Origin of the sequence: Paenibacillus sp. YAF4_2 (assembly GCF_052113225.1) — a bacterium.
Lineage (GTDB): Bacteria > Bacillota > Bacilli > Paenibacillales > Paenibacillaceae > Pristimantibacillus.
Window position 1 is genome coordinate 57,672 of sequence record NZ_JBFRCT010000006.1, and the last position, 57,671, is coordinate 115,342.

Consider the following 57,671-nt stretch of genomic DNA (forward strand, 5'->3'; position numbering starts at 1 on the left):
GTTCGATGAGACAATCAATGAAGGACAAAAGGATTGGTTCAAGATGGGCAGCGAAAACAAAACGGGTGAGGTTACCCTTCACGGACAAAAATTTTTGCTCATTCATGCCAAATCAACTGAATTTGATATCATGCTGGATCATTACATCCGTAAGGACCTCATATTTGAGAAAGTAAACCAAATTGTCAAATGGACAGCTGTTTTCTTCATTCTTACTGTACTTGTCATTGCACTATACCTGATCTATATCAATCGAACGATTAGAAGACCGCTAGTAAAGATTGTCCGCGCGTTTCGGCACCTGGAAGAAGGGAACTTCGAAATGAACATCCAGCATGACAAAAACGATGAATTTCAGTATATCTATGGACGGTTTAATGAAATGCTTGAGAATCTTAAATCGTTGATTGAGCAAGTGTACAAACAGGAAATTTTACTCAAGAGTGCGGAGCTCAAGCAATTACAATCGCAGATCAATCCGCATTTTCTATATAACTGTCTATTTAGCGTGATCAGAATGATTAAATTAGAACGGACAGAACAGTCTGTTCACTTTATGGAGCATTTGGCACATTATTTTCAATTCATTACCCGGAATGCTAAGGATACGGTAAGAATCGAAGATGAAATTGCCCATGCGCGTAATTATTCTGTGCTTCAGCTAGCTCGGTTCTCGGATCGTATTTCCGTAGAGTTCAGTGATGTGCCTGACGATATTCGAGGCGTTGAGGTGCCGAGGCTTATTTTGCAGCCGCTTGTGGAAAATGCGTTCCTGCACGGGTTGGAAGACAAGCTGGAGGATGGGGTACTTAGAGTAAGTGTAACGTCTTGGAATGACCGAATCGTTATCGACGTGGAAGATAACGGAGATAACGGAGAGCTTGAAGTTGCGAAAATGAATCGGTTATTAGAAGAGTCGGATGAAGGACCGGAAGTGACAGCGATCTTGAATGTTCACCGGCGATTGAAGTTTAAATATGGCGAGACAAGTGGATTAGCGGTATCGCGCAGCGAGCTTGGGGGCGTTAAAGTAAGCATGACTATTCAGCGGGAGGCGAGCTTAGATGAACCGAATGCTCATCGTGGATGACGAGAAGCTGATTCTTGAAGGGTTAGTTCAGTTATTTACACAAGAAAGCACTGGGGATTTGGCTGTTTATCAGGCATCCTCGGCTATAGAGGCTTTATCGGTTCTCGCACGGAAAAAGATAGACATCTTGCTGACGGATATTCGTATGCCAACGATGACAGGGCTTCAGCTCGCTGAGGAGGTAAGAGAACGCTGGCCGGATTGCCGGATTATCTTCCTAACGGGTTATCATGACTTTGACTATATTTATGAAGCAGTGAAGAGAGGTTCAGTCCGATATGTACTGAAAAGTGAAGGCGACGCCAGAATCTTTGAGGTTGTTCAAGATACCATCCAGGAGCTCGAAGAAAGCTTACGCGTTGAGTCGCTGCTTCAGCAAGCGGTTCAACTACAGAAGCGGCAAAGCTCGCATTACCGATCGTTATTCCTATCGGATTTGGCAGAGGGTCTGTTGAATGAAGAAGAATTTGAGCATAGTTCCTTTACAGATTTGGATATTCCACTTGAAAAGGAAATGCCCGTATATTTTGCCGCTGCTCGATTGGATGAAGGCTCCAAAAGGTTGAAAGGGACCGAGAAGGATTACATGTTCGCTGCACTAGACACGCTCTGTCAGCGTTATCTTCACCCTTCTGTCAAGATTACTGGCTATTCGGATTCGCATTGTTATTACTATCTTTTCATACAGCCTAAAGATGATTCCTTGCTTTCCCGTGAGATGATACATGCCTTTCTTATAGGCTCCTTTGAAACCATTCAACGTTCTGCGGAAGTGACCTTGCAGCTTCCTGTATCGTTCGCTCTCATGAATCAGTCGATGGGATGGATGGAGACGTCCAGGGCCATTCAAGTGATCAAATTACTCTTCTATCCTTATCAAGGCGAAGAACGAATTATTCTAACGGAGAAAAGCATGGCTTCTGTCAATCCTTCTGATGAGAACAGTAATTATCAGGAGCTTGCAACGCTGCAGCAGCAAGCGAACAAAATAGAGCTGTATTTGGAGAGCGGTCAAAAAGAAGCTTTGTTACAGCTCATTGAAATGCTGCGGGCGGGCCTGCGTCCCTTTATTATGGAGGATCACAAGGTTTTGGCTGCCTACAGCTCTTATTCCCTTCGTTTCTTGATAGGTTTGAATAAATTTGAGCTTTCGGATAAGCCGCAGATCCAGCCGCTATTGAACATGCTGATGAATCCGATCATTCACCGTACATGGGAGCAAGCGGTTGATATTTTGAAGGAGCTTTCTCTATTATTCTTTGAATTCCAGCGCTCTCAGACGAGCATGGTCAAAAATGATGTGATTGGAAAATTGAAAACCTATATTCATCAAAATCTTTCGGGTGATTTGTCTTTAACCAATTTATCTGAACAGGTGTATTTGAACCCGGAGTATATGTCCCGGTTGTTCAAACAAGCCGAAGGCGTGACTTTATCCGATTACATTACGGCTCTTAAATTGGATAAAGCGAAGGAGCAGCTGAGTCTCCCCAATTTGTACGTTCAAGATATAGCCAGTAACCTGGGCTTTTCTACGGCCGGATATTTTACGCGATTTTTCAAAAAAGAGACCGGATTGACGCCGCAGGAGTTTCGGTCTAAATCATAGCGGACCATTATACGAATGCATTAATATTCATAAAGGGGAGCGTGTTTCTTATTAAACCGCATAATCTTCATTTGCAAAATTATTACTCATCGCTTGGTATCGATACTTGTAAACCATCCTTTTCCTGGCAGCTTGAGGGGGATGGTAGGGCAGAACAGCAAACACATTATCGTATCGTTGTTGCGCAACGTGAAGAAGCGCTTGAATTGTCGGAAGAGGCAGTGTGGGACACTGGTAAAGTAGAGTCTGCCAATCAACTTGGCATTGCCTATGAGGGGAACCAGTTAACAAGTATTACGGGGTACTTCTGGAAGGTTGCCGTATGGGACCAAGATGGTCAGGTTTCATGGAGTGAGGCGCAATTCTTTTATACAGGATACCTGCATGGGGAGTGCTGGAGAGCAGCTTGGATCGGTACCGGTAAAAACAAACCTTTTTATGCACGCAGCGAATTCAAAATAGACAAGCCCGTAAAGCGGGCGTTTGCCCTTGTTTCGGGCTTGGGTCATTTTAAGCTTTACATGAATGGAAGTAAGATCGGTAATCACGAAATGGACCCTGGATGGACAAATTATCGGGAGTCTATCCAATATGTAGGCTTCGAGTGTACGGATCAGATTCGTGATGGCTTGAATGCGATTGGATTGTCTATCGGGAACGGTTTCTACTCAGGTGATCCGGGAGGCCGGCATTTCTATACGATGGATAAAGGCTATGAGCCATATGGAACCGAGCTTATGGTGATTGGCGAATTGCATATTGAATACGAGGACGGTACGAAAGCCCATATTTGTACCAGCGATGAAGGTTGGACAGTTAGGGATAGCGCGACCACCTTGGCGAATGTATATGGCTCTGAGAATTTTGACGCGAGACTGTATCCAGCAGGCTGGAATGACCTTGGTTTTAATGATTCCGGCTGGGAGCATGCAGTTTGTCTGATCCCTCCTACAGGATCGCTGCGATATCAGAATCAACCTCCAATTGTCGTGAAGCATATTTATGATACCGTATTGATCGAAGAACCTCGTGAACAAGTCTATGTCTTCGATCTCGGTCAGAACATGTCGGGAATGTTTGAAATTTACGTGAGCGGCCCTGCGGGGAGTAAGGTAACGATAAAACCGGGTGAATTGCGTAAGGAAGACGATACAGTCGCAACTCCTTGGGATATCGTTACTTATTCGGAATATACGCTTGCAGGTACAGGTGAAGTAGAAGTCTGGAAACCGGACTTCTCTTGCTATGGAGCTAGATGGGTACAGATTGAAGGCTGCACCAGAGATATTGCCGACAGGAGCAAGCCATTCATTCATGATGTAAAGGGGCATTTCGTCACCTCCGCATCGATGGATGCTGGTGAATTAGAGACGGATGATCCGCGGATTACGAAGCTGGCGCAAATTATCCTTAAAGCCATAGAAAGCAACCTTCAAAGCGTCCACTCCGATTGCCCAACCATTGAAAAATTAGGTTGGATTGAGACTGCGCATTTAATGGGGCCTTCCATTATGTATGTGAAGCATGTGGATGAGCTTTGGCTGAAGATTACTCGTGACATGATCGAGGCACAGACGGAGGAAGGCCTTATTCCAGATATTGCCCCGGAATATTCCAAATTCGAAGGTCCATTCAGGGATTCAATCGCTTGGGGGAGCTCGATAGTTATCGTACCGGAGCTTTTACTGCAGACCTATGGAAACCGGACGGCTATTATAGAAGCTTATCCTTCAATGAAGCGGTACATGGGTTATTTGAAAACAAAAGAAACGCAGGATGGACTTATTGGTCATGGACTAGGGGACTGGGGGATTGCTCCTCAAACAGGTGGCGATTACATTGAAAACGTTGAAACAGCGATCTACTTCTATGATTATGAGCTGATGGCAAAGTATGCGGAGATGCTTGGGTACCCAGAGGATGCGGCGCATTATAGCTCCGAGGCTGAACGGATTAAATCTAACTATAACCGATTACTGCTAAAGTCTATTAACGGTGAGCAGTATTTTGCCTATTTTAAGCAGGATGGAACCCATGATCCGGTTAATCAAGTCATACAAGCAATACCTTTGTTCTTTGATCTTGTGCCGGAGCAGCATCATCAGGATATCGAGGCTGCCTTATTACAGGCCGCTTCTTCTAATCAACTGCTGTCTGGTGAAATCGGCCTGCGGTATTTATTTGGCGCCTTGGCGGGTATGAAACGAAATGACATTGTCTATCAAATGATGATGCAGCCTGAGCATCCGAGCTATATCCGATTTGTCGAGAAGGGCGAAACGGCACTGCCTGAATTTTGGACAGACGATGCTCGTTCCCGCAATCATGACATGATGGGCCATATTCTGGAATGGTTATATAAAGATCTGCTTGGCATTTCTTCAAGAAAAGATGCTTATAAAGAAATTAATATCGCACCATTGTATTCAACCTCAGTCCGGCAAATAAAAGGCAGATATAAATCGGTAAGAGGTTTGATCGAGGTTGAATTCTCGCATAACAGCAACGGCTCACAGTTGAACGTACTTATACCGCCGAATACAACGGCATTCGTAAAGGTTCCGCTTAACTCCTCGAATGAGGAACTATTCGAAAATGGACAGAGACTGGATTATAAGCTTGTCATTGAGGAAGGAATAAATTATGCCTTAGTGTCGATTCAATCCGGGAAATATTTATTTAATACAACGGGCAATCGTTAATCTTATTTAACTAATAAGTAGGGACAACTGAGAGACTCGCTGCAGTGGTATTTTTTATGGTTGAAGATCTTGGTACATACTTAAGAAAAACTACTACTGCTGTACCGAAAAAAAGCTGTTCGCTTCAAGGCAATTCCTTATTATCTGTGGGGCAACCGTGAGCCAGGAGAAATGAGTGGCTGCGCTATTAAATTCATAATATACCGAAAAATCCCTAGGGTCCCCTAGGGATTTTTCTTCAAGGAACCATAAGGAATGAAGGAGGGGGAACCTAAGAAGCCGGAGAGCCTGGTTTCTTTTTTATTAATCGTAAGTTAGTAAAGATAATCGTAACTTCTTCCACTTTCACACAATTTGAAAGCGTTTTAAAATAAACAACGACTACAGCAGAAAGGAGGAATTAGAGGAAAGAGCATAAAGAGCATATACCAATATCGTAAAGTGAGGTGCTAGGAATGAGGATGAAATTGAAATGGTTTGCCACTCTGCAAAGCTTGATTTTGTTCGCCGCTGTTGTGTTATCCTTTGGTGCACAGACGGCAAGCGCGGCAGCTAAGACGATTAACAATGATGTATTCTGGAAGGATACCTCAGGCAATCCCATCTACTCTCAAGGCGGCAATATTCTTAAAGTTGGCAGCACGTATTACTGGTACGGAGTCAAATATAACGGAGCGGTAACTTACTATAATAGTCCGTCTTCCAAAAACAGTGACACAAGCTTCGCTGCTGTGACCTGTTATTCCTCTACTGATCTTGCCAACTGGACGTTCTGCGGCAATGTGATTACCGGCGCGACCGATGGTTCGACCTGGGATGCGGACTGGCTGGGGCGTCTCGGGGTCGTGTACAACACGAATACGCAGAAATATGTACTGATCACGCAATATGCGGGTCCAGCCGGAAGTGGGATTGCCTTCGCGACAAGCAGCACGCCAACCGGAACCTTCACCTTTGATCATGTTCAAACCTCGATTACGAATGTAGTAAACAACATGTCAGGCGACCAGTCCACCTTCGTCGACGATGATGGGAAGGCTTATCTCATATACAGTAATGCCAGCGGAAGAAGCCATCTTTATGTTTCTGAGCTTCGGGCATCTGATTATTTGAACGTCGAACCCGCGACCAACGTATTCAATAGCAGCGCAGGCGGCCGTGAAGGGAATGCGATGTTCAAATATAATGGTCTGTACTACTTATGCTCATCCGACCTGCATGGATGGAATGCTTCGCATACTTACTGTGTCACTTCGACAAGCATTAAAGGCACATACGGAAGCGAGTTTGTCATGAACGGAACAGATGCGGATTTCTCGCATGTCTCGCAAACTTCCATGTTTATTAAAGTACAGGGCACCTCGCAGACTACGATTCTATTCGGCGGTGACCGTTGGAGCGACTTTGCCGGCAACGGAATTGGTTATAATCAATGGATGCCGATCTCGTTCAGCGGTACGACACCAACAATGAATTCTGTTAGCCAGTTTAATCTAGATGCTGCAACTGGAACCTGGAGTGTGGGCAGCGGCAACAACTATGCCATGAATCCAAGCTATGAGGCGGACAGGGTAGCCCAGATCAGTCTCGCGGGCTGGAGTACCTGGTTTAATACGGCAACAGATCCTAACTCTAATATTGAAGGCGGAGCCCATTCGGGAAGATGGTCGGGTAATCAATATGCAACAACCGCTTACAGTGCGAGCCGTTACCAAACGGTGACCGGTCTTCCGAACGGAACGTATACGCTGAAGGTATGGGTGAAGAGCAGCGGCGGGCAGACAACAGCCCAGATCTATGTCAAGAATTATGGGGGCTCCGAGCTGGATGCTGCAATTAATACGTCGCTCAGCAGCTGGACACAGATAACGATTCCCAATATTCAGGTGACTAACGGGCAAGCCCAGATTGGCCTGTATTCGGTTGCTAATGCCGGCAACTGGGTGAGGGTGGATGACTGGTCATTGATTAAGAACTAACTATTCTATGCGGGCAGCAAGCCACGGAGGATCTCCAAGGCTTGCTGTTTTTGCTATGCTGACAGAAAGCTGGAATAGCCTCAATAATTAAAGGTAATCGTAGCTTTTTCCTGTATGCATACCTTTATCTTCCTTCTATAATGAAGTGATGTACATCGCGATTCAGGAGGGATTCTCTTGAAGTTATTAATTATTGACGACGAGACTCGGACAAGAGAATTGTTAAGAAATTATATCCCATGGGACACGGTTGGTATAGATGAAGTAGAAACGGCGCGCAACGGACTTCAAGCACTCGAGATTGCCATGCAGAGGAAGCCCGATATTATTCTATGTGATATAAGAATGCCGAAGATGAGCGGCATCGAATTTGCCAGCCAGTACCGGGAGACTGATCCTGACTGTCCGATTATATTCCTCAGCGGCTTCTCCGATAAGGAGTACCTGAAATCGGCCATTCAACTGAAAGTATTTACGTATATTGAAAAGCCCGTTAACTTGAACGAAGTACGTGATGTGGTGGAGTCCGCCATTCGGCTCCGCAAGGAAGAGCAGAAGCGTAAGGAGGAAGAACGGAAGCTGCAGGAAGGGTATGACCACAGTCTGCCTTATCTGAGACAAGAAATGGTGCGCCGGCTTGTTTCTAATCCGCAGTCTCCTCATGTCATACCAGCGTTGCGCAGCCGAGAAACTTTCCTGCTTCCAGCAGAAGGCCCTTTTACGATAGTCGTCTCAAGCTTGTATTGGAGCCTCTACGATCTGCCTGAAGATCCAGGAGTGACGCAATTAAGAATACTTGAAGCCATTTCGGGTTGTAGTTGTTTTAATGAAATGAAAGCGCTTGCCGGATTTGACTCGATTAATCATCTGGTACTAATACTGCCTGGTGAATATGGCAGCAGCTACCGGAATGGCAGAGCAGCGATAGAGGGAATTTACTCGGAGCTTTGTGCCATTGCAGGACCAGCGATTGATCTTCGAATTGGAATCGGGCAGACGGTATTCTCTCATAAGGAAATTCCAGAATCGTACCGACAAGCCTCTCGTGCCTGTGCTTACCAATACTATAACAGCGGTTCTAAGCCGATCTTCTCTGATGCTCTTGATTATCACTCTCCTGTCGTGACGAATTGGGAAGAGGTGCGGCTGATGCGTGATCAGCTGCGTAAAGGTCATATAGACGAAGCCAAACGAATCGTGAGGGAATGGACTGCGTACGTGCGTAAGCAGAAGGATCTCGATATTTTGCGGCTGAAGGATACGTATTTTCAATTTCTCATTGCTATTATGGAAACGGCTGTCCAGCTGGGGCTGGCTGAGATTTCTAAAGATACGGAGCGTCGCTACATGTGGAAGGAGATTGACCGAATCCCAAGCCTGGAGGGGCTCGAGCTGTATGTACTGTCGTTTCTTGATGCGATGGCTGAGCCAAGTGAGGATGAGGCAGGAGCGGGAAGCGGTAAGATGAGGGAGATTATGCGTTATATCCATGCCCACTTTCACGAGAAAGGCTTTACGATCCGTGCGATAGCTGATCATGTTCAGCTAAGTGAAACGTATCTATGTGCTTATTTCAAGAGGCATAGCCGGCAGACGATTAAGGAGTATATTACGGATACAAGGATGAACAAGGCGAAGGAGCTGCTGAGTGATCAGAATGTAAAAATGATTGAAGTGGCGCTTCTGATCGGCATGACGGATGCTAATTACTTCACCACCTTTTTCAAGCGAAACGCAGGCTGCACTCCTTCCGAATTCAGGGAGCGTGCCGCCCGATGAGAAGAAGACTGAAACGGCCAATCTTCTTAAGCATTCGGTATAAACTTTTTGCGACTTATGTACTGGTCATTATGATCCCGTTTCTGCTGCTGTTGTTTATTCATATCAGCACCACGCAGCAAGAAAATAAAGAAGCGGCGGTCTATGCCTCACGCAAAATGCTGGATGAGACGAAGGCTTATCTCGAATATAAGTCTGAAGCGATTACGGAAGTGCTTAATTTTATCGCCTTTAACGAGCTTGTCCAGAAGGCAGTTGATGAGGATTCCAAGCCTTATGAGGACATAGACGTCTGGCATATGGCTTCGCTGCAGCTTTCAAGGCTCATTAATCAGTTCCGTTATAATGAAGATATAGATTCCATTCAGATCTATATGAGACAAGGTATAGCCGGCGCAACGGAAAATGTTGATTTCCTGGATATGAAGAAAGTGGAATCGGAAGCCTGGTATACCCGGTTCGCCTCTGTTAACGCCTTTGTCGCATGGCTGCCTTCCACTGCCATAACGCCCGGTGCTGACAGCCGGGAATTAACTGTCCTGCGTAAAATTCCGAATGAACATGATATTCAGCAATTTGACGGTATTGTCCGGGCCCGCGTAAAGCCCGCAGCGATGGAGTCTGTTCTTAACCATGCTATCTTGACTCCGAATGCGGCTGCGTTCTTGTTTAATGATGAAGGAGAGCTGCTTGGCAAATCCGACCGGTTCTCTTATTCGGATGAGCTTGTGAAGGAAGTAAGCGAGCTGTACCTCGATTCCGACGAAGTGGACAACTATTATAACAATAATTATCCGATCGAAGGAAGCCGGCATTTGCTTGGCGTGCAGGCTATTCCTCATACGGATATGAAAGTTGCACTTGTGGTGCCTTATACCGATATATTGCAATCCAGCGTCAAAGCGAGAAACCGGATTATATCGATCTTCCTAATCGTTGTGCCCTTTATGCTGCCTTTCTCCTTCTTCGTAGCTGCTTCGGCGACAAAGCGGATTCGAAGGCTGATTGTTCATGTGCGGAAGGTGAAGCATGGACATTTCCAGCTTGCTCCTCTGCCGGCGAATGATGATGAGATCGGTGAGCTGACCCATAACTTCAATACGATGGTTCAGAACATATCTGGTCTAATCGAAGAGAAGTCGTCGCTTGGGCGCGAGGTTAAAAATAAAGAATTGAAGGCGCTCCAGGCGCAGATCAACCCTCATTTTCTGTACAATACACTTGATCTGATCAATGCGATGGCGATTGAATCCAATGCGGGCGACATAAAGCGGGTCGTAGACGAGCTTGCTGTCTTCTACAAATTAAGCTTGTCGAACGGCAAGGAATATGTCTCGCTGGAGAGCGAGCTGAAGCATATTGAAGCGTATGTTCGAATCCAGAATATGCGCTTTGGTGACAGCGTCCGGTTAGAGTTTGAGGTTTCAAGAGATCTATATGACTGCCAGCTGCCCAAGATTCTGCTGCAGCCGCTTGTTGAGAATGCAATTCTGCACGGCATTATGGAGAAGGACAGTGAAGAAGGAGAGATCAGGATTGCAGCCTGGACCGATAAAGGCGATCTTCTGATTAAAGTGACTGATGATGGAGTAGGCATGTCTGCCGAGCAGCTTAGTACGATCCTGCTAGCCCCTTCAGCGGAGGGTGACAGGGGAGGTTATGGCGTCCGTAATATTGAAGAGCGGCTGCAGCTGTCATATGGTCTTCAATACGGCCTGAGGTTCGACAGCTCGGAGGGAGAAGGAACCAGCGTTTTGCTGCGGCTGCCCGAACGAAGGCTGGATGAACGGGGGAGAGCGCAATGAGACGGGGAATAAAAGGACGGTTATGGCTGGGTGCGGCTCTGCTGTCCGTGCTTCTCGTGCTTGGATTGACAGCCTGCACTGGTAATGGGGATGAACAAGAAGCAGCTAACCCAGGTCCCGGTCACGAGAAGGAAGTGAAGCTTGTAGGTTATCTGCTTGGAGAGGCACCGAAGGGCATGCAGCAAGTACTGCAGGCGATTAACGAGAAGCTGAAGAAAGATATCAATGCAAAGATTGAACTTAATTACATAGCGTGGAATGACGTCGCTTCGAAGTACCCGCTTGTTCTAGCAAGCGGCCAGGATGTTGATTTTATTTTTGCAGCGGACTGGAACTTCTATGTATCTGAGTCGACAAAGGGGGCGTTCTATCCGCTTAGTCAATCCTTGCTGGAGCAATACATGCCGAGACATATGGAGGCTATGGCGCCCGAAGCGCTCCGTGCAGCCGACGTAAATGGAACACCTTATATGATTCCGACCTCCTCTCCCGACCGTAAGGTGAATATTGCCTTATTCCGTAAGGATGTGATGGAGAAGGCAGGCATGACGCAAATTACAAAGTTCTCGGAGATTGAGCCGTACCTCGCTGAGATAAAGCGCAGTTATCCAGGCATGATTCCGCTCAACCTGGATTCCCAATATGATCTTCCAACCCCGTTTACTTATTTGCTGATGGAGAAATTCGCCTGGTTTAGTGCTCCATTCGATTCAGGTGATCCGCTTGCTCAAGGAATAACAGCGGATATGGAGGACCCGGAGGGTGTCATGTACAGCATGACAGAGGAGCCGATCCTGAGCTGGCAGAAGGAAGTCGCTTATATAATGAAGGACTGGTATGACAAGGGATATATGAATAAAAACCCGTATGCCAACAACATTCGTTCCAAGGACAATTTCTGCAACGGCAAATCGGGTATCGCATTCGGCAACTCCATCGATATGATGAATGTTTTTATGTCCTGCAAGGAGCAGGGAATTGATGTATATCCATTTCCGATGGTGTATCCGTCCGGGAAAGCCACGAAGGCAAGCTGGCTGAACAATGGTGTAGCGATATCCGCTTCCTCCAAAAATCCGGAGCGGGCCATGGAGGCTCTTGACCTGCTTATGGAGGATCCCTCCTATGCGTATCTGGCTTATTATGGCATCGAAGGGGTCAACTATACCATTACACCCGACGATAAGATTGGCTTGCCTGAAGGAGTTACGTCCGAGTCCAATACATATCCTCCTGATGCTGCCGGCTTCTGGTTTGTGAATAAGGACCTCTTTAAACCGGTTGCCAATTGGACGGATTCCTATAAGGCTTTGCAGGAGCGGGTTCAGCCGCTGCTCGAGCCGACCCCTTTACTTGGATTCCTGTTTAATTCTGATCAGGTGAAGTCGGAGATTGCCAATCTGAAAAGTGTATCCACACAATATGCGCAGCCGATCTATATCGGGGCGGTTGATAATGTGGAGGCTGCTTTTGATACGTTGGTTCAGCATATGAAGAAGGCTGGAATTGCTAAGGTTAAGGCAGAAGTACAGAAGCAAGCGGCTGATTATCTTGCAAATCAATAATTAGATCGAGGAAGCCTGCCTTGGCGGTAATGCCGGGTGGGCTTTTTTTATTTTTATAAGTGCCGGCAGATGTGATTTTCAAAGATGATCGTAAGTTTACCCCGTGTGAGGCGGAAGGCACTTTCGGTAACATTGAAGCAGATAGAGATTGCTGGAGAGAATGCTATGGAGGTTGCCTACATGAAGGATATTCGAAAAAATTGGCTGTTGTATCTGATGTTTGTACCCGTTGCTGTTTATTATGTTGTATTCGCTTATATTCCGATGGGCGGTATTGTTATGGCGTTCGAATCCTATTCCAGGCAGGGCGGCATGTTCTTAAGTGAATGGGTTGGATTGGATAACTTTCATTACTTTTTCGCTTCGGGAAAGGCTTGGCTTGTGACTCGCAATACGATGGTGTATAACGTTATATTCCTGGGCTGCTACACCGTGTTCTCCATCGTTGCTGCCGTTTTCTTATCCGAGATCCGCGGCAAGTCGTTCAAGAAGCTAAGTCAGACGCTGATGTTTCTCCCTTATTTTATTTCCTGGGTAACGGTATCGGCTTTCGTCTACAACTTCCTTAATTACGAGTATGGCATTGTTAATAAGGTTCTACATTTTCTAGATATTCAGGCACTCGATATTTATTCCAACACGAGCTATTGGTACTTCCTGCTGCCGTTCCTGTATGTGTGGAAATGGGTAGGCTACGGAAGCATTCTATATTTGGCGGCCATAGTAGGCATTGATCAGGAAATATATGAAGCAGCCACTATTGACGGAGCCAGTCGGTTCCAGCGCATTATGCAGATTACACTGCCTCTGCTAAAGCCAACGATGGTCATTCTGATTCTGCTAGGACTAGGCCGGATTATGAGAGGTGAGTTCGATATGTTCTATCAGTTAATCGGCAATAACGGACTGTTAATGGATGCCACAGATATTATCGACACGCTTGCCTTCCGCTCTTTGATGGGTTCTGCAGACTTCGGTATGGCGTCCTCGGTTGGTCTGTACCAATCCGTTCTGACACTGATCATTATCCTGACAGCCAATTGGTTTGTCCGCAGATATGACAAGGAACAAGCCTTGTTCTAAAATCTGCAGCCTTCAATCAACTTAAGTGAGAAAGCAGGGTGTTAACATGAGCAGTCAAGCTTCCACCGGAAAGCTGAATTCCGCTCCTATCTTTACAACGATTTCTTATACGGTCGTCTCCATTATCGCGGTGATCTGCCTGCTGCCCTTTGTTGTTCTGCTGGCCGGCGCATTCTCTTCGGAAAGCTCTGTGCTGAGTGATGGTTATTGGTTCTGGCCCCACGATCTATCACTCGAAGCTTTTCGGTATATTTTCCGCTATCCCGGAGATGTTCTTTCCGCCTATAAGGTTTCCGTTATCGTGACTGTTGTTGGTACGGTTCTATCGCTCTTCATCTCGACGATGGCGGCGTACGTCCTCGGGAGAAAGGAGCTTGCGCATCGCAATAAGCTGGCGTTCTTTCTTTTCTTCACAACGCTGTTTAATGGCGGTCTTGCACCCTATTATATCTGGCTTAGCCGTAACCTTCATCTGACCAATACGTATGCCGTACTCATTCTGGGGCCGATGTTCAATGTGATGTACATTCTGATTCTCCGAAGCTTTATCAAAAGCTCCGTTCCTGAACCGCTTATTGAATCCGCGAGGATTGATGGAGCAGGGGAGATGAGGATTTTCCTGCAGATGATTCTTCCGCTTAGTAAGCCGGCTCTTGCCTCTATCGGAGTGTTTACTGCCTTGGCTTACTGGAATGACTGGTGGACCGCCATGATGTTCACCACTAAGGATTCTATGATTCCGCTGCAATATTTGCTGTATAAGATGCTGTCCTCCATTAACCTTTCATCTGCTATGGCACAGCATGTGACAAGCCTGGATGCTCCAAAGGAGACATTCAAGCTGGCGATGACTGTCATCGCAACAGGCCCTATTTTGCTGGTCTTCCCGTTCGCTCAGAAATATTTCGTAAGTGGTGTCACGATTGGTGCTGTAAAAGGTTGATATAGATTCCGGTCAGATCTCGGAGTTTATATAGATGATGTCATTGCTCGACCACTATAAGGGGAGGGATTCACTTGAAAAGAAAAACAAAAAGCCTATTCAATATGCTGGCATTGATTGCAATGATTGCACTTCTTATCACTGCCTGCAGCAGCAACAACAATAACAGTAATACAGCAGCATCCTCAAATGCCTCTACGGAGCCTTCGGCTTCACCGTCTGCTGACAGCATGGAGCCGGCAGCCACAGATAACGGTAATGACCACTCGGAAGAGATTAAGCTTGTTGGTTATTTACTTGGCGAAGCACCAAAGGGCATGCCGGATGTGATGACGGCACTTAATGAGAAGCTGAAGAAGGACATTAACGCAACCCTTGAAATTAACTATATTGGATGGGGAGACATCGCTTCCAAATATCCTCTTATTCTAGCGTCCGGTGAAGATGTCGACTTCGTCTTCACGGCTGACTGGAACTTCTATGTGCCTGAGGCGAACAAGGGCTCTTTCAAAGAGCTGACACAGGATATGTTCCAGAAATACATGCCGAAGTATACGGCTAAACAAGATCCAGCTGCTTATAAAGCGGCACAAGTAAATGGCAAGCAGTACATGATTCCAACGACAACGCCAGACCGCAAAGTAAACGTCATTGTCCTTCGCAAAGACGTGATGGAGAAGGCTGGTTTAACTAATCCGACCAAGATCTCGGAACTTGAGCCTTACTTCGCTGAGGTCAAAAAAGATTATCCAAACATGATTCCGCTTAATCTGGATTCCCAGTATGACTTACCTACGCCATTCGGGGCTTTGGTATCAGAGAAGTTCGCTTACGCTGGTGCTCCGATTGATTCCGGTGACCCTTCCGGTGTCGGCAACTATACGGATCAGGAAGACCCAACCGGTAAAATTCTAAGCATTACGGATGAGCCTGTTCAAGGTGCGTTCAAATACGCAGCTGGCATTATGAAGCAGTGGTATGATGCAGGGTATGTTAACAAGAATCCGTATTCCAACAAGATCCGCTCGAAAGATAACTTCTGCGATGGCAAATCAGGTGTAGCGTTTGGTAACTCGATTGATATTCAAGCGACACTGTCGTCCTGCCAAGACAAGAATATCGAGACTTACATTATGCCGGTTCTGTCACCAACAGGTCATGCACCGTCCAACAGCTGGCTGAACAACGGTATTGCAATCGCTGCTAACTCCAAACATCCGGAGCGGGCGATGGAAGCACTTGATCTGATCATGGAAGATCCTGCTTACGTATTTAACGCTTACTACGGTATCGAGGGTAAAAACTATGTAATTACAGCCGATGATAAGCTGGCTCTGCCTGACGGTGTGACTGCTGAAACCAACACATATCCGCCTGATGCGGCAGGCTTCTGGTTCGTTGATAAGGATAACTTCAAGCCAAGCGTTAGCTGGACGGACTCCTACATTGAATTAAATAACAAGATTAAAGATTTCCTGCAGCCAGTTACTTATCTTGGTTTTACCTTCAACACGGATAACGTGAAGACCGAAATCGCGAACTTGAAGAACGTATCGACGCAGTACTTTATGCCGCTTGCTATTGGAGCTGTTAAGGATGTCGATAAACAGTTTGATTCGCTGAATGCCAAGATGAAAGCTGCTGGTATTGCTAAAGTGAAGAGCGAGCTTGAGACACAGGCATCTGCGTTCCTTGCAGCTAAGGGCTGATACAAGTAATTCGAAATCGTTTAGACTGTCGAGAAAGTCTAAGGACGCGTAAGCGTCCTTTTTTATGTGTTACTCACGATGTCAGGAGTAACGGCTCGCGAATATAGGCACATGTACCATAAATCGTCATATAGTAGTAAGGCACCAAGTTATTAGGCGCTTTCATGGTGCAATTTGGTGAAAAATGGGGTGGAATTATGCAAAACAATAGTATTGCGTATTTCTCGGCGGAGTTCGGACTTGATGAATCCTTACCGATCTACTCAGGTGGCCTTGGCATATTGGCTGGCGACCATATCAAGGCGGCAGCAGACTTGAATATTCCGCTTACGGGCGTAGGCATATTTTATGGAAAAGGATACTTCCAGCAACGTATTGACGAAGGTGGTTCACAACAGCATTTGTACCCCGAAGTGGACCTCGAGGCGAGTGTCTATCCGGTTCAACTCGTGCGGGATGACAATGGTCGGCCGATCATTATAGAGGTTCCGCTCCAGGGCAGGAAGGTATATGCGAAAGCATGGTCCGTGAAGGTGGGCTCGGTCACCTTGTACCTGCTTAATACCGATGTTGAAACGAACAGTGATGCGGACCGCCGCTTGACTGACACGTTATATCCCAATGTACAAGATATCCGTATAAGCCAGGAGATCCTCCTCGGCATCGGTGGTACTAGACTGCTTGCTGCGCTTGGCATCCAGCCAGAGGTCTGGCATATGAACGAAGGACACTGTGCATTCCTAACACTCGAACGAATCCGCATGCTTTCCGCTGAAGGTTTGTCTTTCGAGACAGCACTCGAAGCCGTCAAGGCAAGCACCGTCTTTACGACGCATACACCGGTTCCAGCCGGGCATGACGTTTTCTCCATCGACATGATGGACCGTTTTTTCGGCGACTATTATTGGCAGCTCGGAACTGACAGGGATCGAGTATTGTCACTTGGCAGCATGAACGGCGTGTTCAACATGACGCGCCTTGCCGTCAGCACCTCATCGAAAGTGAACGGGGTGAGCAAACTGCATGGTGAGGTTACCCGGGAAATGTTCCATCGGTGGATGCCGCATATTCCAGTACGGGACATTCCCGTCGATTCGGTCACAAACGGCATCCATACCGGGACATGGCTAGGCGCTGACTTAAAAGAGCTGTTCGATCGGTATCTCCCGTCCGACTGGACCTTGCAGACAGCGGAGCCGGAAGTATGGGCTGCTGTTCGGGATATTCCGGGCATCGAGCTGTGGGAGGAGCATCAGCGGGCTAAGCTCAAGATGCTTCAGGCTTTTGGTCTTCCGCTCCCCCCGTCTGATAGAATGCCGTTAATCATTGGTTTTGCCAGACGATTTGCGACGTATAAGCGGGCATTGCTTATCTTCAGTGACCCGGAGCGGATCGCGCGCATCCTGGGTAATCCAGACCGCCCGGTGGTCCTCGTTTTCGCAGGCAAGGCGCATCCCGCAGACGGACCCGGGCAGGACCTGATTCGTCAAATTGTGGAGCTGTCTCAGGATAATAGGTTTAAAGACCGCGTCTATATGATAGAGAATTATGCTATGGATAAGGCAAAGCTGCTTGTTCAAGGTGTTGATGTATGGCTTAATACGCCATTGAAGCCAATGGAGGCCAGCGGTACAAGTGGGCAAAAGGCTGCCCTGAATGGTGTGCTTAACTGCAGCGTGCTGGACGGGTGGTGGGTGGAAGGCTACAACGGAAGAAACGGCTGGGCCATCGAAAGTATGAATGATGGCAACACCGAGCTCCAGGCGAAGCAGGATACCGAAGCGCTTTATCGGCTGCTTGAGGAAGAGATTATTCCGCTGTTCTTCAAGCGGGAGGATCAGAAGGTCCCGATGGAATGGATCAACCTAATGAAGGAATCGATCTGCTCGCTCGCACCTGTCTACAACACTCACAGAATGGTTACCGACTATTGGAACAAGATGTACGTACCAACGAGTGCAAGAGGAAAGCGGTTCGCTGCGGATAATCTCGAGGTTGCATCAAGGGTTGCGGCTTACAAGCATTTTATCCGTGACAACTGGTCAAGTGTCCAAGTCAGGAAAGTGGATATTATTGAAGACAATAGCTGCAGAATCGGAATGAACAAGAAGGCTTTCCGGGCTGAGATTGGGCTTGGCGCCATATGGCACAAGGACGTCCGCGTGGAGGCGGTTGGCTCCGATGGTCATCGTGGTATCTGGAAGGTGACACTAAAGGCGATAAAGCAGCAGACTAAGGGACTCTATGTTTACGAGGGCACTTCTTCAGACATCCCAGTAGACAACATCTGGAAGGCCGACGTAAACGTGCGGGTTACACCAATCAGTCCTGATTTCGCTAACGATTTCGAGCTGGAGCTGGCCGCTTGGGGCTGATCAAGGGAAATACCAAGCCGCTTGATAACATGGAGGCTGGAACTGAAGAGTGGAGAGCGAGGAGACTGCCGTGATGGAAGTCTTCCTTCTGTCTGAGCAAAGATACGGCAGGGTTGAAAAGCCTTTTTCTACTTCTTATGCTCTTTGCAAACCACTCCAATTATAAATTGGATGGTATAAGATTCTGTGTAATTGGCTGGTTACATTCGTTCACCTCCAATTTATGATTAATAGTAATAAAGTCATACGAAGAAGAAGGTGATTACGAATGGAAGCATTGGTTTCTTTCATCATGGTTAGTTTAGCGTTTATCTCCGGTCCATTTATTATCGTTATGTTCGGGCGCCAGGTCATTCGTCATGAAGATCTTAATGAGGCTAACAGTAAAGGGTAGGGGATGTAACGACCTTGAGAGCCTTCACAACGGGATTGTTGTCCGCATAGCTGGCATGTATCGGTGAAGCTATACTATTGGTAAGAAAAGGGCCAATCCATGATGATTGGCCCTTTTCTATCTGGTTATTGTTTCATGTAAAGCTTCGGAGAATTTGCTGATGCCAATCTCGATATCCTCTACAGCAGGACGGGCGTAGGATAATCTGACAAAACCTGCTTCAGAACCATACACGCTGCCCGGGACAAACAAGACGCCACGCTTAAAACCATTTCTCAGCAGTGTATAGTCATCGACATCCTCATTTATTTTACACCAGAGATTTAATCCGCCTGCAGGCAATTCAAACGAAATCTTATCTCTTAACATACGATTAAGAGCATTTGCCATTAAATTTCGGCGGCTGCGCAAAGCCTCTCTCAGACGGTACAAATGGGGAGCTAACGCCGATGAATCAAGAAGATGAGCGGCAATCCATTGCGGGAAGATGCTAAGGCCAAAATCCATCTGCTGCCGCGCGTCTACCAGGCGCTGAAGAACGGTATGAGGAGCAACCATCCAGCCTATTCGCAGACCTGATGCTGCAATCTTAGATAAAGATCCAATGTATAACACAGTGCCCGTTCGATCCAAGGACTTAATTGGGGGAGGGACCTCTTCATCCATTGAGGTTAAGCTGAAGGGATCATCCTCCACGATCGGAATTCCAAGCTGCTCGCAGCAAGCAAGTATGTCTGCTCTTCTTTGTGTGCTTAAAACCGTTCCCGTCGGGTTCTGATAATTCGGATTTAAGAATACCATTCGGATTCGGTGCAGCTTGAATAAAGTGCGAATTTCCTCCGGATCAACACCATCCTTATCAACGGTTAATCCGAATAGACGGATGCCTGCTGACTGGAACATGGGTAAAGAGTAATTATAAGAAGGGTTTTCGATAGCAACGGCATCTCCGGGACTTAGGAGACATTGGGTAATAAGGTATAAGGATTGTTGGGATCCGGATGTAACTAATATAGAATCATTAGTCGTTTTAATACCGCGATGCTCCAGGAGAAAGGAGGCTAAAGCGTTGCGAAGTGGAACATAACCCTGCGGATCCCCGTATCCTAACGGTTCATGAAATGGCTGGCTCTGCATGACATTTCTAATCCATTCATTGGGTGAAAGCTCTGGAGCCAGCTCGCCGTTTGCGAAATTAATGAACGGTTCCCCACTTTGAACGCCTTCTCTTATTCTTCTTAAAAAGGGGAGGTTAGGCAGAAGCGTCCCTCCCTCTACATAACGATTCCAATTCGGTGTTTGCACCTGAGCCGTTCCCCAGCACGATTGAGAAACGCGGGTACCGCTTCCTGTCGTGCTCTCAATGATTCCGGAAGCACGAAGATTCTCATAGGCTTGTACGACTGTGCTTCGATTTACACCTAATTGTTCAGCAAGTTTGCGTTCAGAAGGCAGCATACTTCCAGGAGGCATTTCACCTAGTGTAATACGCTGCTCAATATATTCTGCGATTTGTTGGTACAACGTTGTTTTAATGGTTCGGTCTGGTTTCCACATCTTATTACACCTTTCCAATGACACGATACCTGAATTGTCTTTTCCTTTAGTGTAACAACAAGATGAGTTTTTTGTAGGGAAGCTTATTTCAATTTCGTGAAAACAGCCAAAGGGCTTTAGATATATCAAGGCTCTTGGGCTGTTCATTAATATCGCCCAGCAGAAAGATTACCATTCAGCAGAATAACTGGAATAAGCATGACGGTATGCCTGCCATCAATGGTGAGTTCAATGACGAACCGATTCTCGAAAGAAGTGACCTTCTCCATCATTACTTTTTCAAACTGATTAATATAGTCGCCTGTTGAACATGCTTGACTTGGAGTGAACTCCAGATGCAATAATATCTTTGATGTATGAACTTTTGGAGAGCGAGGCGTATCTAATGGAATATGTGAAGCTTGGCCATACAGGCTTGGATGTATCGAGGTTATGTCTTGGATGTATGGGCTTTGGGATCGCAGAGCGTTCCTTTCACCAATGGGTTCTCAATGAAGAAGGCAGTCGTCCGGTTATAAAAAAAGCACTGGAGCTTGGAATCAATTTCTTTGATACGGCTAACGTCTATGCGGATGGAACAAGTGAGGAAATTGTTGGACTTGCACTCAAAGAATATGCCAATCGAGATGAGATCGTCCTCGCAACAAAGATTCACGGAAGAATGCATGAAGGTCCTAACGGCGCCGGACTTTCAAGGAAAGCGATTATGAGCGAGATAGATAAGAGCTTGAAACGTCTAAAAACCGATTATGTAGATCTGTACCAGATTCATCGCTGGGATTACCATACGCCAATCGAAGAGACGATGGAAGCCTTGCATGATGTGGTGAAAGCAGGAAAGGCAAGATACATCGGTGCCTCCGCTATGTATGCGTGGCAGTTCCAGAAGGCCCTCCATGTTGCAGAGCGAAATGGATGGACTAGGTTCGTATCGATGCAGAATCACTTAAACCTCATCTACCGTGAAGAAGAACGAGAGATGCTGCCGCTTTGTCGGGAAGAAAAAATCGGCGTTATTCCGTACAGTCCGCTTGCTGGAGGACGATTAACTAGAGATCCGAAGGAAACAACGCATCGTTCTGAAACGGATCAAATTGCGAAACAGAAATACGACGCAACGGCAGAGGCCGACCGATTAATCATAGATCAAGTTGCAGCGATCGCGGAACAACGAGGCGTTTCCCGTGTTCAGATTGCACTTGCCTGGCTGCTGCAGAAAGAACCGGTGACTGCGCCTATTGTTGGTGCGACGAAACTCTCTCATCTTGAGGACGCAGCAGCAGCGCTGGATATCAAGTTAACACATGAGGAAATTACTTCACTTGAAGCACCATATGTCCCTCACAGAGTTGTTGGTCATCAATAAGATAGCGTTTTTCTCACTTCTTCTACTAAAAGGATTCTATTATAATAGAACAAATATGGTAAATAGAAGTGGGGGCAACATACAAATGGCAAGTGAGACGGTCAGCTACTCAAATCCCTGGATTGTAAATCGCGCAGATCCCTATGTGCTTAAGCATACGGATGGTTTCTATTATTTCACAGCTTCCGTACCTGAGTATGACCGAATTGTTTTGCGGAAGGCAGCTACGCTTGAAGGACTTGTTACTGCGGAGGAAGCGGTGATCTGGCGTAAGCATGAAGTCGGAGAGATGGGCAACCATATCTGGGCGCCGGAGATTCATCACATCGATGGCAAGTGGTATATCTATTTCGCAGCGGGAACAGCTGAGGATCAATGGGCAATCCGGCCTTATGTCCTGGAGTGCAACGATGAAGACCCGATAACTGGCACATGGGTTGAAAAAGGCAAAATAGCACTAAATTTCGAGAGCTTCTCGCTTGATGCTACGACTTTCAATCATCGTGGAGATCAATATCTGATCTGGGCGCAATATAAAGAATCAGACAGCAATTTATACATAGCCAAACTGGTCAATCCATGGACGATTGCCGGTCCTCAAGTTCTGATATCAACGCCTCAATATGATTGGGAGATTCAAGGTCATCGGGTGAATGAAGGGCCAGCTGTACTGCTGCGTAATGGGCGGATTTTTGTTGCTTTTTCAGCAAGCGCGACCGATCACCGATATTGTATGGGTCTGCTGGAAGTTTCTGATGATGCCAACTTGCTTGATCCGAATTCGTGGACAAAGCATCCTCTCCCTGTATTTGAGACTAATGAGGAGACTGCTAACTATGGACCAGGACATAACTGCTTTACGATGAGTGAAGATGGCTCTATCGACCTGATCGTCTATCATGCCCGTCCTTATAAGGAACTAATAGGAAGTGCTCTGTCGGATCCAAACCGACATGCCCGTGTACAAGCATTTTCTTGGAATGAAGATGGCACACCTCACTTCGGGAGACCAGGGAAAATATAATCCAATTAAAAAGCGGACTATACTAGCCTTGCAGCTAGTTAGTCCGTTGTTCTTTCCGATATTGCAGATAACTAAGATTGTCAAAAAGATAGCTTGAACGTATTATTTAAAATGGAAAGCTACGGATGAAACCTCCCATAGGAGATACCCTACTACCCCGGTACTCCCATCCGATGCTAATCACAAATTCCCCGATTAAAGGAGACCTCTCTATGTCCACACGTCTATTTCCTCATGTTTACCATGAAGCCATCTCGGCAACCCAGCATTTTGTTGAAGCCTCTAATGATTTTCTTCGCTATTGGATCCATGATTTTCGGTATGATATTACTTCTTTCTTCTCCCTTGCTTCAGCAATTCGAACCCTACCTTATATTATTAATAACAGCTTCTATGCTCAAATATCGGACGGTAAGAAGGAGGAGGCTGATTCTCATCAAGAGGAAGTTGAGAATGTTATGTTTGAGATTGAAGAGCAAATGGTGAGAGTCTCGTTCAGCCTCCCAATTGTTGACCGAAGATGGGAATATGAATTGGAACGAATGTGGCGTTTATTTGATCGCGTTTATAATGAGCTCCGCAATGTCCTTGGAGGGTTCCGTCGTTATTCGTTTGATCTTGACGAGAAATTAGTTTGCAGAGCTACCAGCGAATAAAATGAATAAATCCCCCTGCTTCAAGCTCAGGGGGATTTATATGGTATTTAGCCTTTATAATCGATATTAATGTCGTATGTATTCATCTCTAAGGAGATCTCGTTTCTAGTGTCGAAATTAATGCTTTTCAGCCATGTTGTATCGAATTTATCAATCGTCTCATTCCTAAGAGTTTCATACTTTTTCTTCGCTTTATCGATTTCCTTGGCCAGTACATACAAATAAACAAAGCTGACAATGAATACGGCGATCAGGAAGATGAGGAAAGAATTGTTCATGATGCCTTCAAAGAAGCTGATATAGCTGCCGTTAAGGGAGGCGATATTTTTATAATAGACAACGGCAAACATCAGAAAACAAAATAAGCAAAGCAATGCACATGCTGCCGCCCTTGATTTACAGGTATCCCATTTTTTCTTACGATCAATTAACTTATCGAATGTTATCTTCGCATCGCTCGGAACCTGTTCACGCCAAGCCATGTCAGCCCTCTCCCTTCACTTACCTGTCCATACATGTTATGCCTGTACGCATAAAGCAATGTCTATCCGCACACAACTAATAAGAAAAAGTTGGATGCTGGAAGGAGCAGTTCGTGATGATCGTGCCAATCAAAGTGAAAGACGTGAAAGATATTGAACAAATCAACCATATCGTATCCAGATATGACTTTGATATTTGGATTCATGGCAAAAGCGGGATGGCTGATGCGAAGTCGATTCTCGGTTTGTTCGTGCTGAAGCTGAGTGAACCGTTGACACTTGTAGTGCCGGATGATGTTAACTACAAAAAGCTTTTCAAAGAATTGGAGCCGTTTCTCGTGATTGGCTAGCTCCTTGTACCCGAATGTACTTTGGCCATGCAGCATCTATCCGCCAACAATTTAATACAACCCCATAAAGTTTTGTTTTACCCCCGTGCAATCCAAAATAGAGTCGTTTAGTATGGAGGTAGGCTAACACAACAAGACAGGTTATGATTTGTATAATGGGGATGGTGAGTGGATGCTGCGAGCTTTAATTGTGGATGATGAATTCGAGATCCGCGAAGGTTTACGTAACCGCTTTCCTTGGGCTTCTTTTGGCATTGTTGAGGTGCTGGTTGCTGATGACGGCGATACCGCACTTATGCTGGCGCAGGATGTACGTCCGGATTTGATTGTAACGGATATAAAGATGAACCGGATGTCCGGACTTGAGTTTCTTAGTGCGTTGCAGCAGCTCACGGATTATCATCCGGAGGCGATTGTAGTCAGTGGCTACGATGATTTCGAACTCGTGAAGCAAGCGATGAAAACCGGTGCCMTCGACTATATTCTCAAACCAATCAATATCAGTGAACTGGAGCAAATTGTACGCAAAGCGCTTGATAATATTAAAAGGAAGCAGCTGGAGCAGCATAATGAACAGATGCTGATGAATCAGGTGAAATTCGCAATTCCCAAGATGCGCGAAGAGCTGCTTCGGGAAATGGTAGAGCAGGAGCATGATCCCTATAAGGAAACAAGAAGGCGCCACCGGTTGACGACCTTGAATCTGGAGTGGATGATCAGTCAGCATATGACGCTGATGGTTATTGAAGCCGATGATTTGAAGGCAATCGAGAACCGCCGGGTTCAGGAAAAGGACTTAATTCTGTTTGGTATCGGCAATGTGGTGAACCAGACATTGGAGGAGGATTATCCTTATCCGTACGCTTTATGTATGGATAGCGGGAACCGATGGGTCATTCTACTCAGCTGCATGCGTTCGGATCAATTGGAGCTGACGAGTGGCATCGCATATTTGTGCATTAAGCGCATCAATGATTTTGTTAAAGTGAAAGCGAGCGCGGGACTACGGACGAACCCGGGTACCTTCGAGCAATTGCATGATATGTATACCGAGGCGCTTGGCGTGCTGGAGCAAAAGGCGGTGTATGGCGGGAATCGGGTATTTACGCTGCAAGGTAGCTTTGAAGAGGGAGACAACGCTGATCTAACGCTTGCGGAGCCGGAAGAAGTACTGGATCTGGTCAAATTCGGTTCGGATGAAGATATTTCAGCTGCGTTGGACCGATTTGAGTTAATGGTTCAAGCTTGGCAGCTCACACAGCTGCGGGATATTCAGCAGAACATCTTCGAGTGGCTGTTTGAGATTTTCAAGAAAGCATCCTCTGCTGGCGTTCCTAATAAAAAGTGGATCAGTAATCCAATCGCGTTATGGGAGCAGCTTGAACGATATGATACGCTTCAATCACTTAGGGAGCAGGCGGAAAAATGCCTGAAGGAAATTGCGGTTGATTTCCGCAGTCTCTCATCTACACCAAGCCAGATTATATGCGAAGCCGAAAAAATCCTGCAGCGTGATTACGCGGAAAGCTTAACGCTGCAAAGTGTAGCAAACGCGGTTCATGTCACGCCAGTATGGCTTAGCAAACTGTTTAAGAAAGACAAGCGGCAGACCTTCCTCGAATATTTGACCGATATTCGGATCGAGAAAGCGAAGGAAATGCTTGGTGATATCCAGTTCAAGGTTTATCAAATCTCATTCCAGGTTGGCTATAAGGACCCTGTCCATTTCTCAAAGCTGTTCAAGAAGCAGGTTGGCTGTACGCCAAAAGAATACCGTAGACAACGGGGCATTGTGGACGAGTAAGGTATAAAAAGGCAGTATCCAAGGTGAATAGCTTTACCTTTGGAACTGCCTTTTTTGTTGCTTGTTATAAAGATTTGATACCAATCGTTACGATTTTGAAGCCGTCTACTGGAAGACTGCTGCCCACAGCTTCTTCACCAGCGTCTTCCATTATGGTGCTCTCATAACTCGCTGCTGCGGATTTCGGCTGAACAGTAAGATGGGTTGATGCGCCCGAAAGATTATACCAGCGTGCCATCAGATCACCGCGATCTTCATTGATTTTCAGACTGGAGAAAGCAAGACCGTCACCGTTCCAAGCGAGGAAATGGTCACTCAGTGGAAGCTCACCATGCTGTAATCCCATACTTCTTGAGGTGATTGGCACAGGGAATCGGTAAGCTTCGCGGTAAGCGCTGAACCGTTCATTCTCACCGCCATAAGGGCTGATCATCCATTCCGCTTCATTGATGCCTAGGCACTGCGCATCTGGTGTATGGAATACCCCCCAATCGCCAAGCTCGCCGACTGACCGAAGCAGTGTTAGGGCAATGGTATTTCTGCCGTCATGCAGTACTTCGTATTCGTTAAGACCTTTACCGGCAACTGTGAGACCTCTATTAGCATCATGAACGTCAATGAAGGTTTGCAAATGCTGGCAGTTACTAGGGTTCTCCCAAACAGATGATGGAACGGTCTGGCGCTCAGCCACTTCAAAGATAGAGTCTGCAAAATGCGTGGAAGCATCAGCATCGGATGGCAGCCATACGCGAACACGGTGATCCTTCGATTGATTGTCAATCTGTGCATGAACAACTACGCCTTTTCCATCACGCTCAAGGCTTAGTTTAGTGACAATAACAAGCGAAGCAAGCTCGTTTGATCGTCCAGCCTTCCGCTGGCGGAACTCAACCATCGTGTTAATTTCTTGGGCTAACCGCTCATCCGCACTTGCTGGAATAGCAAAGGAATGAGTGATCTCAAATGCTGCCCGGTATGGCGTGTCTTCTACGATTCGAATGGCCGCTTTGAGCCCTTTGGTTGTAATTGCTTTATCGCCTACAGGCTGTTTGAAAATATATTCATTACCGATATCGCCCACGTTCTCGTAAATCCCAAGTCCGCTGTACGTTTGACTGCTTGCCTTATGATGGATGGAGTAGCTTCCATCGTCCTCAACGGTCAGCTTCAGATGGGCGTTCTCTAACGTCCGGCTGCTGCTGATTAGAGATAATTCTGCGGCTGGCTTGTTGTTGTGAGCGCCTTCATCTGGAATCCAGGCAAAGGTCTGATAGCCGAGCTGAGGCAGGTTAGCTGCTTCGAAGGTTAGTCGTAGTGCACGCGCCATATAAGGCTGGCGGAACTTATCGCCTGGCAGCTCATAGCCGAAGCGTACACCCAAATCTTCTGCCGTATGAGCGATTTGATTACCAGCGGCATTAACCAGATAGCCTTCAGCATGCGTACGTTCTTTTACGGCGGCAGCAATGGCAACTGGATCCTCACTTTGGTCAAAGAAGCGATGGGAATATTCAATCTCAACGGAAATGACGGATGAGCCTTCGTAACCGCTGGTGTTAAAGACAACGACCGGAACAGCTTCTTTACTAAGCGAAGCGAAGGAGGAAGTATCGATCTTAGAGCTGATGAATCTGACGCTTTCTTCAGTCAGCCGTTTGCCAACCTCCATGCTTTTGGCAAAACGTGTCTTCATCTCGTCGTAAACCTCGTCGACACTGCAGCCGCAAATACTGTCATGCGGATGGTTCTGCATCAGTGTCTTCCAGGCATATTGCAGCAGTCCATGTGGGTAAGGCTTCCCAAGGCTATGAGCAGCGGCGGCGAGTGGTTCGGTCACTTTTTCCAGCAGCGTTTGGTTCTGCTGATTAAGCTGCTTAATATAGATACGTGCAGAAGCGGTGTTAACGAGAGAATACCAGCCATCGGTCTGCTGGCCTCGGAGCTCACCCCGCGTTACGCTAAGCGTATCCGGAAGCTCGGTTTCCACTGCACGCACATAATCATCGAAATTCGAATGGATAAACTCGTAATCCGGGAACAGCTCTCTTGCCGTGCGAAGTGCCTCGGACAGGTTGGTCTGAATGGGCTGATGATCGCAGCCATTCATTAGTAAAAGATGCGGAGTGGAGGCAAACTGCTCTGCTCGTGCCAGACGATGCTCCCAGTAAGGCTTTGCTTGAGCCAGGTCAACGGGAATCTCCATACCATTGTTGTACCAGTTGGCAAACAGGATGCCAAGCACACTAGAGCCGTCTGGCGATTGCCAGATCAGTTCGGAGAACGGTGATTCCAGTCCCGAGTCATCAACCCGGTTGTTGAAGCCGGTCGCCTTAACTCCTCTTCCGAAGACGGCTGTATCAATGCCTGCCTGCTTCAGAAGCTGTGCCGCTTGTCCCATATTGCCAAACGAATCGGGGAAGTAGCCCAGCTTCGAGATTGGACCAAACTTGGCAGCATCCCGGTGTCCGATCTGTAAATTACGTACATTTGCTTCACTGCTCGTCAGAAATTCGTCCTGCAGGATATACCAAGGGCCAAGGGAGAGCTTGCCCTCATCGCAGAGCTTCTGGATCTGGTCCCGTTTCTCCGGATACACCTGCAAATAATCGTCCAATACGATCGTCTGCCCATCCAGATAGAAGCTGCGGAATTCAGGGTCCGCTTCGAAGGTATCAAGCAGCGTATTCATCGTTTCGATCAGTTTGACGTGATGGGCTTCATATGGCATATACCATTCCCGGTCCCAGTGGGTGTGAGAGATAACATGTACAATACGCTTAGATAATGGCATGATGGTTCCTCTTTTCATAGAAGGTTAGTCATTATGCAACAAGTGTAAAGAATAGGGCATTCCCTTACAATGAGGCATAAGTAAACTTTAATGTTCATTTTTATCGCTTTTTCTTTACATGAAAGGCAGGTTTATTAGGTGAGAAAAATATCGTTCCGGCTGGCATCCTCCTTCCGCAATCGTATGATCTTTATATTTCTGCTCATCATCATTGTTCCATTCCTACTATTTGCCTACTATTCCCATATCAAATCTATTGAGGGGATATCCGACGCGAATGCGAAGATGACGATGAGTTATTTGCAGCAGGCTAAGAAGAACTTCGAAATATATCTGAACAATCTCAATGAGCAGGTGAACGAGGTGATCGGCAATAAAGGCGTTCAAGACCTGCTGTACAAGGAACCGATTGATAACTCGGAAGAAGAATCGTTTGCGGTGAATATGCTGACGACGCTCATTCATACGACACCAGTCATCGATGCTTTCCGGGTGAAGGTGTATCCAATCCATCCAACGAAATACCCTTCGTATATGAGATCGATTGATGAATCGGTTCGTATTGGCGATCAATATTGGTTTCAACGCTCGAGGGCAACAGTGGAGCCGATCTGGTATTTGACCATGCCAAAGCAAGGGAGATATGCGAAGCCGCTGCTTACTTATGTGAAACGGTTCTCCGGACTATATGATTCCAAGCTGCGGGGTCTTATTGCGACCGACTTGTCCGATGATTTCCTGGTGCGCTATTTCTCCCCTTCCGATCAGTTGAAGGATCAGAAGCTGCTGCTCGTGAACGAGAAGGGAATCGTCCATTACGATTCCGCTGTCAATGAATGGACCGGGCAGCCGTTTCCGTCCGATTCTTTTATTTCGTTTATGAAAACAAGCGATTCCGGTTCTAAGTCGATCACCATTAGCGGTCATACTTATCTGGCGACTTATGTGACGATGGCTAATCATCCCTGGACAATCGTCAGCTTGACTCCACTTAAGGAACTGACGGGCACGATTGATGAGATTAATAAAGTTCTTATTATTTTTCTTATCGTTTATTTGATCTGCTGTATAAGTGTTGTTATCTATCTTACCGTTACCTACACGCAGCCTATTGCTCATTTAGTCCGGTTGATGCGCAGGCTTGAATCGGATAATCTTCATTATTTATCACCTTGGTCATCTCGTAAGGATGAAGTAGGATGGCTGTACCGGAGTGTCGGAAGTATGGTGCAGCGAATTGATGGATTGATTAAAGATGCGGCGCGTTCGGAACGGAACAAGAAAGCACTGGAATTCCAGGTGCTGAGCCATCAGATTAACCCACATTTTCTATACAATACATTGGAGTCGATCCGGTGGAAGGCGGAAAATCACGGCAGGAGCGATATAAGCGAAATGGTATCGGCGCTTGGCAATTTGCTTCGTCTCAGTCTCAATCAAGGGAAAGAGATTACGACGCTTCGGCGTGAGTTTGATCAGGTGAAAGCATATGTGGCTATTGAGCAGGCAAGGATGGGGAAAACCGTACGCATCCTGTACTCCTGCGATGATGCAACGCTTGATTTGCCGTTCCTGCGTCTTCTGCTGCAGCCTTTAGTAGAGAATGCGATTCAGCATAGTGTAAGGGATAATTTTGATAAAGGGAAAATTATGATTGCCGCAAGGCAAGAGGATGACGATATTGTCATTGACATTGCCGATAATGGAAAAGGAATTCCTCAGCATGTGCTCGATCAGCTCGAACAAGAGGAAGAGCTGGCAGGCAGCAAGTTCTCGCAATCGCGAAGAGGAGTAGGGCTGCGCAATGTGAACGACCGGCTGAAGCTGTATTTTGGCGAGGCCTATAAACTAAAGATAGTAACCGGGCCGGACGCTGGGACGAAGATAACGTTAAGGCATCCGATTCTGAAGGAAGGGCAAGAGCTGGATTCCATCCAACAATGAGTTAAGAGTTATATCATAGGAGACATGCTTTCGAAGTATGAATCACCACAAATGGTAGATGCCCTACCTCTTGTGTGGCAATTCATTTAAGGAGGAGTATCAAATGAAAAACAAACATAGGGTTGTTGGAAGTTTACTCCTGACACTTGTTCTGGTTCTTGTCTCTTGCTCCAGCTATACACCTAAACCGTCAGACAAAATTCAGGAACCAGCCCCCGTTAAGCTAAGGCTGCTCACTTGGGCAGATGACCGGTATCAACAGCTCTATGATATGTTCCATGAGAGGTATCCCTGGATTACCATCGAACCGGTTATGGTACAGGCGAATGATTCGACTATTATGGCCAAGATCGAGGAATTGGAGAAAGCGGGAACACCTGCTGACCTGACCTGGATTGCAGGGGATCTGCTTACTTATGAGCAGAAAGGGATGCTGGCTAATTTAAAGCCATACATGGATAATGACGAGTCCTTCCAGGACAAAGTGCTGCCGGACGGTTATTTCGATACGATGAATTTCCACGGCAGCAGACTCGCTGTCCCGTTCGTGGACGTGCCGATGTGGATCGTCGTTAATAAGGATCTGCTTGCAAAGCATGGCGTACAGATGCCGCCTAATACGTGGAGCTTTGATGATTTCCGTTATATAGCGAAGCAAGTAACCGATCCAGGGGCAGGCGAATATGGCCTTACTACCAGCAATGAGTTCGTGATGCGCCTCCTTCCGCTGAAAGCTGCTGCCGACGGACATGTTCCGAATCTGGCTTATATGAACGAAGCGATGACGAAGAGCCTGCTAGATATGCCGGCTGTTCTGGATGATGTACGTTGGTTGACGGAGTTCGTCACGAAGGATGGCTCCATGCTCTCCTGGTACAGATCTGCTCAAGAAGGCGATCTCGTTAAAAATTTCATGAACGGAAAGACGGCCTTCGAAATAGGAGGAGACTGGCTGCTGCCCCGCCTGCAGCGGGAGGCGAAGTTTAACTGGGATATTCTGCCCTTCCCCCGGGGAAAGCTGAACCAATATTCATTCCACATCTATGGACCACTCGCTTTACTCAGCAGCTCAGAGCATAAGGAGGAGGCGTATGAATGGATCAGCTTTCAATTCGAGCTTGAAGCACAGAAATGGAAGATTGACGAAGGTGCCAACGCCTCCGTTATTGATCCTGAGCTGACTGACTACATCGATAAAGCACCGATCTGGCAAGGCCGGAATATCGAAGCCGTTAAGATGACAAAAGATAACGGACTCGTCCTGCCAGGCGCGACAATCCCCGGCTTTTCCGATTACAACTGGGTGAATATGATCAACGAAATCGTGTTTAACAACTATGATGTGAACCATCTCATCCCAGAGACAGAAGCCTGGAACAAGAAAACACAACAGCTTCGCGAGCAGTGGCAAAAGGCTGCCCCTAAATAACAAACAAAGCCGTCCTCTCTGGGGCGGCTTTGTTTGTTCATCGCTATCATGTCGCAGTTGGTTGGTATTTAGCTTATTGATCGTTTCTAGAGGTAATATACTGTGCCCCTTTTAATGAGCGATTAATTCTAAACAACCTGCGTAGTTATGTGTTATATATGCTTATTGGCTGCCCTGCTCGGCTTCGACCACTATGTTTTTGAACCAGAATGAATTACTGGTATCATTATTATCGCAACCCGTTAGCTCGTAATGGGAGCCTAATTCTTTGCTCTCCTTAAGCTCTATACCTCGGCACACCGTACTTGGACGACCTAAATCGCTGCCGAATCCGTCCATCGAGTTGTCGTACGTATACGTAATCGCCTCAGCCCCGTCATAGTTCAGCTCATAGAAGATCGGGTCACCTTCAATCGTATACTGCGTAATACGTACCTGATCTGGCATGCCCATGTCGAGATTCGCCAGAAACAGCTTCCATTTGTCGAGATTATACATCTTCCCGTGAACGTTCACGATATCTCCATTCGCTGCTGCTTGATCAGCATCGTAAGGATCTGACACAGTGGGGAACGCCTTCGGCTTCGCTGGCGGTGCAACCGTCTCCCCTGGTGCAGGAGCGGTGGTAGGATTAGTCGTATTGTCCCCAGGACTGCCTGACTTCTCACTACACCCCGATAGCAGCACCAATGCAGCCGCTAATGTTAATATCCATTTGGACATGTATTTTCACCTCACAACTAAGAACGTTGCAAAGAGTACGAATGTTTCATTATTAAACTATCCGTGATCGTTAGCACGTATGGCCGAATTTTAAGGGGCGTTCAGGTCCCGCGGGCGGTAGAGATGGTATAATAGAGAGCGAAGTTTTAAGAATACATTACGATGTACCGGGAGTCAACGGATTATGGATATGGACTACATGCTGGATGACGACGCGTGGCGGAGGCTGCTGGAGGGCGTTGCCGCGTGCTTCGACGAACTGACAATCATACGGGGGTTTCAATATTATAAACAGGGGCGGGTCGAGGAGCTGGCGCTCCGCGACGACGGCGTGCACGTGGACGCCCGCGTCAAGGATAATCGGATGTACGACGTCGCCGTCGATCTAGAAGATCTTGCGGTGAGCGAATGCGCATGTTCCGCGAACCGCGCCTGTACGCACATGGCCGCGACCCTGATGCGTTACGCGGATCTGTGCGGCCGGCCGATTCAGGCGCTCGCCAACGCGCGCAACGCTTTGAAGAGCGCGTCCGCCGGAGGCAAGCCGGACAGCGGAAGCGGACGTGCCCGCGCGGGCACCGAAGGAGTAGTCGCGGAAGCGCCATCCCGGGCTGGCAACAGCGCCGCGCCGGCGGCCCCTCGGCCCGTCCGGCCGACCTTTACGGAGGCGGAGCTGACTGAGCTCCCCGTGGCAAAGTGGCACGAGCGGTTCCTGGCGCGCCGCGGACCGATGCAGCTGCAGATCCGCACGGCACAGGAGGCCGGCGAGCTGCTCACCGACCTGCAGGCGATGCGGCCTGTGCTGCCATGGGCGCTGGAACAGTTGTTCACCCTCCATGCTCTGCTGTTTGTACTGGAGCGGATGGTCAAGCCGGCCCAGGCGGACTTGCGCCAATCGGGCTTGTTCTTGGGCTACCATACGAAGCTCGCGGTGGACGGGTTGCGCAGCCATGCAAGGAGCCTGCTCGAGGACAAGCTGGCGCTGGCGGACGACAGCTCGGCATATTGGGACCGGTTGATAGAGACGGCTGATTTCCTTCGGGTGAGCATGCTGACCGAGGATAAGACGCTCGGCTGCTTCGCGGCGCTCTATGCTTCGCTGTGGCTGGGCTGGCTCGGTCCCGGCTCGGGCGGAAGCGCGCCGCTGTACGAGGAGGAGCTGCGCAAGCTGCAAGCGGCGGAAGGGGAGCTCGGCCCTGCCCTGTCGCGGCTGCCGTGGACGCTCGCGCAGTGCCTGCTCCTGCTCTACCTTGCGCGCGACGCGGAAGCGCGGACTCTGCTCGCCCGGGACGGAAGCAAGCTGATGCTGAAGACGGAGCATATCGCGCCGCTGCTCGGCGTCCTCGAGCGCGCGGAGCAATGGGCGCGGCTGCGCGACTGGCTTGCGGAGACCGGCCCACTTCTCGTCGGCTTCCGCGGCGAGGATCTCGCACCCTACGGAAACTATTGGGCGGCGGTCGTGGCGCAGCTGCCTGAGGCGGAGCCGGCGATGTGGCGCACGCTCCAGGTGATGCTGCCGTTCTCGCGCACCGTCTACGAGGACGCGCTGGTGGCGCACGGCAGGTGGGACCGCTGGATCGACCTGCAAATGTGCATGGGCCAGGATCCGATGTCGTTCCGCGTGAGCGCGTTGAAGCCGGTCGAGAAGGACGCGCCTGAGCTGCTGCTGCCCTTCTACCATCAGGCGGTGGAACGGTATGTGCTTCAGAAGAACCGCGACGGCTACAAAGCGGCTGCGAAGCTGTTGAAGCGGCTTGCCAAGCTGTACGCACGCCTGAAGAAGATAGAGCGGTGGGAGCAGTTCATCGCCGCGTTCGCGAGCCGGAACAGCCGGCTGCGGGCGCTGCAGGAAGAACTGCGCAAAGGAGGACTGCTGTCATGAATGCGTACGCCGATACGCTTACGATTCAAGCGAGCCTGACCGAACAGGGCGATGCGCTGATCTTCGGCACGGACGCCTCAGGCTACGCGCCGGGGCTGCTCGTCAAGCAGCGGCTGTTCGCTCGACACGAGCCGTCGTTTTACGGCACGGAGCTCGAGATTGAGAGGCTGCGGGACGAGCTGGAGCTCGTCGTGCTGCCGGCGGAGATGGTCGTCCCGTTCTTCGCCGATCCCGGGCTGCTGCCGATGCACGTGACCTGGCGGCTCGAAGGCGACGCCGCGCGGCTCGCCGAGCTCGCGCCGGCGCTGGAGCAAGGCGTCGTTGAGCGGAGTTTCGTCCCGAGCTTCGAGGCCTACAAGGCCGGCAAGCTGCGGTGGACGTGGGACACGGCGGCGCTCGACGTGAAGTCGCGCCGGGTGCTGCGAACGCTCGCGGACGGCGGCACGGACGAGCCGGGCGGTTGGGAAGAAGAAGCCCTGGACGCGGCCTTCCGGGCTGGCTTAGGCGCAGCGTTCTCTGCGGCTGTGTTCCAGCGCCATTACGGCACGGAAGAAGCCGCCGCTGACCTGCGCCGCGACTTTCCGCTGCTGTTCGCGCCCGACCGCGCCGCGGTGGCCGCGGGTCTCGACGAGCGCGGCTGGCTCGTTGCCGCCGGCTGGAAGGCCGACACGTTGCCGTTCCGGCCGCTCCTGCAGCTGCTGGAGCCGGAGGACGCCGAAGCCGGCGGTTGGCACCTCGTGCTACTGCTGCAGGACAAGCTTGAACCGGCGAAGCTCGCGCCGGTTCGGCTGGCCGCGGACGGCGAAGCCTCCGGGACGTGGCCAGCCGGCTGGACGCAGCACGTGCGCGAGCGCTCAGCGGCTTGGCTCGCGCATCTGCGCGCGAGCCTGCCAGCGGACCGGTTGGCAGGCAGCTCCGCGGACGCGCTGAATGCCCCGCTGTCGGACGACGACGCGTGGCAGTTTCTGACCATGGACAGCCAGCGCCTCCTGGCCGCCGGCTGGCAAGTGCTGCTGCCCGCCTGGTGGGAGGAGGCGAGCCGCAAGAAGCCGCGCCTGCGCGCAAAGTTGCGCCCAGGCGAAGGCGAAGGGGAGCGCGCGGGCGGCAGCCGGTCTTTCTTCGGCCTCGACGCGCTGATCGAATTCGACTGGCGGCTGTCTATTGGGGACGCCGACCTCAGCGAGTTGGAGTTCCAGGAGCTGGTCGCCCGCGGCGAGCGGCTCGTGCAATTCCGCGGCCAATGGGTGTCGCTCGATCCCGCCCTGCTCGCGCAGATCCGCAAGGCGATGGCGGGCGTCGATTCGCGGCGGGGTTTGTCCTTCCAGGACGTGCTGCAGCTGCAACTGCGCCGCAATCGCGACTTCTACATGCCGGCGTCCGCGGGCAAGGTTGGAGAAAGCGGCGCTTCAGAGAACGGCGAGGACGATGGCGAGCTGGAGGTGGACGTCGAGCTGAACGCTCACCTGACGACGCTCTTGGGGCAATTGACGCAGCAGACGGACTGGCCGTCGATCCCCGTACCGCCGACGCTGCGCGCGGAGCTGCGCAGCTACCAGCAAGCGGGCTTCTCCTGGCTGGCGTTTCTGCGCCGGATCGGGCTCGGTGCCGTGTTGGCCGACGATATGGGGCTCGGCAAGACGATTCAGTTCATCACGTACCTACTGCACGTCTCCGAGGAAGCGGCCGCGAACGGAGGACGCCGTCCCGCCCTGCTGATCTGTCCGACCTCCGTGCTCGGCAACTGGCAGAAGGAGGTGCGCCGCTTCGCGCCGTCGCTTCGCATCCTGCTCCATTACGGTGGCAAGCGGCTGGGCGGCGAAGCTTTCTACGAAGAAGCAGAGGAAGCCGATCTCGTACTGACCTCATACGCGACTTCGACGCTGGACCAAGAGCTGCTCGGCGGCTATACGTGGTCGGCAATCTGCCTCGACGAGGCGCAGAACATCAAGAACGCCGGCACGAAGCAGGCAATAGCGGTAAAGAGCTTCCCCGCGCTGCACCGTATCGCGCTGACGGGCACGCCGATCGAGAACAAGCTCGCGGAGCTGTGGTCGATCTACGATTTTACCAATCCGGGTTATCTCGGCACCGCCCGTACCTTCGCCGAACGGTTCGGCCAGGCGATCGAGCGCGAGCGTGACGAGAAGCGGACGCAGGAGCTGCAGCGGCTCGTGAAGCCGTTCATGCTCCGGCGCAAGAAGAAGGATCCGAACATCATGCTGGACCTGCCGGAGAAGAACGAAATGAAGACGTACATCCATCTCACCGGCGAGCAGAGCGCGCTCTACGAGCAGACTGTGAAGGAGCTGATGGACGAGGTCAAGAAGCTGGAGGGCATTCAGCGCAAAGGCGCGATCCTCTCCGCGCTGACGCGGCTGAAGCAGCTGTGCGACCACCCTGTGCTGCTGACGAAGGAGGCCGTGCCGGTGCCGGAGGACGAGCGCGAGGAAGCCGCCGAATCGGCGATGCTCATCGGCCGCTCCGCCAAGCTCGAACGGCTGCTTGATCTCGTGAAGGAGCTTCGAGAGGAGGGCGAGCGCTGCCTCATTTTCACGCAGTACATCGGGATGGGCGAAATCCTGCAGCGGGTGCTCGGCCGAGAGCTGGGCGAGCCCGTTCTGTACCTGCACGGCGGATCGTCCAAGATGGCGCGCGACCGGATGATCGAGCAGTTCCAGTCCCAGGAGCTGCCGGAAGCGGAACAGCCTAACGTATTCATTCTATCGATCAAAGCCGGCGGTGTCGGGCTCAACCTGACCGCGGCGAACCACGTGTTCCATTTCGACCGCTGGTGGAACCCCGCCGTGGAGAACCAAGCGACGGACCGCGCCTACCGGATGGGCCAGACACGCGACGTGCAGGTGCACAAGTTCATCTCGCTCGGCACGCTGGAGGAGCGGATTGACGAGATGCTCGAGAGCAAGCAGCAGCTGAGCGACGACGTTATCACGAGCTCGGAAGGCTGGATCACGGAGCTGTCGACGGACGCGCTGCGCGACCTGTTCACGCTGCGGTCCGACTGGTCGGAATAACGGTCGGCGCGGGAAAGCGAGATCTGTACGCGCTGCCCGTGCGCTTTGATCTGCTTCAGTAACAAAGGAAGGTCTGCCTTTCAAAGCGATTGAGCCTTAGATCCTTAAGCTAAGACGTAAGAACGATAGTGTAATAAAAGAAGCTCTGTTCAAGCCCACTCATCAAAGGAGTGGGCTTTTGTTTATATACGATACGAAAACCTTGTGCTCATAGTTATATTACGGTGAAATCTATCATAAATAACGGCAAATTTATTAGGGGAGGGGAAAGAATGGACAGAACAGAAGCTTTCATTATTTTGATGTGTTGTTTTCTATTTTTAAGTCAATGACCGGGACCATTCCAGAGCCATTTTTAAATTAGCAACAGCAATCAGATTAAGAGATCATTTTAGCCTGAAGGGATGTATTAATAATCGACCTGATGGTTAATGAGATATTGTTGTTTCATCATGGCAATGTGTTGTTCCATCATGGACACGGCTTCATCCGGTTCTATGATCTTGGCGTCATAACTAACCCCCCAAATCATGTCTACATAAAAAGCCAATTGCCGAACGGGAATTGACACTCGAAGTGTTCCTCTGCCATCTTCATGAAGGTCGATGAAAGGATACAGTCTGCCGTTCGGCGTAAGCTTTCTGACCCCTGCCGGTGTTAAAGAAGCAACCAGGACCGTTTTGTTGGGATCTTCCATCTCCACGTTCGGCCAATCCAATATGGAACTCAGATCCAACTTCTCTTGATAGGCTATGGCTTCGTTTAATTGCACAGAAAGTATCCGATCCGCACGGAACAGACGATAGTCTTTACGATTGAAGCAAAAAGCCGGACAATACCAATAGCCACGGTCGGAATAAAGCCCGAGAGGCTGAATATTCCTGGTTTCGAGCGTATTGCTCGTACCGTATTCAATAGTTACCGTGCTCCGAATCATAATGGCCTGCAGCAGAACTTGAAGGCATGCCGCAGACATCTCGCGGTTGGGGCTCCAGATGGCGACTTTGTTCTTTAAACGATCGATGCGTTCTTTTACATCGGAAGGCAAATAGTGATAAAACTTATCCATTGCAGATTCCGTCCCGTCTCCAAATGGGAGCGAACCGTAATATTTCAAGGATTGCGCGGCGAAAAAGAGGGAAATCGCTTCACTTTCAGTAAACGCGATTGGCGGAAGCAACCGTTCTTTTAAAATCTTGAAGCCTCCTCCACGTCCTTGAATCGAATAGAGGGGGACGCCGAGCTCGCCTAAATCGAGTAAATCCCGGGAAATCGTGCGCTCAGACACGCCTAGTTCCCTTGCGAGTTCGCCGATGGTGAAGGTTTTTCGTGCGTTAATCTTCATCATTAATAGAATTAATCGCTGAGATTTATGCATTCCTACTCAACCCTTGCTGTTTTTTTATATTTTAACACGAAAAGATGCCAGTACCTGTCATGTTTTCTTGCTACTCTTACAGTAAGTCTCGTTGCATATGTGCGATGAAGATGAGACTTTTTGAAGGGAGTAATGATAATGAAAGCATACCATCTCGAAAAAGTAGGCAGCTTGAATGGAATCGAACTTCGAGAGCGAGATATTCCATCCCCTGGCCCTAATGAAGTGCTGATTCGTGTTCGGGCAGTTTCTCTTAACAGGCGAGATCTCATGATCTTAAACGGAAAATATCCCCTGCCAGCTGTAAAGGATATCGTTCCGGTAAGCGATGGGGTGGGTGAAGTAGTCGCGGTTGGGACAAACGTGCAACAAGTAGTCGCAGGTGACCGTATTATGGCGAATTATTTTCCGCAATGGATTGGTGGTAAGTTAACTTGGGAGTCAATGCTTAGTCAGTTTGGCTGTACGTTGGATGGCTTGCTTGCGGAATATGCAGTTATACCTGCGGGAGCTGTCATTCACATCCCGGATCATCTCAGCTGGGAAGAAGCAGCCACACTGCCATGCGCTGCATTAACGGCATGGTCGGCATTAAACGGTCCCGAACCGATTCAAGCCAATGATACGGTTCTCACGCTGGGGACGGGGGCCGTCGCCCTGTTCGCTGTTCAATTGGCTAGGGCGCTAGGCGCTCGAGTGATCTCCACAACTTCCAACGATGAGAAAGCGGAGAGGCTTCGTGTGCTTGGAGCCGAGGAAGTGATCAATTATCAGATGACACCAGACTGGTCGAAAGCTGTACGCAGTTATACAGAGGGCAAAGGGGTGAACCGAGTCGTAGACACTGGAGGATCTGATACTCTTTTGGAATCGATAAAATCAACCACCCCAAACGGAGAAATCGCTTTGGTAACAGCAATTGGCAAGCGCCCCATGATTGAGATTGAGCCACCAGTTCTTGCCGCATCATTGCTGACAATAAGACGTCTGCTTGTCGGGAGCCGGACGGATTTCGAAGATATGAACAAGACGATTATTAAGACGGGGATTCGGCCCGTTATTGATTCTGTATTTGCCTTTGCTGATGCTAAGAAAGCGATACAGTATTATTCGGATGGAAGGAATTTCGGCAAAGTTGTCATCCGCGTGAACGAGTAACTCATTGTACTTAACGAGGAACTTTAGCTTTCAATAAGAAAACAGCAACAGCCGGTCTTAACGACCGGCTGTTGCTGTTTCTCAACCAATAGGTACTAGAGTGAGGAATAGATGGGGGACTATATGATTTATAGTTCGTTCTATAAACGCTAAAGTTCACGACGGGAAACGTTAGTTCAGAGCCATCCAGGCCCTCTCCTGATCGGGAGAGGGCACTTTTGCAAGCTTAGATAAACTGACTTACATCGTTGTTGCGGCTGAAACGGTATATGGCGACCAGCGTGAACAAGGCAGCGAAGGCGACGAGAATGGCCAAGTTGAGCCCAAGACTTCCGATCGCTTGGCCGTTCTGCAGCTTCGTAATCGTATCGAGAAGCCAGTGCTGCGGGAGGAAACTCGAGATTTTCTTAACGGTATCCGGCATAATCTCGGATGGGAAGAAGCAGCCGGCAAGCAGGCAGGTCGGTGTAATGATCAGTGTCTGAAGAGCATTGGCGCCTCTGCTGTTCTTTGAGAATGCAGTGAGTAACAGGGCGAGGCTGATGGCGACGAGCGAGAACAGGAGGAGCGCGCCGAGCATATCTCCGAACGGAACGCCGGAGTCGATGCCGAAGGCATACTTCAAGATCAACAGCGTAATGACGATCTGCAGCACCTGGACTATGAAGGTAACCAGGACGTTCGCAAGCACAAATCCCCGGGCCGACAGCGGTGACGAGAGCAAACGAAGGAAGGTGCGATCTTCTCTCTCTTTAAGAATAAGCCCGCACATGTTGACTGCGGAGGTGAGAAGGAACATCAGCAGGAAGCCGATCGATTGATACGTCATATCCTTAAACTTCGCCGTGTCCTTAAGAGACTCGGAGTCGAACTTGAAGCTGGACTTTTTGTAATCCGCATAGATGGCGTCGAACGCATCTTTGTCGTCCTTCGTCGCTTGACCAATAGCGGCGACATTACCGAGGTAGCCATCAAGAAGTGCCTTCACGTAAGAAGTCACTTCCGCGCCTTTGGCGGAGACGAGGCGCAGATGGGCCGGATGACCGTCCTGGACACTGTCCGCGAATCCTTCCTCGAAGATAAGACCGCTGTCCAGCTTGCCGGAAGCGATGTCCTTGTTCATAGATGCTTCATCCGTTATCGTGATCTTCACGTTGTTCAATCCTTCGACGAAATGAATCGTATCTTGCGTCAAGTTCTTGTCGCCGTCTTGGTTGAGGACACCGACGTTTAGGCTGCCGCCGCTGGAGCTTCCGTAGATCAGCATGGAGAGCAGGATGGCGGCGATCGGCAATCCGAAGTATACGATCCAGCTCGATCTCTTGCGGAAGGTCGAGTGGAGCAGCCTGCGAGTAATCCAAAGAATGTTAGACATGTCAGAACGCCTCCCGTTTGCGCATCGTAATGGCGACGAATGCAAGGAACACTGCCGCTATCGCGGTGTTAAGCCCGATGACCGGGAACACAGCATACAAATCGTCGTTATAAATCAAGTTCATCAAAGCTTCATTCGCCCAGCGAAGAGGCGAGACGTTCGCGATTCCGCCGAAGACACCGGATGCCTCATCGACAGGGAAGTAGGCGCCGCCGACCATGGATGCCACTTGAACGAAAATCATCATGACGGCGTTGACGGCATCGTCTTTAAATAGGAAGGCGATGCCAAGTCCGAAGCTGACTGCCAGCAGAACTTCGGTAAACAGCAGGAGGAACACAAAGCCGAGGTGATGGCCCCAGTTGGCGTTGAACGCGTATTTGCTGAACAAGACGACCGCTAGAATGCACAGGAAGTTGATGATTGTGCTAGCAATCACCTTACCCGCGAAGATCTCCAACTTCCCGATGGGGGCGGCGACCAGTCGGAGCGCCGTCTTCCGCTTTACTTCGCCGCGAATGAGCCAGCTAGCCGACATGCAGGCATAGAAGGCAATCAATGTTGATTCTGCAATCGCGTAATAATCGATGGAGCCTGGTTTACGGTCTGGATCGAGCGAGGACTCCTGGACGAACGAACCGGCAGATGTGGATCCCGCGATGATGGTCTGCGCCGCTTCGGGATCGATTTTTACGGCTGCCGCAGCCAAGTTGTACTTGTCGGCGAACGAGGTTAGCATGCCTTGGATGATATTGCTAGAGATTGTCTCACGGCTGCTTCCGTAGAAGTGAATGCCATTGTCGTCAATCTCCGCGTATGCTGTAAATTGATTGTCCTGGACGGCTCCCTTGCCGTCGATGCCGTTCACCGCGGTTGTTAACTCGACACCTTCTTTGCTAATCGTTTGAGCGAAGCCGTTCCAATAGCTTTGAAGCTGCTGACTCTGGGCGGTATTTTTAACAAGCAGCTTCATATCTCCAATTTCGATTCCGTTATGGAAGGCGTTTGTTAGTGCCGTTCCGAGAATCAGAATAAGCACGATTGGAAAAGCAAGCATAAAGAGCAGGGTGCGCTTATCCCGCAAGCTCTTCTTGATTTCGAATAACGCAATGTTTAGCACGTTCACGTTCCTCGTCCTCCTTAGTCGCGCAGTTTCCGGCCTGTTAAGGTCAGGAACACCGTCTCCAGATTAGGTGCTTGCTCTTCGACCGAGCTGATCTCGACTTGATCGCGAATCAACTGTTGGATAACCAAATTAAGATTGTTGATTTCGCCTCTCGACACGATCTTGATGGTCTGTTCCTCCAACCCAGCTGAATTGACGCCGGTAATTCGCTTCAGTGCATCCAGATCAAGATGCTCAGCATTCCTCACGCCAATCCAAGTCTCCTTCGTATCGGTAATGATCGAATTGAGCTGCTCCTTCGTGCCCTCCGCGATGATCTTGCCATGGTCGACGATCGCGATTCGTGTGCAGATCTCTTCGACCTCTTCCATATAGTGGCTCGTATAGATGACTGAGCAGCCCATCTGATTCAGCTTTTTGACCGAGTTCAGGATGTAGTTACGAGACTGAGGATCGATACCTACGGTCGGTTCATCCATGATGATCAGCTTCGGGTGGTGGGCGATGGCGCAGGCAATGTTCAGGCGCCGCTTCATGCCGCCGGAGAAACTCTTCGGCAGAGTTTTGTGCTTGTCGCCGAGACCGACGAACTCTAGCGCCTCCTCCGTGCGTTCCTTCAGAAGCGAGCCGCGGAGACCGTACAGTCCGGCAAAGAAGCTCACATTCTCGTAGGCGGTCATCTCTTCGTAGATCGCGAGATCCTGTGGTACGATGCCGATGTTCATTTTGGCGAATTTATTCTCCTTCACAATGTCTCTGCCGAGAACTTGGATCTCTCCCTTCGTGATCCGCAGCAGAGAGGAGATCATGTTGATCGTTGTGCTCTTGCCCGCGCCATTCGCTCCGAGGAATCCGAAGATTTCTCCATCACGAATGCTAAGATTCATGTTGTCGACGGCGATGAAGTCGCCGAATTTTTTGGTCAGGTTGCGGATTTCCAATACGTTCATCCGTATCACTCCGATTCGTTATTGTTTATGACTTTATTCTAATAAAAAAGGATGACCTCATGTCAGTGCATAAGTTCATCCTTTGCATATGAGAAATTTCATGTTCGAAGCATGAGTTCTTTCATCCGCCCTTCTGAAGGGGCAGGAGAGTGGTCACGCGGAAGCCTTTGGCACCGTCGACGATGACGGTGCCCCCCGCGGATGCGGCTCTCTCCTCCATGCCGACAATACCCAGCCCTTTGACGATTTTGTCCACACCTCTGCCGTTGTCGGTGACAACGGACTGGATCATGCGGTTCAGCACGCGAATCTCGAACTCGATGGCGGTCGCCCCTCCGTACTTCAGCGAATTGGTGACCGCCTCCTTCGTGTTCTCATGGATGATCCTCCACTGAAGAGGCGTGATCACATCTAGATCTCCCGCATGCGTGACGGTCGAGTTCAACGAGTGATTGGCGGACAACTCATCCGCGAACAGCCGAAGCCGGTGAATGCCAAGCTCCTCCGACCGAGGCTTCATATCTTTAAGAGTAAGGCGGATCTGCTCCAGCCCCTCCTTGGAGATCGAGATCGCGTTGCCGAGTAGTTCGGAGGCTTTATCCGGATTCGTGCCGAGCAGACGCCTGGACGCCTCCATCTGGATGAGCGCCCCGGCCATCGCGTGGCCGACTTCGTCGTGAATCTGCTGCGACAGCCGATTGCGCTCCTCCAGCTTGCTTGTGTACTTGGATTGGCGAATATACTCCTCGTTCATGCTAAGGGATTGCTTCAGACGCTGTAGATCGAGGCGAAACGTCTCTTTCTCCTCGCCAATCTTCTCGAGTTTCTCGGTATAAACCCGCATGCCATAGTAGAGAAGACAGCTTAAAGAGGTTACGAGAAGATAGACCAGTATCTCATCGTCCGGAATGAGGAACAGCGGCACAAGTCCGAGCAGCAGGGCGAAGCGGTTCCTTCCTCCTGACAACAACACAATCTCATAGAGATTGATGGGCAGCAGAAGGATAAAAATCGTATTCAGACGAAAGGCGAGTAGAGCGACCAGTACGGCCGAAGCGACAGATCCCAGCAGCTGAAACCGTCTTTGCTTTCTCAGAATCGGAATGGTCATGTTCACGCATAAATAGGACAAGTAGGCTAGTATCTCCCAGGGAGACGCTCCGCGCACGACCGAATAAGAGACGAAGATGACGTAGAAAAGCAATACAGCCTTGTTGCCAATGATCCAAAATTCCATGTCGCGACTCCCTAATCTTCGGATTGCTTGACTTCACCTGTCAAATAATAGATCGCGATCTGCGTCCTGTGTTCAAGTCCCGTCTTGTTCAGGATGGACGTGATGTAATTGGCGGCCGTGCCTTCGGAGATGAACAGCTTCTTCGAGATTTCCTTGTTAGAGAGCCCTCTAGCGATCTGCGCCATGATTTCGAGCTCCCGCTCTGTGAACAGGCCGCGGTCAATCCGACCCGAACCGGAGGACGGAGCGGGAGCAGGCTCAACCGGATCGAAAGCGGCGACATGACCGTTATGCTGCTCGCGGCCGGTCTGAGGTTTCAATTGCGCGCCTGTCAACAGATTGGATTTGATCGTATTCAGGACGACGTCTTGGAGAACGTGATGGTCGTTATATACGCTCTTTATGGCGTCCCGGATTCTCTCGGGGTCGTTGTTCTTGAGGAGGTACCCTCTGGCGCCCGACCGCACCGCCTCGAGAATGTATTCGTCGTCGTCGAACGTGGTAAGGATCAACGGCTTGGCCTTCGTTTGCTCTGTCAGTAGACGGGTTGCCTCGACGCCGTTCATGTTCGGCATTCGCACGTCGAGAAGGGCGACGTCCACTTCGTGCGAGAGGCAATAATCAACCGCCTCCGCCCCGTCGCCGACGGTGGCGACCACCTCGAACTCATCGAACGTGGTGAGGATGATCTTCATTCCTTCACGGATAAACGAATTATCGTCCGCGATCAGCACTTTTATTTTCAATTGATAGAGCCTCCTCATGAACTTGCTTCGCAGCGTATACATTAATACAAGAATATACCAATCGCGTTCGTCCGACAATCCGGGTAAGCGGTAGAAGATCGAGGCCTTGCGACGGCTCGGTATTGATAGAATCGAAGAGGAGCTTCGAAAACAGTACAAGACCTAACGTTGAAGTTTTCCGATGGTAAGATTGTTTTATGATCAGAAACTAAATCCATTATTATCGTTCCTGTTGCTGATGTATTAGCGGTATGGGACGTGTAATCAGTAAGCTTCTCTTGAACAAAGTTGCGTTGCACGATCAAGCCAGTCACAGCTATAACAGCAGCTAAAGCAACGAGAATGTATTTAGCATACGGCTTATCGAATATTCAGACTTAGAAGAGATAGATATTTTGAATATGAAAGTTGATGTAATACAATTAAAATAAAGATGACTGAGCTCCCTCGGGGACCGTTTGCTGGAATATGAACTCTACTAAGGAGTAGGAAAGGATGTTTTATTAGTGAAGAAACCCGTGAAATTGGATGAATTAGTCGGCGAGATTGAAATGGATTTAGAGGATACGTTTACTTATATAGATGTTACAACAGGTGAAGTGATTACGTTAACTGGAGAAGAAATTCGAGCTGCTGAAGATGAACGGCCGCTTGAAAATTTCCCCGAATGGCAAAGAGAGAACATTGAAAGGGCTATTTGTATACTCGAGGATGAACAAGGGAAATATGCGGACTTCACGTTGAAAAACGACTACAACGAATATGAACTCATAGAAAAGTTCATCAGTACTCTTGAAGATGAAAAGATCAATGAAGCGCTGAATGACGCAATTATTGGGAAAGGTGCATTTCGCAGATTTAAAGATAAAGTAATAGAATTTGGCATTGATAAGCAATGGTATACCTACAAGGAAAACAGGATAAAGGAATTAGTGATTGAGTGGTGTATCGAACATGATATTGAGTTCCAACATTAAAATATACCAAAAATGAAAGCTGCCGCCATGGCAGCTTCGTTACTTTAAAGGGCAATAGTTACACTACAGCTTAATCGAGCGTGATTTTTGCTTATCGCTGCCGTTCCGCAGTGCATTATCAACAGAGGGTTTCGCTTGCCCATATGCAAGTGTAGCATTGACCTCTCCGCCTAGAATGATAATATTGGAGCTGATGTACAGCCAGATCAGCAGGATGATAATGCCGCCGATGCTTCCGTACGTTTTGGAATAGTTGCCGAAGTTGTTAATATAGAATTGGAACAGCAACGAGGATGCAATCCAGCCAAAGGTCGCAAACAGAGCCCCCGGAATGACTGTTTTGAAACGAATTTTGTGGTTGGGCACAATCCAGTAGAGCAGCGAGAAAACAACAATCATGAACGAAATGGGAAAGATGTATTTCAATGTGCCCCAGATGAGTTCGAAGCCAACAGGGGAATCGAACCAATCAAATAGAAATTCTCCGATCACCTCTCCAAAAATAAGCAAAACTATCGCCAGCAAAATGGCAATGGCTAACACAACTGTCGCCGCAAGCGATATCGCTCTCACCTTCCAGAACGGGCGGTTTTCTTCGACATCATAGGCCTTATTAACACCCTTGATGACCGCATTAACACCATTGGATGCTGACCAAAGTGTAGCGATCATACCAATCGATAGCAGCGTCCCCCTGCTGTTGTTCGTTACCTCCTGCAAACTATTTTGAATCGCTTCACCCGTTTGCTCCGGCAGCAGACGAATAAGCTCAGCGACGACACTGTCTCCAGACAACTGGACAAAACTCAACAAGCTCACGACAAAAATAAGAAACGGAAAAAATGACAAAATAAAATAATACGTAAGCTGCGCCCCTAGAGCAGGAACATCATCATCACGAAAACGGCAGTACAAATTTTTGGAAAATGGAAAAATCTTTGAAACTCGTTTCATTGCCATCACTCCTCTTATTAGTAGGTAAACAAGAGAAGCCTAATTTAAAACAGGAGTTATTATCTAAAGCTTAGCTCAAAAATGCTCGAGTTTTATTTATTCAGATATTGAACCTCAAGGTATAGACAGCGTAATATTACTATCAAATACGTTTAATAATGGATGAGACGAATAGGGGGAACGGAAATGAAGACGATCAAGTGCATGATGGAGCATCTGTACTGGGCGGACGGACGCATATTGGACGCGCTCGAGGAGAGTAAGACGAAGAACAAGGACCTTCTGAAGCTAGTTCGGCACGTCGCGGTCGCAGAACGAGTCTGGCTGTCCCGATTGCAAGGCAAGGGCAGTGCGCAATATTCGTTGTGGGAGGAAGCGGAAGACCTGAAGGAGATTCGGACGATGTTCGAGGAAAACGCTGAGCAATATCGCATCTATATCGAAGGGCTTGAGGAATCCGAGTTGGATGAGATGATCGACTATGCGAACCAGAGCGGGGTTCCGTTCCAAACGTCCGTCCGTGACATCCTGTTGCAGGTCCTCTTACATGGGCAATATCACCGGGGACAGATTAACCGGGCACTTCGGATCGAATCGGCAGAGCCTGTTCAAGTCGATTACATTACGTTCGCGAGGCTCTAATAATAAGCCCTCTTGGAGATGGAGGAGTAGCACTCTTTACTCAATCACCGTGATCCGGCTCGGAAAATTGGCCAGATTCGTGCATACGATCTCGACTCTATGGTCAACTCGGAGAGCCTCGAGCACCTCTGGCACGTTTATTTTGAAACGCTTTAGCTTACCGTCATCCCGCAGAACGTTAATGATGCTGCCTTCCTTGTTTATGATGCGGCCCTGAATGATTCGCTGCGCTTTCGTCAGCAGGTCGATTAGCATCACGATGAGGAGCCCCAGAAACACTAGACTCACGAGGAAATACGTAAAGCCAATAAAAGCCGGTACCAGTTGATGGTCCGTATTGAATAAACGCACCACTGATAACGTTAGCTGCAGTGCGCAGATTATTATGAAGGTCACAATGGTTTTGTGCGGTTTTAGTTGAATTGCTGCTCACTCCTGTCCGTTGCTTCTACTTTCAAAGCCCTTACTCCACCGACTTACGCATCAAGTATAAGCGTCATCCTCGCGAGGTGTCATTTATGCTCAGCATCATTTTCGAGCCAATCTCCGCTAATGATTTTCGTTCTGTGCTCTACCTGCTTTAGCTTATCGTTTGTTTGCTAAGGAGCATACTAGCAATCCCTATCATCTCAGCCATACATTTGTTCGAATTTGGATATTAGTATACATGAATTGGGGAGAGGAGAGAACAAATGCTTTTTTCTGACCTTATAGATAAAACTCAATTCAATACTGGTTATTATGAATCAGAGTTGGAGCGTGTTTATTACATACAATCAAAATACCTCAAAGCAGGCTCTAGAGTCCCTGAAGTGGGTGAGGCGGGGGCAAGGAAAAAGCATCATATGATCAGGGTAACGTAACGTTACGTTAAGTAGTACACATAGAATTGAGAAACAACCTTAGCTCGGCTAGCCGGACTAAGGTTGTTTGATTGCTTGAGTCGAGTGGTCCAGTATCGCATCAATTAAAACATCGGCAGGATGTATTTTGCGATGAAATACAGCAACCCGAAAGTAATGATCACATAAGCAAAGTATTTGATAAATGTAGATGCCACACGGCTCGGGTCGTGCCTTTTCTCGATATGGCGTTCTTCGTAATTGTGCTGTTGAACGGACATTCTGATCACCGCCCTCGATTTTTTTTTTGCTTAACTTCTATTATTTTTTTACCCGGAGCAGTACTAACTGAAACAGTTATTAGGTAAGCAGGTAATGCTAAATAAAACAGCAGCAGTCTAGGACTTTATTTTCAAGTCCATGGCTGCTGCTGTTTCGTTATTATGGTTATGCTCCTCTGTAATTCGAATTTCGCGTAAGCCGCCCCATACAGTAGCGATCAAAATCACGGCCCCACCCCAACAAACAAAGCGCCTTTGAGGGCGGCTTTGTCGCTTTCTGAAAGTGATTAATTACAATAGCCATAAATAGGAGATAGGGTATGCCCCTGAGGAGCGGGAGCATCCGCCTTTGTCTGCGGGAAATATCCACTTCTAGTGAATTGTTCGAATTTCCTGCAGACAACAGCGGCCGAAGGGGCATACCCTACTCCCCCTTAAGAGGCTAATAGAGTTTATTCATCACTTTCAGTTGACAAATCCACCCTCAGGACAGCTTTGTTTAATCCCAAACTAGAAAGTATAAGATCCACTCATGGTTTTCAAATTCCCACAAATCTACAATAAAACTATCAAAAGAGAGAAGGGAAAACGCTATGAAAAATGGAGTCATTCGGGAATTGTTTAAAAATCGCACCTTGCTGCTTATGTTCCTCCCTGTAGCGGTACTCCTATTCCTGTTCAACTACTTGCCGCTGGCCGGACTTGTAATCGCCTTCAAAGATTTCGACTTTACCAAAGGCATATTCGGCAGTAATTGGATGAACCCGCTATTTGATAACTTTGACTACTTATTCTCGTCGGACACCGCGTTCCGGGCAGTGAGAAATACAATCTTGCTGAATGCGCTGTTCATCATCGTTGGCTTGATATTCGAAGTTGGGTTTGCGCTTCTGCTCAACGAGATCAGGAACAAATATTTCAAGCGGGTATCGCAGTCCTTGACGTTCCTGCCGTTCTTTATTTCCTGGATTGTTGTTGGCGTATTCGCCTACAACCTGCTCGATTTCGAGAGTGGTGCGGTCAATCACTTCCTAACAACCATAGGCCTGCAGCCAATCGACTTCTATAGCGAAGCGGGATTGTGGCCAATCATTCTTACTATCGCGGTCAGATGGAAAGTGACCGGATACGGTACGATCATTTATTTGGCGGCATTGACCTCCATTGATAATTCTTACTATGAAGCCGCTTCTATCGATGGGGCGACCAGATGGCAGCAGATCCGTTACATCAGTATTCCGATGCTGAGACCAACGATTATTATACTAACTCTGCTGGCTGTGGGAAGAATTATGAATGCGGATTTCGGCATGTTTTATGCGATGGTTGGCGACGCTTCGCTGCTCTTCCCAACGACAGACGTTATCGATACCTTTGTCTACCGCAGCTTGCGTAAATCTGGAGACATCGGAATGGCATCCGCAGCAGGTTTCCTGCAGTCCATGATTGCCTTCGTTCTGGTTATTGTCAGCAACTACGCAGCTCGCAAAATCGATAAAGATTCGGCTATCTTCTAGAACGGAGGAAACATACTATGCTTGCCAAAAAATTCTCAATCTCGCAATCTCTCATCATTCTCGTCATTTCCTTGTTCAGCTTGTCCTGTTTATTCCCATTCATCATGGTTATATCGGGCTCGCTGAGCACAGAGAAGGACATTATGGATTACGGCTACACGTTATGGCCGCATCATATTACGTTTGATTCCTATCGAATTCTGTTCCTTGGCTCCAACCGGATTATTGATGCATACGGCATTAGTATTCTAGTAACTACAGTAGGGACGGTCCTATCTGTGCTCGTTACGAGCATGGGTGCGTATGTGATGGCAAGACGCTCCTTTAAGTACCGGAATATTTTATCCGTCTACGTCATCATTACGATGCTCTTCAACGGCGGTCTGGTGCCATGGTATATCATTTGCGTTCATTATCTCGATCTCAAAGACTCGCTATGGGCACTGATTTTACCGATGCTCGCTAATGCGTTCAATATGTTTTTGATCCGCAACTTCATGCATTCGATTCCCGAGGAAATTAATGAGTCGGCGAAAATGGACGGAGCGGGAGATTTCAAAATTTTCTACCGCCTTGTTATGCCGCTTTCGCTTCCAGTGCTCGCAACCGTTGGTTTATTCGTCGCACTAAGCTACTGGAATGACTGGTTCCTTGGCCTTATGTTCGTCGACAAGCAAGAGCTTCAGCCACTGCAGCTCTTACTGCGAACGCTCGTCTCCAACGTCGATTTCTTGAAGAGTTCAAGCAACGCTTCGGCGATGCAGCGCATATCGGCGCAAATTCCGTCAGAATCGATCAAGATGGCGCTCACTGTCGTCACGATTGGTCCCATTGTTTTCCTGTATCCATTCTTGCAGCGTTATTTCGTCAAGGGTCTCATGGTAGGTGCAGTAAAGGGATGACTATATCGGCTAACGCCGTGTAGTATATAAATGACAAGCATAAGGGAGAGGTCAAGATGAAGAAGAAGATCCGCATCATGTCGTTAGCCCTCGCAGCTACGATGTCGCTGAGCATTATGCTCTCGGCATGCAGCTCGAATAACGGCAACGGTAATGGCAACACGCCTAGCAACAGCGGTGGTAACAACACTCCTAAGGAAAGCTCGCAAACAGATACGAAAGAGCCGGAAAAAGAAGTTACGCTGAAGTTCTACTTTGGTGGTGACAAGAAAGCGGCTACGGACGAAGTATGGTCCAAAGTCAGCGATTATGTGAAAGAAAAAGGACTTAATATTAAATTCGATATTAACTTTATTCCGTTTGGCGATTTCAAAGATAAAATGCTCGTTATGGCTGCTTCCGGCGATAAATGGGATATGAACTTTGACGGTGACTGGCTGTCTTATAAACAAATGGCTGCCAAAGGATCATATATGACGTTAAACGATCTTCTGCCTGAATACGCACCTAACCTGTATAAGAAATATGAGGAGCAAGGTACACTTGGCGCTGCTACGGTAAACGGCAACATAGTTGGCCTCCCGTGGACAATGAAAATGAATGAGCGTAAATTTATTGCTTGGCGCTCTGACCTGACGGAGAAAGCTGGACTGGATATTCCAGAAGGCTCTGTAAAAACGATTGAAGATATGGATAAATTGCTTCGTCAGATGAAAGAAGCTTATCCGAACGAAAGAATTTCCCGTACAACTCCGCTCTCGATCTACATGATTCGTGATGAGTGGGTAGACTTGAACTTCCATGGACTTGGCTTCTACCTAAGTGATCCAGCTGTAAAAGTACAGCCGGTTGAGCAGCAGCCGTTCTACCTGGAAGCCTCCAAGCTCGCAAAAGTATGGTATGACGATAACCTCATCAACCGTGATGCGATGATCGACAAGACCGATGAAGCAGCTGAGTGGAGAAACGGCAAGAAGCTGGTTACGGTTACTTCCCATGAATGGGTAGAAGCAAACCCTGGCTTTGCGGATCCGACATATAAACTGGTCGCTTCTGAGTTCTACCCTGACAAGCGTTTCATTAACCGTACCGCGCTTGCTAACGTTGTAGCGATTAACCGCAACTCGAAAAATGCCGACCGCGTTCTGCGCTTCCTCGATATGATGGAGACGGACAAAACGTTGTATGACCTTGTACAATACGGTATTGAAGGCAAAACCTATGTCCTGAACGGTGATACAGCGGAATATCCGGATGGTATGGAAACAACAACAAGTAACTATATGGAGTGGGGCGGCCAATGGGCGTTCTGGAAGCCGCAATTCATGCGTCCGACCATGACATACGGACCAGACTTCTGGGTGAACGAAGCGAAGTTCGCAAGCGAGCCTAACAATGTGAACTCGCCGATCGATGGACTCTTCCTTGCTGAAGACGCGATGAAAAACGAAGTGGCCAAACGTGATGCAGCAAGCGATGAGCTGAGCAGACCAATCGAATTTGGTGTTGTGAAAGATGTAGACAAATCCGTTAATGATTACATCGAAACTCAAAAGAAAAACGGTCTGGATACAATCATCACAGAAACTCAAAAACAAATTGACGCATTCTTAGCTAACAAGAAGTAATAACAACTAACATACTGCACAGACACATGAAGAGAAGCCGGCCTGATGACACCTATAGGGGCTTCTCTTTTTTCATGACTATGTAAGCGGATACAGACCAAATACATCTGCAAAATGGAGGTTTGATTGTGATAACGAACCAAAATTGGACAAAAGTACGTGCTCAAATGGTGAGACTACTCGTTATGCTGATGATTTTCTCTTCTGTTTGTTTTATTGGTTTACCTAGTGTTCATGCGGCGGATGAGGCTGCTGATGATGTGAGTATGACCCTTGGGGCAACACCGGTTGAGAATGGTCTATCCGGCAGAGCGGGGGATAATGGAGATGGACTTCTGACGGGGACGGAAGCGGATATCCCTTATTGGCAGACAAACAAAGCGGAAGGCACCACTTACCTCTATATGAACGTCAGCGACGATTATTTATTCGACAGCGCTGATTATAACGTTGATGTGACCCTTCGTTATTATGACGAGGGAAGCGGGAGTTTCCTGCTCCAATATGATGCGCAGTCGGCTGCCTTTAAGGACAGCACCAAGTTTACTTATGGCGACACGAAGACGTGGAAGGACTATACCTTTAATCTGACGGATGCGAAGTTCTCCAACCGCACGAACGGCACCGACTTCCGGATTGCCATTGAAGGTGGAGGTATTAACGGTGAGCTTAATCCTGATTTGAAGCTGGCGAGTGTTACCGTCAAGAAGACGCCTAAGCAGCCGACGGTTCCTGAAGAGCCGGAAGCATCAGATCCAGGAATCATTTTGGGCGAGACACCGGTATCTAATGGCATTACGGCAAAACCTGGCGATGGAGCAGCAGAGCATTTGCTGACTGGTGAAATCACGGGGAAAACGTATTGGCAAACGAATCAAACGATTAGCCCAACGGTCCATGGCGATAATATTCTTTATTTTTACTTTAATGTAGATGATGCTTACTTGTATGACAACTCCGACCAGGATGTTTTTGTAACGGTCGAATATTATGACAGTGGCAGCGGCAGTATGAAGCTGCAGTACGACTCGCAATCTGCAGCGTTCAAGGATGCACCAGAGTTTACTTATACAAATACGAATACATGGAAAAAACATACCTTCAAGCTTGGCGATGCCAAGTTCGCTAACCGTGCAAACGAAGGAGACTTCCGCCTTCAAGTATCCGGGCCGGGAGCACTTGGAAGTAATCCCGATCTGCATATTGCTTCGGTGACAGTGAAAAAGCAGCCGCAGCTGAACTTTGATACAGCAACCAAAGTCTACGACACGGTCTATCCAACGGATGACGTTGTGATTGCTGATATGAGCGTGAAGGATTTTGGGGCGGTTGGAGACAGTGCAACAGATGACACGAAAGCCTTCGAGGATGCGCTGGCGGCAGCTGGCAACAAGGGAGGCGGAGTTGTTTTTGCTCCTGCTGGCACCTATAAGCTGACAAGACATCTAATTGTACCAACTGGCGTTACACTGCGTGGTGACTGGAACAGTCCTGAGGTTTCAGGAGGCGAGGTTGAAGGAACCATCCTAGCTGTATATGCCGACAAAGGTATTGAAAACGGCCCAAGCTTCCTGCAGCTGGCACCGGTGAGTGGCGTGACGAACTTATCTGTCTGGTATCCGGAGCAGTCGGTCAGCTCGCCAGTTGCTTACCCATGGACGTTCGAGCAGTTGTCGGGCGACAGTATGACGATCAAGAATGTGACGCTTGTCAATTCCTATAACGGGATCAAGATTGGTCCATCCTGGAATGAGCTTCACTATGTCCGTAATTTGTATGGCACAGCTCTTAAAACGGGGATTTTCCTAGACTATACGACGGATATTGGAAGATTGGAGCATGTAAGACTTTCCTCTTCGTATTGGGCTGACTCGGGTCTTGCAGGTTCACCTCAGGAAGCGGATTTGAAGTCGTATATGACGACCCATTCGGAAGGCATTGTGATGGGCCGGTCGGACTGGGAGTATATGTCGGACATTCATATTGCCGATTTCAAGACAGGTATGCGAATTACAACAAGAACGGGCAGCCTGGAGACGGCAAATGCTCAGCTCTATAAAATTAATATTGAGGACTGTAATGTAGCTTTGAAAATCGAAGGCGTTAACGATTTTGGCCTGCTCGTCTCAGACAGCAGCTTCAAAGCAAATATCGGCACAGAGCCTATAGCGGTATACGCTACTGAAGGCTTCCATTCGATTGCTCAGTTCAATACGGTAACGTTTGGCGGCAATCCACATCACGCTGTTGTAAATGAAGGCAGCGGGGTATTGTCCTTCGAGAACAGTACGTTTGAGAATTGGGATGATCAAGGCGGCGGTTATGCTATTGCAGCTAAGGGAGGCTCACTCCTTCTAGGTCAGTCGAGCTTCGTTAAGGCTTCGAAGCATGTGAAGCTGGAAGGCAGTGTTACTACCGTTAACGCGATCAATTCCGGTCATAATGGCAGTCTGGCTGTTCTGGATAAGAGCGAAGCAGCGGAGGTTAGTGTCCGTCAAGGTGCTCAGTATACACTTGAGCAGCTGCCTGAAGTAGCGGCACTTGATCTGGCAAATAGGCCAAAACCATCAACTAACAGCCTGTTTGATATTACGGCAGCACCTTATGAGGCTGACAGCACAGGTGAAACAGATGTATCGGCAATTATCCAGCAGGCGCTTGATGATGCTGATGCAGCAGGAGGCGGTACCGTTTATTTACCGGCTGGTATCTACCGTGCTAATGATCCATTAAATGTTCCAAGCGGTGTTGAGCTGCGTGGTTCATGGGACGTTCCGCATCATACGATTGGCGGCGGTACTGTTTTATTCACGAATCATGGTGAGAACGATCCGGACGGTGTACCATTCCTGTCACTTGAGCAGGATGCAGGCTTAAGAGGCTTGTCGGTCTATTACGATCAGCAAAGCTGGACGAATGTGAAGCCGTATGCCTGGACGGTACAGGGCCAAGGAACAGGCGTATATCTAATCGATACAACGCTAATCAACCCGTACAAAGGCGTGGACTTTGGTTCCCATAATACAAGTGGCCACTATATCGATTACGTCGCTGGTTCACCACTTATGGAAGGTATTTTCCTTGGCGGCGGCGCTGATGGCGGATTGATGCGTAACGTACAGTTCAACCCGCATTATTACGGGCGTAACAATTTCCCTAACCATCCTTCTACAGATCAGGACTTTGATGCGGTATGGAGCTATCAGAAGGAAAATCTGGATGCTTTCCGGATTGGCGATGTTACAAACGAGACGATCTTTAATACGTTTGTTTATGGTTCGAAATACGGTATTCATTTTGAGGAACAGAACGGTAAAGGTCCGGAAGCTGTCGTCATCGGCCACGGAACGGATGGCAGCAAGAAGGGCGCCGTACTGGACTCTGCTGGCGAAGCGGGCCTTACGCTGATTAACACTGAGCTTGTCTCAATGAGCTCCTCCGACAAAGTGTATGTTGTCGTTGGGGAAGATTTTGACTCTAAGGCTGTCTTCTTTAACTCTTCGATGTGGGGAGATACGACCCGTTCCTTTGATATATTCGGAGGAGACGTTCGTATCCAGCAAAGCAACTTTACGAGAGTAGGACAACGCGGTATCAATGCTGTTGGCGGCGATATTACGCTTTATGATTCCTACTTCCAGCAGCCAAATACAAATCATGTGTATGCTGGCCCAGACATTGAGAAGCTGGTTATCGCTAACAACCTGTTCAAAGGCGGCCTGCAGCTGGTTAATGAAGCGGGCACGAAAGTGACAGGAACAAATTTGGTTCCGGTATCGCTGGATCTGGTGAAAGGCCAGTTTGATGAGAGCAATCCGGCAAATGCGAATTTTGCGCTGAAGCTGACCAACATGACGGAATCGGCTCCACTTGCTGGCAAGATTG

General features: G+C 48.6%; 42 protein-coding genes (2 of these 42 cut by a window edge). 29 read left to right on the forward strand and 13 right to left on the reverse strand.

What is annotated here, in order from left to right; translation table 11 throughout:
- The 13 genes from AB4Y93_RS15475 to AB4Y93_RS15535 all read left to right on the forward strand — a co-directional run.
- Positions 1-1,090, forward strand: the 3' portion of a protein-coding gene (locus tag AB4Y93_RS15475) for a sensor histidine kinase (RefSeq protein WP_441893413.1). It extends 650 nt beyond the left edge of the window; only the last 1,090 of its 1,740 coding nucleotides appear in the window; its start codon lies beyond the left edge, outside the window; its stop codon occupies positions 1,088-1,090.
- On the forward strand, positions 1,065-2,699 hold the full coding sequence (locus AB4Y93_RS15480; protein ID WP_441893415.1) for a response regulator transcription factor: 1,635 nt from the start codon (positions 1,065-1,067) through the stop codon (positions 2,697-2,699). The genes AB4Y93_RS15475 and AB4Y93_RS15480 overlap by 26 nt, the downstream gene beginning before the upstream one ends.
- Positions 2,700-2,740: 41 nt before the next feature.
- On the forward strand, positions 2,741-5,401 hold the full coding sequence (locus AB4Y93_RS15485; protein ID WP_441893417.1) for a family 78 glycoside hydrolase catalytic domain: 2,661 nt from the start codon (positions 2,741-2,743) through the stop codon (positions 5,399-5,401).
- Positions 5,402-5,500: 99 nt separating this feature from the next.
- The gene (locus AB4Y93_RS15490) at positions 5,501-5,629 is read left to right on the forward strand and encodes a hypothetical protein (RefSeq protein ID WP_441893931.1); all 129 of its coding nucleotides are present in this window, start codon (positions 5,501-5,503) and stop codon (positions 5,627-5,629) included.
- 227 nt (positions 5,630-5,856) lie between these two features.
- Positions 5,857-7,380 (forward strand): family 43 glycosylhydrolase, encoded by a 1,524-nt coding sequence (locus tag AB4Y93_RS15495; protein ID WP_441893419.1) that lies wholly within the window; start codon positions 5,857-5,859, stop codon positions 7,378-7,380.
- A 177-nt stretch (positions 7,381-7,557) separates the two neighbouring features.
- Positions 7,558-9,159 (forward strand): response regulator, encoded by a 1,602-nt coding sequence (locus AB4Y93_RS15500; RefSeq protein WP_441893421.1) that lies wholly within the window; start codon positions 7,558-7,560, stop codon positions 9,157-9,159.
- Positions 9,156-10,964, forward strand: coding sequence for a cache domain-containing sensor histidine kinase (locus AB4Y93_RS15505; protein WP_441893423.1), 1,809 nt, complete (start codon positions 9,156-9,158; stop codon positions 10,962-10,964). The genes AB4Y93_RS15500 and AB4Y93_RS15505 overlap by 4 nt, the downstream gene beginning before the upstream one ends.
- Positions 10,961-12,529 (forward strand): extracellular solute-binding protein, encoded by a 1,569-nt coding sequence (locus AB4Y93_RS15510; RefSeq protein WP_441893425.1) that lies wholly within the window; start codon positions 10,961-10,963, stop codon positions 12,527-12,529. Before AB4Y93_RS15505 ends, AB4Y93_RS15510 begins: the two co-directional genes overlap by 4 nt.
- Before the next feature lie 180 nt (positions 12,530-12,709).
- Positions 12,710-13,612 (forward strand): ABC transporter permease, encoded by a 903-nt coding sequence (locus AB4Y93_RS15515; RefSeq protein WP_441893427.1) that lies wholly within the window; start codon positions 12,710-12,712, stop codon positions 13,610-13,612.
- A gap of 46 nt (positions 13,613-13,658) precedes the next feature.
- Complete coding sequence (locus AB4Y93_RS15520; protein WP_441893429.1) at positions 13,659-14,555, forward strand: carbohydrate ABC transporter permease; 897 nt, start codon at positions 13,659-13,661, stop codon at positions 14,553-14,555.
- 74 nt (positions 14,556-14,629) lie between these two features.
- A complete protein-coding gene (locus tag AB4Y93_RS15525; RefSeq protein WP_441893431.1) occupies positions 14,630-16,264 on the forward strand; it encodes a DUF3502 domain-containing protein in 1,635 nt (544 codons plus the stop codon).
- Positions 16,265-16,461: 197 nt separating this feature from the next.
- Positions 16,462-18,639 carry an alpha-glucan family phosphorylase gene (gene glgP / locus AB4Y93_RS15530; RefSeq protein WP_441893433.1) on the forward strand — a complete coding sequence of 726 codons (2,178 nt, stop codon included), beginning with the start codon at positions 16,462-16,464 and terminating at the stop codon, positions 18,637-18,639.
- Positions 18,640-18,907: 268 nt separating this feature from the next.
- Positions 18,908-19,033, forward strand: coding sequence for a hypothetical protein (locus AB4Y93_RS15535; protein WP_441893435.1), 126 nt, complete (start codon positions 18,908-18,910; stop codon positions 19,031-19,033).
- Positions 19,034-19,150: 117 nt separating this feature from the next.
- Here AB4Y93_RS15535 and pdxR read toward each other — a convergent pair whose 3' ends face one another.
- Both pdxR and AB4Y93_RS15545 read right to left on the reverse strand, forming a co-directional pair.
- Positions 19,151-20,590, reverse strand: a complete 1,440-nt coding sequence (gene pdxR / locus AB4Y93_RS15540) for a MocR-like pyridoxine biosynthesis transcription factor PdxR (RefSeq protein WP_441893437.1) — start codon at positions 20,588-20,590, stop codon at positions 19,151-19,153.
- Positions 20,591-20,736: 146 nt separating this feature from the next.
- Positions 20,737-20,931, reverse strand: a complete 195-nt coding sequence (locus AB4Y93_RS15545) for a hypothetical protein (RefSeq protein ID WP_441893439.1) — start codon at positions 20,929-20,931, stop codon at positions 20,737-20,739.
- Between the two features lie 44 nt (positions 20,932-20,975).
- On the opposite strand from AB4Y93_RS15545, the gene AB4Y93_RS15550 reads away from it, so the two are divergent.
- From AB4Y93_RS15550 to AB4Y93_RS15560, 3 genes are all read left to right on the forward strand, one after another.
- Positions 20,976-21,956 (forward strand): aldo/keto reductase, encoded by a 981-nt coding sequence (locus AB4Y93_RS15550; RefSeq protein WP_441893441.1) that lies wholly within the window; start codon positions 20,976-20,978, stop codon positions 21,954-21,956.
- A gap of 85 nt (positions 21,957-22,041) precedes the next feature.
- Entirely contained in the window at positions 22,042-22,980 is a 939-nt protein-coding gene (locus AB4Y93_RS15555; protein ID WP_441893443.1) for a glycoside hydrolase family 43 protein, read from the forward strand.
- A 212-nt stretch (positions 22,981-23,192) separates the two neighbouring features.
- On the forward strand, positions 23,193-23,636 hold the full coding sequence (locus tag AB4Y93_RS15560) for a hypothetical protein (RefSeq protein WP_441893445.1): 444 nt from the start codon (positions 23,193-23,195) through the stop codon (positions 23,634-23,636).
- 47 nt (positions 23,637-23,683) lie between these two features.
- Here the strand turns inward: AB4Y93_RS15560 and AB4Y93_RS15565 are convergent, their stop codons facing one another.
- A complete protein-coding gene (locus AB4Y93_RS15565; RefSeq protein WP_441893447.1) occupies positions 23,684-24,118 on the reverse strand; it encodes a DUF2663 family protein in 435 nt (144 codons plus the stop codon).
- A gap of 116 nt (positions 24,119-24,234) precedes the next feature.
- Here AB4Y93_RS15565 and AB4Y93_RS15570 point away from each other — a divergent pair, with 116 nt between their 5' ends.
- Together AB4Y93_RS15570 and AB4Y93_RS15575 are read left to right on the forward strand one after the other, a co-directional pair.
- Positions 24,235-24,468 carry an HPr family phosphocarrier protein gene (locus AB4Y93_RS15570; RefSeq protein ID WP_167281840.1) on the forward strand — a complete coding sequence of 78 codons (234 nt, stop codon included), beginning with the start codon at positions 24,235-24,237 and terminating at the stop codon, positions 24,466-24,468.
- A 172-nt stretch (positions 24,469-24,640) separates the two neighbouring features.
- On the forward strand, positions 24,641-26,272 hold the full coding sequence (locus AB4Y93_RS15575; protein ID WP_441893449.1) for a response regulator transcription factor: 1,632 nt from the start codon (positions 24,641-24,643) through the stop codon (positions 26,270-26,272).
- 64 nt (positions 26,273-26,336) lie between these two features.
- On the opposite strand, the gene AB4Y93_RS15580 is transcribed toward AB4Y93_RS15575, so the two are convergent.
- Positions 26,337-29,063, reverse strand: a complete 2,727-nt coding sequence (locus AB4Y93_RS15580) for an alpha-mannosidase (RefSeq protein ID WP_441893451.1) — start codon at positions 29,061-29,063, stop codon at positions 26,337-26,339.
- Between the two features lie 138 nt (positions 29,064-29,201).
- Here AB4Y93_RS15580 and AB4Y93_RS15585 point away from each other — a divergent pair, with 138 nt between their 5' ends.
- Together AB4Y93_RS15585 and AB4Y93_RS15590 are read left to right on the forward strand one after the other, a co-directional pair.
- A complete protein-coding gene (locus AB4Y93_RS15585) occupies positions 29,202-31,007 on the forward strand; it encodes a sensor histidine kinase (protein WP_441893453.1) in 1,806 nt (601 codons plus the stop codon).
- A 103-nt stretch (positions 31,008-31,110) separates the two neighbouring features.
- Positions 31,111-32,436 (forward strand): ABC transporter substrate-binding protein, encoded by a 1,326-nt coding sequence (locus AB4Y93_RS15590; protein ID WP_441893455.1) that lies wholly within the window; start codon positions 31,111-31,113, stop codon positions 32,434-32,436.
- 162 nt (positions 32,437-32,598) lie between these two features.
- Here the strand turns inward: AB4Y93_RS15590 and AB4Y93_RS15595 are convergent, their stop codons facing one another.
- Entirely contained in the window at positions 32,599-33,159 is a 561-nt protein-coding gene (locus AB4Y93_RS15595; protein WP_441893457.1) for a DUF4362 domain-containing protein, read from the reverse strand.
- Positions 33,160-33,343: 184 nt separating this feature from the next.
- Between AB4Y93_RS15595 and AB4Y93_RS15600 the strand changes: the two genes are divergently transcribed.
- Positions 33,344-35,041: an SWIM zinc finger family protein gene (locus tag AB4Y93_RS15600; protein WP_441893459.1), complete on the forward strand. Its 1,698-nt coding sequence runs from the start codon at positions 33,344-33,346 to the stop codon at positions 35,039-35,041.
- Entirely contained in the window at positions 35,038-38,073 is a 3,036-nt protein-coding gene (locus AB4Y93_RS15605) for an SNF2-related protein (protein WP_441893461.1), read from the forward strand. The genes AB4Y93_RS15600 and AB4Y93_RS15605 overlap by 4 nt, the downstream gene beginning before the upstream one ends.
- Positions 38,074-38,482: 409 nt before the next feature.
- Here the strand turns inward: AB4Y93_RS15605 and AB4Y93_RS15610 are convergent, their stop codons facing one another.
- On the reverse strand, positions 38,483-39,451 hold the full coding sequence (locus AB4Y93_RS15610; RefSeq protein ID WP_441893463.1) for a helix-turn-helix transcriptional regulator: 969 nt from the start codon (positions 39,449-39,451) through the stop codon (positions 38,483-38,485).
- Between the two features lie 138 nt (positions 39,452-39,589).
- Between AB4Y93_RS15610 and AB4Y93_RS15615 the strand changes: the two genes are divergently transcribed.
- Positions 39,590-40,609 (forward strand): zinc-dependent alcohol dehydrogenase family protein, encoded by a 1,020-nt coding sequence (locus tag AB4Y93_RS15615; RefSeq protein ID WP_441893465.1) that lies wholly within the window; start codon positions 39,590-39,592, stop codon positions 40,607-40,609.
- Between the two features lie 226 nt (positions 40,610-40,835).
- On the opposite strand, the gene AB4Y93_RS15620 is transcribed toward AB4Y93_RS15615, so the two are convergent.
- The 5 genes from AB4Y93_RS15620 to AB4Y93_RS15640 all read right to left on the reverse strand — a co-directional run bounded on the left by AB4Y93_RS15620 (position 40,836) and on the right by AB4Y93_RS15640 (position 46,043).
- Positions 40,836-41,984 carry an ABC transporter permease gene (locus AB4Y93_RS15620; RefSeq protein WP_441893467.1) on the reverse strand — a complete coding sequence of 383 codons (1,149 nt, stop codon included), beginning with the start codon at positions 41,982-41,984 and terminating at the stop codon, positions 40,836-40,838.
- Position 41,985: 1 nt separating this feature from the next.
- Positions 41,986-43,110 (reverse strand): ABC transporter permease, encoded by a 1,125-nt coding sequence (locus AB4Y93_RS15625; RefSeq protein WP_441893469.1) that lies wholly within the window; start codon positions 43,108-43,110, stop codon positions 41,986-41,988.
- Positions 43,111-43,124: 14 nt separating this feature from the next.
- Positions 43,125-44,060, reverse strand: a complete 936-nt coding sequence (locus tag AB4Y93_RS15630) for an ABC transporter ATP-binding protein (protein ID WP_441893471.1) — start codon at positions 44,058-44,060, stop codon at positions 43,125-43,127.
- 121 nt (positions 44,061-44,181) lie between these two features.
- A complete protein-coding gene (locus tag AB4Y93_RS15635) occupies positions 44,182-45,297 on the reverse strand; it encodes a sensor histidine kinase (RefSeq protein ID WP_441893473.1) in 1,116 nt (371 codons plus the stop codon).
- Between the two features lie 11 nt (positions 45,298-45,308).
- Positions 45,309-46,043 (reverse strand): response regulator transcription factor, encoded by a 735-nt coding sequence (locus tag AB4Y93_RS15640; RefSeq protein WP_441893475.1) that lies wholly within the window; start codon positions 46,041-46,043, stop codon positions 45,309-45,311.
- 506 nt (positions 46,044-46,549) lie between these two features.
- On the opposite strand from AB4Y93_RS15640, the gene AB4Y93_RS15645 reads away from it, so the two are divergent.
- The gene (locus AB4Y93_RS15645) at positions 46,550-47,020 is read left to right on the forward strand and encodes a UPF0158 family protein (RefSeq protein ID WP_441893477.1); all 471 of its coding nucleotides are present in this window, start codon (positions 46,550-46,552) and stop codon (positions 47,018-47,020) included.
- A 63-nt stretch (positions 47,021-47,083) separates the two neighbouring features.
- On the opposite strand, the gene AB4Y93_RS15650 is transcribed toward AB4Y93_RS15645, so the two are convergent.
- Positions 47,084-47,974, reverse strand: a complete 891-nt coding sequence (locus AB4Y93_RS15650) for a YihY/virulence factor BrkB family protein (protein WP_441893479.1) — start codon at positions 47,972-47,974, stop codon at positions 47,084-47,086.
- 186 nt (positions 47,975-48,160) lie between these two features.
- Here AB4Y93_RS15650 and AB4Y93_RS15655 point away from each other — a divergent pair, with 186 nt between their 5' ends.
- Complete coding sequence (locus AB4Y93_RS15655; RefSeq protein ID WP_441893480.1) at positions 48,161-48,616, forward strand: DinB family protein; 456 nt, start codon at positions 48,161-48,163, stop codon at positions 48,614-48,616.
- Positions 48,617-48,652: 36 nt separating this feature from the next.
- On the opposite strand, the gene AB4Y93_RS15660 is transcribed toward AB4Y93_RS15655, so the two are convergent.
- Entirely contained in the window at positions 48,653-48,874 is a 222-nt protein-coding gene (locus AB4Y93_RS15660; protein WP_441893481.1) for a hypothetical protein, read from the reverse strand.
- Positions 48,875-50,332: 1,458 nt separating this feature from the next.
- Between AB4Y93_RS15660 and AB4Y93_RS15665 the strand changes: the two genes are divergently transcribed.
- The 4 genes from AB4Y93_RS15665 to AB4Y93_RS15680 all read left to right on the forward strand — a co-directional run.
- Positions 50,333-51,256, forward strand: a complete 924-nt coding sequence (locus tag AB4Y93_RS15665; RefSeq protein ID WP_441893483.1) for an ABC transporter permease — start codon at positions 50,333-50,335, stop codon at positions 51,254-51,256.
- A 17-nt stretch (positions 51,257-51,273) separates the two neighbouring features.
- The gene (locus tag AB4Y93_RS15670) at positions 51,274-52,158 is read left to right on the forward strand and encodes a carbohydrate ABC transporter permease (RefSeq protein ID WP_441893485.1); all 885 of its coding nucleotides are present in this window, start codon (positions 51,274-51,276) and stop codon (positions 52,156-52,158) included.
- A 56-nt stretch (positions 52,159-52,214) separates the two neighbouring features.
- A complete protein-coding gene (locus AB4Y93_RS15675) occupies positions 52,215-53,786 on the forward strand; it encodes an extracellular solute-binding protein (protein ID WP_441893487.1) in 1,572 nt (523 codons plus the stop codon).
- A 128-nt stretch (positions 53,787-53,914) separates the two neighbouring features.
- A protein-coding gene (locus tag AB4Y93_RS15680) for an S-layer homology domain-containing protein (protein WP_441893489.1) crosses the window boundary here: on the forward strand, positions 53,915-57,671 show its 5' portion. The gene runs 2,198 nt beyond the window's last position; 3,757 of the gene's 5,955 nt are visible here — the first part of the coding sequence; it begins with the start codon at positions 53,915-53,917; its stop codon lies off the right edge, out of view.

Bases quoted from the DNA above. Each gene is read 5' to 3' on its own strand.
- AB4Y93_RS15480 (WP_441893415.1), top strand. From the start codon at position 1,065: ATGAACCGAATGCTCATCGTGGATGACGAGAAGCTGATTCTTGAAGGG.
- AB4Y93_RS15495 (WP_441893419.1), top strand. From the start codon at position 5,857: ATGAGGATGAAATTGAAATGGTTTGCCACTCTGCAAAGCTTGATTTTG.
- AB4Y93_RS15505 (WP_441893423.1), top strand. From the start codon at position 9,156: ATGAGAAGAAGACTGAAACGGCCAATCTTCTTAAGCATTCGGTATAAA.
- AB4Y93_RS15510 (WP_441893425.1), top strand. From the start codon at position 10,961: ATGAGACGGGGAATAAAAGGACGGTTATGGCTGGGTGCGGCTCTGCTG.
- AB4Y93_RS15515 (WP_441893427.1), top strand. From the start codon at position 12,710: ATGAAGGATATTCGAAAAAATTGGCTGTTGTATCTGATGTTTGTACCC.
- AB4Y93_RS15520 (WP_441893429.1), top strand. From the start codon at position 13,659: ATGAGCAGTCAAGCTTCCACCGGAAAGCTGAATTCCGCTCCTATCTTT.
- glgP (WP_441893433.1), top strand. From the start codon at position 16,462: ATGCAAAACAATAGTATTGCGTATTTCTCGGCGGAGTTCGGACTTGAT.
- AB4Y93_RS15535 (WP_441893435.1), top strand. From the start codon at position 18,908: ATGGAAGCATTGGTTTCTTTCATCATGGTTAGTTTAGCGTTTATCTCC.
- pdxR (WP_441893437.1), bottom strand. From the start codon at position 20,590: ATGTGGAAACCAGACCGAACCATTAAAACAACGTTGTACCAACAAATC.
- AB4Y93_RS15550 (WP_441893441.1), top strand. From the start codon at position 20,976: ATGGAATATGTGAAGCTTGGCCATACAGGCTTGGATGTATCGAGGTTA.
- AB4Y93_RS15555 (WP_441893443.1), top strand. From the start codon at position 22,042: ATGGCAAGTGAGACGGTCAGCTACTCAAATCCCTGGATTGTAAATCGC.
- AB4Y93_RS15560 (WP_441893445.1), top strand. From the start codon at position 23,193: ATGTCCACACGTCTATTTCCTCATGTTTACCATGAAGCCATCTCGGCA.
- AB4Y93_RS15565 (WP_441893447.1), bottom strand. From the start codon at position 24,118: ATGGCTTGGCGTGAACAGGTTCCGAGCGATGCGAAGATAACATTCGAT.
- AB4Y93_RS15570 (WP_167281840.1), top strand. From the start codon at position 24,235: ATGATCGTGCCAATCAAAGTGAAAGACGTGAAAGATATTGAACAAATC.
- AB4Y93_RS15580 (WP_441893451.1), bottom strand. From the start codon at position 29,063: ATGCCATTATCTAAGCGTATTGTACATGTTATCTCTCACACCCACTGG.
- AB4Y93_RS15590 (WP_441893455.1), top strand. From the start codon at position 31,111: ATGAAAAACAAACATAGGGTTGTTGGAAGTTTACTCCTGACACTTGTT.
- AB4Y93_RS15595 (WP_441893457.1), bottom strand. From the start codon at position 33,159: ATGTCCAAATGGATATTAACATTAGCGGCTGCATTGGTGCTGCTATCG.
- AB4Y93_RS15600 (WP_441893459.1), top strand. From the start codon at position 33,344: ATGGATATGGACTACATGCTGGATGACGACGCGTGGCGGAGGCTGCTG.
- AB4Y93_RS15605 (WP_441893461.1), top strand. From the start codon at position 35,038: ATGAATGCGTACGCCGATACGCTTACGATTCAAGCGAGCCTGACCGAA.
- AB4Y93_RS15610 (WP_441893463.1), bottom strand. From the start codon at position 39,451: ATGCATAAATCTCAGCGATTAATTCTATTAATGATGAAGATTAACGCA.
- AB4Y93_RS15615 (WP_441893465.1), top strand. From the start codon at position 39,590: ATGAAAGCATACCATCTCGAAAAAGTAGGCAGCTTGAATGGAATCGAA.
- AB4Y93_RS15620 (WP_441893467.1), bottom strand. From the start codon at position 41,984: ATGTCTAACATTCTTTGGATTACTCGCAGGCTGCTCCACTCGACCTTC.
- AB4Y93_RS15630 (WP_441893471.1), bottom strand. From the start codon at position 44,060: ATGAACGTATTGGAAATCCGCAACCTGACCAAAAAATTCGGCGACTTC.
- AB4Y93_RS15635 (WP_441893473.1), bottom strand. From the start codon at position 45,297: ATGGAATTTTGGATCATTGGCAACAAGGCTGTATTGCTTTTCTACGTC.
- AB4Y93_RS15650 (WP_441893479.1), bottom strand. From the start codon at position 47,974: ATGAAACGAGTTTCAAAGATTTTTCCATTTTCCAAAAATTTGTACTGC.
- AB4Y93_RS15655 (WP_441893480.1), top strand. From the start codon at position 48,161: ATGAAGACGATCAAGTGCATGATGGAGCATCTGTACTGGGCGGACGGA.
- AB4Y93_RS15665 (WP_441893483.1), top strand. From the start codon at position 50,333: ATGAAAAATGGAGTCATTCGGGAATTGTTTAAAAATCGCACCTTGCTG.
- AB4Y93_RS15670 (WP_441893485.1), top strand. From the start codon at position 51,274: ATGCTTGCCAAAAAATTCTCAATCTCGCAATCTCTCATCATTCTCGTC.
- AB4Y93_RS15675 (WP_441893487.1), top strand. From the start codon at position 52,215: ATGAAGAAGAAGATCCGCATCATGTCGTTAGCCCTCGCAGCTACGATG.